General features: G+C 68.0%; 45 protein-coding genes (2 of these 45 only partly in view). 27 read left to right on the top strand and 18 right to left on the bottom strand.

Translation table 11 applies throughout. From position 1 onward, the window contains the following. Both ABDJ85_RS06615 and ABDJ85_RS06610 read right to left on the bottom strand, forming a co-directional pair. Positions 1–1,790 carry the 5' portion of an AAA family ATPase gene (locus ABDJ85_RS06615; protein ID WP_347703980.1) on the bottom strand. It extends 1,603 nt beyond the left edge of the window, so only the first 1,790 of its 3,393 coding nucleotides appear in the window; its start codon is at positions 1,788–1,790; its stop codon lies beyond the left edge, outside the window. 51 nt (positions 1,791–1,841) lie between these two features. Further along, positions 1,842–2,813, bottom strand: a complete 972-nt coding sequence (locus ABDJ85_RS06610; protein ID WP_347703979.1) for a hypothetical protein — start codon at positions 2,811–2,813, stop codon at positions 1,842–1,844. 151 nt (positions 2,814–2,964) lie between these two features. Between ABDJ85_RS06610 and ABDJ85_RS06605 the strand changes: the two genes are divergently transcribed. Then, complete coding sequence (locus ABDJ85_RS06605) at positions 2,965–4,662, top strand: hypothetical protein (protein WP_347703978.1); 1,698 nt, start codon at positions 2,965–2,967, stop codon at positions 4,660–4,662. Here the strand turns inward: ABDJ85_RS06605 and ABDJ85_RS06600 are convergent, their stop codons facing one another. Next, positions 4,663–5,355: a glutathione S-transferase N-terminal domain-containing protein gene (locus ABDJ85_RS06600; protein WP_347703977.1), complete on the bottom strand. Its 693-nt coding sequence runs from the start codon at positions 5,353–5,355 to the stop codon at positions 4,663–4,665. A 45-nt stretch (positions 5,356–5,400) separates the two neighbouring features. On the opposite strand from ABDJ85_RS06600, the gene ABDJ85_RS06595 reads away from it, so the two are divergent. Continuing rightward, positions 5,401–6,126 carry a hypothetical protein gene (locus ABDJ85_RS06595; RefSeq protein WP_347703976.1) on the top strand — a complete coding sequence of 242 codons (726 nt, stop codon included), beginning with the start codon at positions 5,401–5,403 and terminating at the stop codon, positions 6,124–6,126. Here ABDJ85_RS06595 and ABDJ85_RS06590 read toward each other — a convergent pair whose 3' ends face one another. Then, positions 6,127–7,200, bottom strand: a complete 1,074-nt coding sequence (locus tag ABDJ85_RS06590; RefSeq protein WP_347703975.1) for a phosphotransferase — start codon at positions 7,198–7,200, stop codon at positions 6,127–6,129. Positions 7,201–7,206: 6 nt separating this feature from the next. After that, a complete protein-coding gene (locus ABDJ85_RS06585; RefSeq protein WP_347703974.1) occupies positions 7,207–7,911 on the bottom strand; it encodes a Crp/Fnr family transcriptional regulator in 705 nt (234 codons plus the stop codon). 178 nt (positions 7,912–8,089) lie between these two features. Here ABDJ85_RS06585 and ABDJ85_RS06580 point away from each other — a divergent pair, with 178 nt between their 5' ends. Further along, complete coding sequence (locus ABDJ85_RS06580; protein WP_347703973.1) at positions 8,090–9,943, top strand: hypothetical protein; 1,854 nt, start codon at positions 8,090–8,092, stop codon at positions 9,941–9,943. A gap of 15 nt (positions 9,944–9,958) precedes the next feature. Here the strand turns inward: ABDJ85_RS06580 and ABDJ85_RS06575 are convergent, their stop codons facing one another. The 4 genes from ABDJ85_RS06575 to lptF are packed head-to-tail and all read right to left on the bottom strand — an operon-like array spanning position 9,959 to position 13,494. After that, the gene (locus ABDJ85_RS06575; RefSeq protein ID WP_347703972.1) at positions 9,959–10,903 is read right to left on the bottom strand and encodes a CysB family HTH-type transcriptional regulator; all 945 of its coding nucleotides are present in this window, start codon (positions 10,901–10,903) and stop codon (positions 9,959–9,961) included. Positions 10,904–10,910: 7 nt separating this feature from the next. Then, positions 10,911–11,285, bottom strand: coding sequence for a sirohydrochlorin chelatase (locus ABDJ85_RS06570; RefSeq protein ID WP_347703971.1), 375 nt, complete (start codon positions 11,283–11,285; stop codon positions 10,911–10,913). After that, on the bottom strand, positions 11,282–12,397 hold the full coding sequence (gene lptG / locus ABDJ85_RS06565) for an LPS export ABC transporter permease LptG (RefSeq protein ID WP_347703970.1): 1,116 nt from the start codon (positions 12,395–12,397) through the stop codon (positions 11,282–11,284). The genes ABDJ85_RS06570 and lptG overlap by 4 nt, the downstream gene beginning before the upstream one ends. Continuing rightward, positions 12,394–13,494 (bottom strand): LPS export ABC transporter permease LptF, encoded by a 1,101-nt coding sequence (lptF, locus tag ABDJ85_RS06560; protein WP_347703969.1) that lies wholly within the window; start codon positions 13,492–13,494, stop codon positions 12,394–12,396. Before lptF ends, lptG begins: the two co-directional genes overlap by 4 nt. A 29-nt stretch (positions 13,495–13,523) precedes the next feature. On the opposite strand from lptF, the gene ABDJ85_RS06555 reads away from it, so the two are divergent. The 17 genes from ABDJ85_RS06555 (at position 13,524) to ABDJ85_RS06475 (ending at position 43,102) form a co-directional block, all read left to right on the top strand. Beyond that, the gene (locus ABDJ85_RS06555) at positions 13,524–14,981 is read left to right on the top strand and encodes a leucyl aminopeptidase (RefSeq protein WP_347703968.1); all 1,458 of its coding nucleotides are present in this window, start codon (positions 13,524–13,526) and stop codon (positions 14,979–14,981) included. Continuing rightward, positions 14,982–15,395: a DNA polymerase III subunit chi gene (locus ABDJ85_RS06550; RefSeq protein WP_347703967.1), complete on the top strand. Its 414-nt coding sequence runs from the start codon at positions 14,982–14,984 to the stop codon at positions 15,393–15,395. A 138-nt stretch (positions 15,396–15,533) separates the two neighbouring features. After that, entirely contained in the window at positions 15,534–16,697 is a 1,164-nt protein-coding gene (locus ABDJ85_RS06545) for a branched-chain amino acid ABC transporter substrate-binding protein (protein WP_347703966.1), read from the top strand. A gap of 684 nt (positions 16,698–17,381) precedes the next feature. Continuing rightward, the gene (locus ABDJ85_RS06540; RefSeq protein ID WP_347703965.1) at positions 17,382–18,764 is read left to right on the top strand and encodes a TIGR03013 family XrtA/PEP-CTERM system glycosyltransferase; all 1,383 of its coding nucleotides are present in this window, start codon (positions 17,382–17,384) and stop codon (positions 18,762–18,764) included. A 128-nt stretch (positions 18,765–18,892) separates the two neighbouring features. After that, positions 18,893–21,022 (top strand): XrtA/PEP-CTERM system histidine kinase PrsK, encoded by a 2,130-nt coding sequence (gene prsK / locus ABDJ85_RS06535; protein WP_347703964.1) that lies wholly within the window; start codon positions 18,893–18,895, stop codon positions 21,020–21,022. Then, entirely contained in the window at positions 21,019–22,377 is a 1,359-nt protein-coding gene (prsR, locus tag ABDJ85_RS06530; protein ID WP_347703963.1) for a PEP-CTERM-box response regulator transcription factor, read from the top strand. Before prsK ends, prsR begins: the two co-directional genes overlap by 4 nt. A gap of 266 nt (positions 22,378–22,643) precedes the next feature. Further along, positions 22,644–23,831 carry a GNAT family N-acetyltransferase gene (locus tag ABDJ85_RS06525; protein ID WP_347703962.1) on the top strand — a complete coding sequence of 396 codons (1,188 nt, stop codon included), beginning with the start codon at positions 22,644–22,646 and terminating at the stop codon, positions 23,829–23,831. Positions 23,832–23,857: 26 nt separating this feature from the next. Further along, complete coding sequence (locus tag ABDJ85_RS06520) at positions 23,858–24,682, top strand: S1 family peptidase (RefSeq protein WP_347703961.1); 825 nt, start codon at positions 23,858–23,860, stop codon at positions 24,680–24,682. A 90-nt stretch (positions 24,683–24,772) separates the two neighbouring features. Beyond that, positions 24,773–25,468 carry a glycerol-3-phosphate 1-O-acyltransferase PlsY gene (plsY, locus tag ABDJ85_RS06515; RefSeq protein ID WP_347703960.1) on the top strand — a complete coding sequence of 232 codons (696 nt, stop codon included), beginning with the start codon at positions 24,773–24,775 and terminating at the stop codon, positions 25,466–25,468. 39 nt (positions 25,469–25,507) lie between these two features. Beyond that, positions 25,508–25,858, top strand: a complete 351-nt coding sequence (locus ABDJ85_RS06510) for a RidA family protein (RefSeq protein WP_347703959.1) — start codon at positions 25,508–25,510, stop codon at positions 25,856–25,858. Positions 25,859–26,695: 837 nt separating this feature from the next. Next, positions 26,696–27,175, top strand: a complete 480-nt coding sequence (locus tag ABDJ85_RS06505; RefSeq protein WP_347703958.1) for a hypothetical protein — start codon at positions 26,696–26,698, stop codon at positions 27,173–27,175. A 122-nt stretch (positions 27,176–27,297) separates the two neighbouring features. Next, positions 27,298–30,459, top strand: a complete 3,162-nt coding sequence (locus ABDJ85_RS06500) for a TonB-dependent receptor (RefSeq protein WP_347703957.1) — start codon at positions 27,298–27,300, stop codon at positions 30,457–30,459. 188 nt (positions 30,460–30,647) lie between these two features. Continuing rightward, positions 30,648–32,018, top strand: coding sequence for a glycoside hydrolase family 43 protein (locus tag ABDJ85_RS06495; RefSeq protein WP_347703956.1), 1,371 nt, complete (start codon positions 30,648–30,650; stop codon positions 32,016–32,018). Positions 32,019–32,037: 19 nt separating this feature from the next. After that, on the top strand, positions 32,038–34,947 hold the full coding sequence (locus ABDJ85_RS06490) for a glycosyl hydrolase 115 family protein (RefSeq protein ID WP_347703955.1): 2,910 nt from the start codon (positions 32,038–32,040) through the stop codon (positions 34,945–34,947). Then, positions 34,947–36,539: an alpha-N-arabinofuranosidase gene (locus tag ABDJ85_RS06485; RefSeq protein ID WP_347703954.1), complete on the top strand. Its 1,593-nt coding sequence runs from the start codon at positions 34,947–34,949 to the stop codon at positions 36,537–36,539. The genes ABDJ85_RS06490 and ABDJ85_RS06485 overlap by 1 nt, the downstream gene beginning before the upstream one ends. Continuing rightward, positions 36,536–39,139: a glycoside hydrolase family 2 protein gene (locus ABDJ85_RS06480; RefSeq protein ID WP_347703953.1), complete on the top strand. Its 2,604-nt coding sequence runs from the start codon at positions 36,536–36,538 to the stop codon at positions 39,137–39,139. The genes ABDJ85_RS06485 and ABDJ85_RS06480 overlap by 4 nt, the downstream gene beginning before the upstream one ends. A gap of 834 nt (positions 39,140–39,973) precedes the next feature. Next, positions 39,974–43,102, top strand: coding sequence for a TonB-dependent receptor (locus tag ABDJ85_RS06475; protein ID WP_347703952.1), 3,129 nt, complete (start codon positions 39,974–39,976; stop codon positions 43,100–43,102). Positions 43,103–43,186: 84 nt separating this feature from the next. Here ABDJ85_RS06475 and ABDJ85_RS06470 read toward each other — a convergent pair whose 3' ends face one another. Together ABDJ85_RS06470 and ABDJ85_RS06465 are read right to left on the bottom strand one after the other, a co-directional pair. Beyond that, the gene (locus ABDJ85_RS06470; protein WP_347703951.1) at positions 43,187–44,416 is read right to left on the bottom strand and encodes a M56 family metallopeptidase; all 1,230 of its coding nucleotides are present in this window, start codon (positions 44,414–44,416) and stop codon (positions 43,187–43,189) included. Next, a complete protein-coding gene (locus ABDJ85_RS06465; RefSeq protein ID WP_347703950.1) occupies positions 44,409–44,807 on the bottom strand; it encodes a BlaI/MecI/CopY family transcriptional regulator in 399 nt (132 codons plus the stop codon). Before ABDJ85_RS06465 ends, ABDJ85_RS06470 begins: the two co-directional genes overlap by 8 nt. A 67-nt stretch (positions 44,808–44,874) precedes the next feature. On the opposite strand from ABDJ85_RS06465, the gene ABDJ85_RS06460 reads away from it, so the two are divergent. Beyond that, positions 44,875–45,228 (top strand): glutaredoxin family protein, encoded by a 354-nt coding sequence (locus ABDJ85_RS06460; protein WP_347703949.1) that lies wholly within the window; start codon positions 44,875–44,877, stop codon positions 45,226–45,228. 94 nt (positions 45,229–45,322) lie between these two features. Here the strand turns inward: ABDJ85_RS06460 and ABDJ85_RS06455 are convergent, their stop codons facing one another. From ABDJ85_RS06455 to ABDJ85_RS06435, 5 genes are all read right to left on the bottom strand, one after another. After that, positions 45,323–45,607, bottom strand: coding sequence for a hypothetical protein (locus tag ABDJ85_RS06455; protein WP_347703948.1), 285 nt, complete (start codon positions 45,605–45,607; stop codon positions 45,323–45,325). Between the two features lie 184 nt (positions 45,608–45,791). Further along, positions 45,792–46,433, bottom strand: a complete 642-nt coding sequence (locus ABDJ85_RS06450; RefSeq protein WP_347703947.1) for an L-threonylcarbamoyladenylate synthase — start codon at positions 46,431–46,433, stop codon at positions 45,792–45,794. A 7-nt stretch (positions 46,434–46,440) separates the two neighbouring features. Beyond that, positions 46,441–47,316, bottom strand: a complete 876-nt coding sequence (locus ABDJ85_RS06445; RefSeq protein ID WP_347703946.1) for a 3',5'-nucleoside bisphosphate phosphatase — start codon at positions 47,314–47,316, stop codon at positions 46,441–46,443. A gap of 7 nt (positions 47,317–47,323) precedes the next feature. Next, positions 47,324–49,063 (bottom strand): single-stranded-DNA-specific exonuclease RecJ, encoded by a 1,740-nt coding sequence (recJ, locus tag ABDJ85_RS06440; protein WP_347703945.1) that lies wholly within the window; start codon positions 49,061–49,063, stop codon positions 47,324–47,326. Further along, positions 49,060–49,959, bottom strand: a complete 900-nt coding sequence (locus tag ABDJ85_RS06435; RefSeq protein WP_347703944.1) for a hypothetical protein — start codon at positions 49,957–49,959, stop codon at positions 49,060–49,062. The genes recJ and ABDJ85_RS06435 overlap by 4 nt, the downstream gene beginning before the upstream one ends. 60 nt (positions 49,960–50,019) lie before the next feature. Here ABDJ85_RS06435 and ppk1 point away from each other — a divergent pair, with 60 nt between their 5' ends. Then, positions 50,020–52,053 (top strand): polyphosphate kinase 1, encoded by a 2,034-nt coding sequence (gene ppk1 / locus ABDJ85_RS06430; RefSeq protein ID WP_347703943.1) that lies wholly within the window; start codon positions 50,020–50,022, stop codon positions 52,051–52,053. Then, positions 52,053–52,514, top strand: a complete 462-nt coding sequence (locus ABDJ85_RS06425) for a SixA phosphatase family protein (protein ID WP_347703942.1) — start codon at positions 52,053–52,055, stop codon at positions 52,512–52,514. The genes ppk1 and ABDJ85_RS06425 overlap by 1 nt, the downstream gene beginning before the upstream one ends. Positions 52,515–52,531: 17 nt before the next feature. Here the strand turns inward: ABDJ85_RS06425 and ABDJ85_RS06420 are convergent, their stop codons facing one another. Further along, complete coding sequence (locus ABDJ85_RS06420; RefSeq protein ID WP_347703941.1) at positions 52,532–52,936, bottom strand: GFA family protein; 405 nt, start codon at positions 52,934–52,936, stop codon at positions 52,532–52,534. 92 nt (positions 52,937–53,028) lie between these two features. Next, complete coding sequence (locus ABDJ85_RS06415; RefSeq protein ID WP_347703940.1) at positions 53,029–54,516, bottom strand: Ppx/GppA phosphatase family protein; 1,488 nt, start codon at positions 54,514–54,516, stop codon at positions 53,029–53,031. A 51-nt stretch (positions 54,517–54,567) separates the two neighbouring features. Here ABDJ85_RS06415 and ABDJ85_RS06410 point away from each other — a divergent pair, with 51 nt between their 5' ends. The 4 genes from ABDJ85_RS06410 to ABDJ85_RS06395 all read left to right on the top strand — a co-directional run. Continuing rightward, a complete protein-coding gene (locus tag ABDJ85_RS06410) occupies positions 54,568–55,455 on the top strand; it encodes a dienelactone hydrolase family protein (protein WP_347703939.1) in 888 nt (295 codons plus the stop codon). Then, the gene (locus tag ABDJ85_RS06405) at positions 55,455–56,237 is read left to right on the top strand and encodes a ZIP family metal transporter (protein ID WP_347703938.1); all 783 of its coding nucleotides are present in this window, start codon (positions 55,455–55,457) and stop codon (positions 56,235–56,237) included. The genes ABDJ85_RS06410 and ABDJ85_RS06405 overlap by 1 nt, the downstream gene beginning before the upstream one ends. Beyond that, the gene (locus tag ABDJ85_RS06400) at positions 56,224–57,294 is read left to right on the top strand and encodes an AraC family transcriptional regulator (RefSeq protein WP_347703937.1); all 1,071 of its coding nucleotides are present in this window, start codon (positions 56,224–56,226) and stop codon (positions 57,292–57,294) included. The genes ABDJ85_RS06405 and ABDJ85_RS06400 overlap by 14 nt, the downstream gene beginning before the upstream one ends. A gap of 117 nt (positions 57,295–57,411) precedes the next feature. Continuing rightward, positions 57,412–57,671, top strand: the 5' end (the start) of a protein-coding gene (locus tag ABDJ85_RS06395) for an alpha/beta hydrolase family protein (protein ID WP_347703936.1). Its footprint extends 784 nt past the window's final position; only the first 260 of its 1,044 coding nucleotides appear in the window; its start codon is at positions 57,412–57,414; the stop codon falls past the right edge of the window.

Below are 57,671 nucleotides of genomic sequence, written 5' to 3'. Positions count from 1 at the left end.
TGCCGGGCCAGGAAGCCTGCGATCTGCGCATGCAGCTCGCGCGCCAGCGCCGGGGGCACAGAGGCCAGGGCGGCGTCGCGCACCAGGTCTTGCGCCAGAGTCCCAGCGCGCAGCAGCTGGGCTGCTTCCAGCTCGGACCAGGGCTCGGTCAGGTCGATCAAGCGCTGGCCCAGTACCTCGGCGGCCAAGGCGGCGCTGAAGTCGGGCCCGGCCAGCGCGGCGCAACGCGCCAGCTGCACGGCGGGCAGGGACAGGCGAGCCAGCCGCTGCAGCACCAGCTCGCCCACGCGCGGCGCCACGGCTACCGTGCTGGCCGGGTCGCCGCGCCGGCTTTCGGGCTGGGACAGCCAGTGCTTCAGGCCTTCCAGCAGGAACAGCGGGTTGCCGCCGCTCTGGCGTTGCAGGGCGGTGGCGTCGAGCCCCTGCAGCTCGGGCAGCGCCAGGGAGTCCAGCAGCGCGGCCACAGCGCTGACGTCCAGGGGCGGCAGGTTCAGCGCGGGCCGCGCGCTGAGCCTGCCCAGCCCTTGTGCCGCAGCGCCCAGCTCCGCCGGGCAGGCCGCCGCCACCCAGCGCATGCCCGGTAGGCCCAGCAGGCCCGGCAGGGCGGCCAGGCTGGCGGTGTCTGCAAAGTGCAGGTCGTCCAGCACCAGGCCAGGCCACCCCGCCGCCAGGGCCTGCCGCGCCAGGGCCAGGGTGGCGTTCAGGAAGCGCGCGCGTTCGTTGTCGCTGGCAATAGCCGGCGTGTCGCCCAGCTCGGGCAGCAGCCGGGCCAGCTCGGCGCGCAGGCTGGCGCTGGGCGGCGGCGCGGCCTCGGCCAGCAGGTGGCGCAGCAGGCGCGACAGCAGCGCGTAGGGCTGGGCGGCGTCACCCGCTGCGGCGCTGATGAGCAAGCAGCCCGGCGTGGCCAGCGCCAGGTCGCCCAGCAGGCGGCTCTTGCCCATGCCGGGCTCGCCCAGCAGCAGCAAGCCGGTGCCGGCTTGCCAGGCCTGGTGCAGTTGGGCCCATTCGGCATCGCGCCCCACCACGCGCGGCGGCCGCAGCATCGAGGCGGGGGCTGGGCGTGCGCTCAGGGCTGTGGGCGCGTGGGCCTGTTCGACCTGGGCCAACAGGTCCAGGGTCTCGGCCCCGGGCTTGGCGCTCAGTTCGTCGCGCAGCACCTGCTCGCAGCGGTCGAAGGCGGCCAGCGCCGCCGCCCGGTCACCGCGCAGGTAGTGCAGCCGCATGAGGCGGCGGTGGGCGTGCTCTGACGCCGGGTTCAGCGCGACGAGCCGCTGCGCCACCGCCAACGCGGGCGCAATCTGGCCATTGGCTTCGAGCGCGCTGGCCTGGCTGGCCAGGGTGTCAATGCGCTGCTGCTGGCGCTGTTCGCGTTGGGCCTGCAGCCATTGGGCAAACGCCGGCACGTCGTCGTAGGCCAGCGCGCCCAGCAGTGGCGCTTCATCGGTGTCGCCGTCGGGAGGCGCAGCGGCGTCGGCGCTGACGCCCGGGCTCAGCGCCAGCGCGTCGCTGCGGCCGTCCAGCAGTTCGGCCAGCAGGGTGCGATGGGCAAACAGCAGCTGTCGCAGGTTGCGCCGGGCGGCGGCGCTGTCGAGGTTGGAATAGAACAGTTCGGCCACCCGCGCGCGGGACTGTGGGCCGTCCACGGCCAGCAAGGCCAGCAAGGCCGCCAGCCGCGCCGGCAAGGCCTGCCAAACGACGTCGTTGTGGCCATCGCCGCCGCGCTGCAGCCGGGGCGTGCCCTTGAGCTGCAGGTGCAAGGCGGTGGGAGGCGTGGACGCTGGCGTGACCATGCCCTTAGTGTCGGTCGGGCGCCCCAATGGGTGGCCCTGCGCGGCGGCGCGTCAGGCGGTCGCCGTGCTGCTGCGGCGGCGCAGCAGGCCAAACACCACCAGGCCCAGCAGGAAATAGGCGGTGGTGGTCGCTTCGGGCACGGCGGTGGCGTAGTCAAAGCCGCTGGCGCCCTTGCCGGACACCGCGGCCACGTCGATGGCGCTGCCGTCGGCCCAGCGGGCGGCCTGCACGCCCTGCCAGGCAAAGGTGTGGCTGTAGTCACCCAGCGCCGCTGCGGCGCCGTTGACGACGAAGTTGCAGTTGTCGCACTGGGAGTAGCCATTGGCCCGCGTGGTGGCGCTGGCCCACATCGTCAGGTCCACCGGGACGCCCAGCCACACGGGCACGGTCACCACGAAGTTGCCGAAGCTCGTGCTATCGCGCACCACGTCCGAGGAGTCCCAGGAGTAGGCCTTCACGCCCGAGGCGCCACCACCCCAGGGCATGTTGAAGCCCCACTGGTACTCGGCATAGCCATCGCTCCAGCCGCCGACGTTGTTCTTGCTGACATCGGCAGTGCCGTCAAAGCGCACCACCAGGTCCAGGTAGACCAGGCCGGTGGCGCCGCTGCTGTGCGTCCAGACCATGGTGTCCACGGTGCGTGCTTCGGCGTAGGCATAGCCCCCGCTCGACAGGAAGGCGCGCGTCGTGCCGCCGGCAGGCGGCGTGATGTTGGTGGCACCCTGTGCGGCCGCTTGCAGGCGCAGTGCGCCAGGCGACGCTTGCGCCATCGCCGAGGCAGAGCCCGAGAGGTTGTACAGGCTCGACCGGTAGTCGGCCGTGGCGCTCTGGGCGTCGGTCAGCGCGCTGGGCGTGCTCTGCGTGGTTTTGCGCTGCAGCGGGTCGTCAACCACCTGCACGAACGGCGCGAGGTTGATCACCGAACCGGCCGCCGTGTCGACGGTGGTGCTGGCGGTGTAGCCGGCGTGGCAGGCGGGCGCCAGGGTCAGGCCGAGAAGGGCGGCGGCGAGTGTGTGTTTCATGGAAGTTCCCAGAAGTTGGGGCGGAACCCTTCCGCCATGCCGTCACTGTCGGGCCCGCAGCGTTAGGCCAGCGTTTGCTTGCCATGGCAGGCCGCGCCGGGACTTGCCGCTATCCTGCGTTCGCCCCAGCCCAGCCCTTCAGGGGACTCGCATGCCCAAGCTTTCATCACTGCTGAGCCTGTGTGCCAGCGCCACCCTGCTGGGCGCCTGCGTGACGACCCTGGAGTCCGAGCCGCCGGCCACGTCGATCACAGCGATGGCGGGGCTGGGCCCCTCAAGCTTTGTGGTCACGGCCAGCGACCCGCAGGCACGCGCCTGGTTTGCCCAGGGCCTGCAGTTGGCCTACGCCTTTGAGCACGGCGAGGCGGTGCGGGTCTTCCGTGCCGCAGCGGCGCGCGACCCGAGTTGTGCGATGTGCGCCTGGGGCGTGGCCTATGCGCTGGGGCCCAATATCAACAACCCCGACCGGGGCCCGCAGCGCGACATTCGGCGCTACCTGGCCAAGGCCCAGGCCGCGGCCGCCGGCGTCACGCCCAAGGAGCGCGCCTTGATCGACGCGTTGGCGCTGCGCTTCGGCCGCGCCGACGAGCAGGCGCAGCAACGCTACGAGGCCATGGGCAGCGCCTTGTGCAGCACGCGCGGCAAGGCCAAGCAGGCCGACCCCAAGGAGCTGGCCTACGCGGCGGCGATGAGCGACGTGGTGCAGCGCTACCCGGACGACCCCGACGTGGTGACGCTCTATGCCGACGCCCAGATGAACACCCTCTCCTGGGAGTGGTGGGACCCCAAGACCGGCCAGCCCAATGGTCGAGTGGGCGACGTGATTGAGCGCTTGGCGGAGATCACCAAGCGCTATCCGCAGCACACCGGCGCGCTGCACTTCTACGTCCATGTGGCCGAGCATTCACCGCGCCCGCAGCAGGCCGAGGCGGCGGCCGATGCGCTGGGCACGGTGGCGCCCGAGGCACCGCACCTGGTGCACATGGGCAGCCACATCTACAAGAACATCGGCCGCTTTGCCGATGGCAGCCGCGCCAACGAGCAGGCGCTGGAGGTGCAGAAGCGCTTTGACGCGACGCTGAACGCCCAAGGCGTGAAGGGCGGCGGCTGGTGGAACCGGCACCACCTGCACTTCCTCTGGTACGCGGCGCTGATGGAAGGCCGCCTGGACCTGTCGCTCAGCACCGCGCGCGACATGGCCAAGCGCTACGGCCGCCTCGGCGATGCGGCCGGCGAGTACACCTTGATGCTGCCGCTGGCGACCCTGGTGCGGCTGGAGCGCTGGCAGGACGTGCTGGCCGAGCCGATGCCAGGCGAGGGCCTGGGTGTGCTGCGCACCTATGTGGCCTTTGCGCGCGGCATGGCCTTGCTGCACACCGGGCAGTTGGTGCCGGCCAAGGCCGAAGCTGTCGAGTTGGCCCGCCTGCGGGCGCTGCCGGCGGTGCAAGCGGCGCGGATGTGGGGCGAGGACACGCCGGTCAAGCTGGTGGCCTTGAGCGAAGCGCTGCTGATGGGCAGCCTGGCGCGGACCGAGCGGCGCTTTGACGAGGCCGTGACGCAGCTGCGCAAGGCCGCCGATCTGGACGACGAGCTGGGCACCGACCCACCCATGCTGGGCGGCGGCGCGCGCCTGGCCCTGGCGGGCGCTTTGATGGATGCGGGCCGGCTGGATGAAGCCGGCAAAGAAATGGCCGAGGCTCTGCGGCTGAATGGCCCGAGCGCTTGGAGCCATCAGGCGCTGGCGCAACTGGCCGCCGCACGCGGCAACGCGGCCGAGAGCCAGCGCCATGCAGACCAAGCGCGCCTGGCCTGGGGCCGGGCGCAAGGGGCCGACCTGCCCCGCCTTTGATCAGCGCTGCGCTAACTGCCGGGCGCCGAACATGACATCGCGCGCCGCGTCACTGAGCGGCGCACGGGGCTTGTCCTCAAAGGCTGCCAGGCCGCGCAGCACGGCCGGGCGTTTGGCGATCTCGTCGAACCAGCCCTTGAGGTGTGGGTAGTCGTTCATCTCCACGCCCTGGTTCTTCCAGGAACGCAGCCAGGGGAAGGTGGCGATATCGGCAACGCTGTAGGCCGGGCCGCCCAGGTAGGTGCTGCGCGCCAGGCGCTTGTTGATCACGCCATAGAGGCGCTTGGCCTCATTGGTGTAGCGCTCGATGGCGTAGGGCAGCTTCTCGGGGGCATAGAGGCGGAAGTGATGCGCCTGACCCAGCATCGGGCCCACGCCGCCCATCTGGAACATCAGCCATTGCAGCACCTCGTACTTGCCCCGCGTGTCGGTGGGCAGGCCAAAGCCGGTTTTGCCCGCCAGGTAGAGCAGGATGGCGCCCGACTCGAACAGGCTGATGGGCGCGCCGTCGGGGCCGTCAGGGTCGCGCAACGCGGGGATCTTGTTGTTGGGGCTGATGGCGAGGAAATCCGGGTCGAATTGCGCACCCGAGCCGATGTCTATGGGGTGGATGCGGTAAGGCAGGCCGCATTCCTCCAGCATGATGTGGATCTTGTGCCCGTTGGGCGTGGGCCATGAGTAGACTTCAAGCATTGCGCCCTCCGGTCAACGACGTCGGTTGAAGGATTCTCCGGTCTCATGGTCGTAAAGCAAGTCAAAACCTGGTTGGTCCAGCGCGCCAATGCGTCGCGCTGGCGTGGGCTGCAGGAATGGGCCGAGTCGCGGCGCGCCGAGTTCCAGCTGCACCCCGAGGGCATCGGCTTCTATATCGACCAGCCCGGCGCCAAGCCGGGGCCCTTGCGTGTCGAATGGGGCCCGTCGCAGCGCGACTACATCGAGGGCAACGAGCTGCGCATGCGCCTTGAAATGGGCCTGAGCCCCGAGTTGCAGATGATGGTGGTCTGCCGCACGCTGATGGACAAGCTGGAAGCGGCGGTCTTCGAGGCCTACACCGACACGCTGCAGACCCGGCTCGACACCGAGACCCCCGAAGAGATGCGCTGGCTGGTGATGTTCCCCAAGTTCGCGCCGCCGGAAGGCCGCGAGCTGCGCGAGCGCCTGGGCTTCATTGGGGTCCACAAGGACCTGCTGGCCGCCTGGGTCGAGGGTGAGTTTGGCGACACCCTGCAGCGCGTGCTGAAGGAGGCGCTGCCTGAGGGCGTGCCCTTCCTGCTGATGTGCCTGCGCGGCAACCTCTACCTGCGGGTCGCCATGCCCGAGCCCGAGCTGGAGCGCGTGCAGGCCCTGGTGCGTTTGCTGGAAACGGCGGCGCGTGAGGCGCATCGCATCCAGGGCCGCATTGGTGAGGCCATGAACTGGCCGACCACGATGGCCTCGACCTTCCAGTCCACCCGGCCGAGCTGATCAGGCCTGCTGGGCAAACTGCCAGGCCAGGTCGGCCAAGGGCCGCGCTGAAGCGGCCGCCTCCCGCGCCTGGCTGCTGGACGCCGTGCCTGCCTCGACCCGCTTGGCAATGCCCTGCACGATGGCCGCGATGCGGAACAGGTTGTAGGCCAGGTAGAAGTTCCAGTCCTGCAGCACGGCGCTCACGTTGGCGCGGCCGGTGCGTTCGCAGTAGCGCTCCACATAGGCGCGCTCATCCGGAATACCGAGTGCCGCCAGATCCTGCCCGGCCAGGCCGCGCGCGATGCCGGAGGCCTTCACGTGCCAGCTCATGCAGTGGTAGCTGAAGTCGGCCAGCGGGTGCCCCAGCGTGGACAGCTCCCAGTCGAGCACGGCGATGACGCGTGGCTCGGTGGCGTGGAAGACCAGGTTGTCCATCCGGTAGTCGCCATGCACGATGCTGACCTCGGCGGAATCGCGCGCCGAGGCCGGGATGTGCGCCGGTAGCCACTCGATCAAGGCATCCATCGCCGGGTTGGGCTGGGTGACCGAGGCCAGGTACTGCTTGCTCCAGCGGCCGATCTGGCGCTCGAAGTAGTTGCCGGGCTTGCCGTAGTCGGCCAGGCCCAGGGCCTGGAAGTCCACCTGGTGCAGGGCCGCGATCACGCGGTTCATCTCGTCGTAGTGGGCGGCGCGCTCGGGCGGGGTCAGGCCGGGCAGGCTTTGGTCCCAAAGGATGCGGCCGGCCTTGAACTCCATCACATAGAAGGCTCGGCCGATGACGGACTCGTCCTCGCACAGCGCCAGCATGCGCGGCACGGGCACGGCGCTGCTGGCCAGCGCTTGCATCACGCGGAATTCCCGCTCGATGGCATGCGCCGAGGGCAACAGCTGGGCCACGGGCGCGGGCTTGCTGCGCATCACATAGCTGGCGCCGGGGGTGTCGAGCTGGTAGGTGGGGTTGGACTGGCCGCCCTTGAACTGCGCGACGGACAGCGGGCCTTGAAAGCCCGCCACATGCGCGCCCAACCAGGCGCTGAGCGCAGCGGTGTCGAGGGGGTGCGAGGGCGCGCGGGTGCCGGTGTAGGCGTCCATGGCCGTTTACTTCCCGGCGGCGGCCAGCAGCTTGGCGCTGTCCAGCACGACGAGGCGCGTGGGCTCGACGCGCACTGCGCCGTCGCGTTCAAAGCTCTTCAGCTCCTGGTTGACGCGCTGGCGTGAGGCGCCGAGCAACTGGGCCAGGTCCTCCTGCGCCAGTTGCAGGCCGATGCGGGTCTCGCTGCCCTCGGTCACGCCATAGCTGCGGGCCAGGAAGAGCACCTGCTTGGCCAGGCGCGCTGCAAGCGGTCGGGTATTCAGGTCCTCGACCATGTCGAACATCAGGCGCAGGCGCCGGCAGTTCAGGCGCAGCAGGGCTTCATACAGCTCGGTGTGCTGGGCCAGCAGGGCGTGGAAGTCGGGCTTGCGCACGCACAGCAAGGTGGTGTCGCCATGGGCGTGGGCGTCGTGCGTGCGCGGCAGGCCATCGAAGAGGGCGATGTCGCCAAACCAGATGCCGGGCTCCACATAGGTGAGCGCCACCTGCTTGCCCGACAGCGAGACCGAGCTGATGCGCACCGCGCCGTGCGCCACGCCGCACCATTCCTCGGCGGGCTCGCCCCGGTAGGTGAGGGCGGAGCCGTCCTTGAGGCGGCGCACCGAGCTGCAATCCAGGATGCCCTGGCGCAAGGCGGCGGAGAGCTTGCTGAACCAGGGCCCGGACTCGATGGCGCTGCGTTCTTCGGGCGTGAGGCTGTGGACGTTCATGACGCGCGCTGGACCCTGGCTTTGTGTGCCCGCCCTGGGCTTGTAACCCGGGCGCGGCAGACTGTGTGTTTGGGACGATTGTGCCGGGCTTACGAGCCCCTTTGACGCCAGGGCTGCATGCTAGAGTCGCCGCGCCTTTCTTCCCCCATCCCATCCCTCTCGCCCATACCGCCTGGCCATGCCCAAGACGGCTGAGCGCCTGATCTTTCAGGGTGCCTGCTTCACGCTGCTGTGCTCGCTGACGTCCAGTCCCTGGGCGCTTGGTGTTGAGCCGCCCCTGGTGCGTTCGCGCCTGGGGCAGCCGCTGGACCTGCTTTTCCCCATCAACCTGGGCCCGAGCGAGGCGCTCAGTGAGCAATGCCTGCGCGTTGACGTCCAGGCGGGCGATGCGCGCGTGCCGGCCGGCCTGCTGCAGATGCGCCTGGAAGGCGAGCCGCCGCAGCTGCGGGCCCGTCTGACCAGTGCCGTGCGGGTGGATGAACCCGTGGTGCAGGTCAGCCTGGCGGTCGGGTGCCCGAGCCGTTTCACGCGCGAGTTCATGGCCTTGCTGGAGCAAGCACCAGCCGCTGCGCCGCCTCCAGCCTCCAGGCCTGCTGTGCCCGCCGTCTTGCCAGAGGTGAAGCCTGCCGAGCGCCCGCCGATTGCGGCCCCGGCGCCAGCTCCGGCAGCTGCACCCATCGCCGCCGCAGCGCCCACGCCGCCGCGCGAGGCGGCGACCCCGCCCGCGCCGCCTCCGACCAAGGCCAGTGCCCCCAGCCCGCGCGCTGAGCGGCCGGTCGCGGTGCGCAAGCCACCTGCCAGTGCGCAGCCGCGCCTGCGCCTGGATGCGCCCGAGATCCTGCAGCCGCCGGCTCCGCGCGTGAGCCCAGCCGCGCCACCGCCGCCTGACGACAGCAACGACGCCGCGCTGGAAGAAGTGGTCGCCCGCCTGGAAGCCCAGGTGGCCCAGCTGCAGGCCGAGCTGCGCGAGCGGCAGGCCGCCGCTGCCGGTTCAGCACCGGCAGCAACGGCCTCGGCACCTGAAGCCACCGCCTCCGCGCCGGTCGCGCAGGCTTCGGCGCCGGCGGACGACGCGATCGTGGCGGTGCGCACCCAGCGCCCGCCCAAGCCGCTGCGCTATGCCGACCCGTTGATGTGGTTCTGGACCCTGGCCCTGAGCCTGGGCGCTGGGGTGGCGGCCTATCGCTGGACCCTGTCGCGCGAACGTCGCCAACGCGGCGTGCCGGTGTGGGGCTCGCTGGGCGCCGCGGCGCCGGCCGAGGCCGAGGTGTCGCGCTTGGCGCCAGACGGCGCTGGCGCCCAGCCCGTGCTGGGTGGCGCTGACGCCTTGCCGTCTCAGCATTCGCAGCACTCGGCCCATTCCACGCAGCCGGCCAGCATCAGCGCCTTTGCGCCGGCGGTGGAGAGCCGCTTGCCCGCTGAACTGCCCGACGAGGGTCAGGTGCTGCTGAGCCAGCGCACCGCGCCGCTGCTGCCGGCGGCAGCCATGGCCGAAACCCAGCCCCTGAACCGCCGTCTGCTGACGCCGCCGCCGGTGAGCGAAGACCCGCGCATTGCGCAGGTGGACTCGCTGCTGGAACTGCAGCGCCAGGTGGAGTTCCTGAGCATGCTGGGCCAACTCGATGCCGTGGCCGACGCGCTGGCGGCGCGGGTCAATCAGCCGCAGTGCGGGCCCATGCCCTACCTGATGTTGATGGAGCTGTGCCAGGTGCAAGGCGAGTCGCGTGGCTTTGCCGAGCTGTCGCTGCGCTACGAGGCTGCATTCCGTCGCCCATCGCCCAGCTGGCAGGTCAGCATCGGGCGCGGCAAACCGCTGGATGCCTGCCTGAGCGTGATGGCCCACCTGCAGGTGGTCTGGGCCGACCCGCCCGCTGCGCTGCGCATGCTGACCGAGCTGGTGGTGCGCGGGTCAGGGCCTGGCGAGTCGGGCTTCGACCTGCCGGCCTTCAAGGACCTGCTGACGCTGTTCAGCGTGGCGCGCGACCGCGTGCTGTCGGGCGAGGCCGGGCCTGGCGTGGATCTCGTGCTTTGAACAGGCCCGCGGCCTTCACATCCCGAAGTCAGTCGCCTCGCCGCTCATGGCGCGCTCGATGAGCTTGCGGCTGAGCCGGTCTGACAGCATCTCGGCGAAGCTGTAGACGTAGTTGCGCAGGTAGGCGCCGCGCTTGAAGGCGACGCGCGTCACGTTCTGCCCCAGCAACTGGCCCAGCGGGCGCCACACCAACTCGCTGTTGGGCGGCTCTTCCTGCATGGCCATCTCGGCCACCAGGCCCACGCCCATGCCGAGCCGCACATAGGTCTTGAGCACGTCGGAGTCGATGGCTTCCAGCGCGATCTCGGGCGTGAGACCGCGCGAGGCAAAGGCGCGGTCAATGCGCGTGCGGCCGGTAAAGCTGGCGTGGTAGGTGACGAGGGGCTGGGTCGCCAACTGCTCAAGCGTGATGCGCGGCGCCTCGGCCAGCGGGTGGTCGCGCGGCACCACCATCACGTGCTGCCACTCATAGCAGGGCAGGGACACAAGCTCGGGGATCTGCGCGAGCGACTCGGTGGCCAGGCCGATGTCGGCGGTTTCGTCGAGCAGCATGCGGGCCACTTGGTCGGGGCTACCCTGGTGCAGCGAGATGCGCAGATTGGGCAGCTGGCGCCGCAGCTGTGCCACCGGCGTGGGCAGCACATAGCGCGCCTGGGTGTGGGTGGTGGCGATGGAGAAAGTGCCGGAGTCCTGCCGCGAGTACTCCTCGCCAATGCGCTTGAGGTTGCCCACCTCGCGCAAGATGATCTCGATGCTGGCCAGCACACGCTGGCCGGGCTCGGTGATGCTGCGCAGCCGCTTGCCGTGGCGCGAGAAGATGTCGATGCCGAGTTCTTCTTCCAGCTCCAGGATGGCCTTGGAGACCCCGGGCTGTGAGGTGAACAGGGCCTTGGCCGTCTCGGTCAGGTTGAGGTTGCGGCGCGCGGCTTCCTGAACAAAGCGGAACTGATGCAGGTTCATGGCGTGCCTATCGTGGCGGCGTGGCGGTCAGGCAGGCGTCCACCATGGCCTGGCGGACCAGCGGGTGGTCACCAATCGGCGCCTGGAGCGACCACTGCACGCCCGGGTGCCGTTGCTGCAGCACCTGCAGCAGGCGCGGCACGTCCTTGCGCACATGCCCGCCGGTGCCGAGAAAGAGCGGAATCAAGGCCACTGAGGTGCAGCCTGCGGCCACCAGGCGGTCCCCCGCCGTGTCCATGTCGGGCTGCATGAATTCCAGGAAGGCCAGCACGGCCGGGTTGCCGGGCCGGGCGGCCTGCAGGGCCTGCAGGACGGCCTCGAAGGGACGTGCCCATTCGGGGTCGCGGGCGCCGTGGGCGAAGAGCAGGGTTCCAGTCGTCATCGGTAGCGGACCAGCCAGGTGAACGCAGCCATGGAGAGGGCCAGATAGAGCAAGCTCGGCGCAGCGGCCACGGCCCAGGGCGTCCAGTTCTTGAGCAGGCCCAGATGGCCCGCGACGTTGTTGAGCAGGATGAAGCTGATGCCCAGCATGATGCCGCCGAACACCTTGTAGCTGATGCCGCCGGACCGACCGTGCAGGTAGGCAAAGGGCAGGGCCAGGGCGATCATCACGAAGCAGGCGAAGGGGTAGAGCGCGCGGCGCCAGAACTGGATGCTGTGCGCCTGCGCCGACTGCTCCTGGGCTGAGAGATGCTTGGTGTAGCGGTACAGCTCCAGCGTCGACATCGACATGGCGGGCAGCATGGCTGCGCTGACCACCTTGGCCGTGAGGCCGCTTTGCCACTGCGATTCGTCGGCCTCGGTTTCGCGCACGGCAGGCGCGCCGACGGCCGGTGCGTCCGTGGACCATTGGGTGTCATGCACCTCGTGCAGGCGCCACAGACCGGCTTCGTTCACGTCGGCGCTGGCGGCTTCGCGGCGTGAGAGCAGGGCCCCGCGCTCGTCGAACTCGAAGATGCGCACACCGGTGAGCTGCCCGCCGTCGCCCACGGCGCGCACATGCACCGAGTAGCTGCGCTCACGCCCGTCCACCATCTGGTGGTCCTTGAGCCAGGCGCCTTTGGCGGCATAGGCTGCGTTGCGCGTGAGGCGGCCGCGCATCTCGTCGCCCCAGCGCTCGAACTGCGGCGCCACGAAGTCGCCCATCAGGAAGGTCAGCAGCGCAAAGCCCGCCGCCAGCCCGGCCAGCAGGCCGAGGGCGCGGCCAGGGCCGAGCCCGCCGGTGCGCAGGATGGTGAACTCGCTGGACTGCGCCAGGCGGGCGAGCGTGACGATGCTGCCGATCAGCACGCCGATGGGGAAGAGTTCATAGAAGCGGCCGGGCAGTTCCATCAAGGACAACACAGCTGCCTTGCCGGGCCCGACACCGACGCGCGCCATGCGCTCCAGCTCTTCCACGAAGTCCACGAAATAGAACAGCGCAAGGAAGGCGAGCACCACCAGCACGACCGAGGCGCAGATGTCGCGGTAGAGCAGCCGGCGCACCGTCCTCATGCCAAGCTCCGGCGCCAACGCGGGTTGAAACGGGTGCCCTGGTCGCGCCACCAGAGCAGGCCCAGCGCCACGACCAGCGCGCTGCCGTGCACGCGGGCCAGAGCGGCCACGAGGCTGAGCTTCTCGCGCGCGACCCAGGACAGGCTGAGGTTCAGCATGTTGAAGTAGACGACGAAGGCCAGCAGGGCAAACAGCAGGTTCCAGTTGCTGGCGCGGCGCGGGTTGCTGGCCGAGAGGCCCAAGGCCAGCAGGCTCATGTTGACGCACGCCAGGATCAGCCCGAAGCGCCAGGCCAATTCACCGTCGTTGCGCGGGCTGCGATGCCGCAGCAGCTCCAGCGTCGCCACGGCCTTGGGCGGCAGTTGCGTGGCGCCACTCAGCACGCCGGGGTCGGTCATGACACGGTACTGGTCGAAGCGGGCCATGCTCTTGGCTGCGGTGTGGGCATTGGCTTCGTTGCGTTGCCCGTGGTCGAGCACGAGGAAGCGGTCGTCACCCTGCATTTCAAGGCGGCCACGCGCGGCGGTGGTGACGGACTCGCGCTCGCCATCGCGCCCTGCTTGGCCGAGGATGAAAACGTTGCGCCCGGTGGTGGCGTCCTCACCGTCGCGCTCGATGAAGAAGACGCGGCTGCCATCGCGCGAGGTTTGGAACTGGCCGGGTGCCACGCGCGACAGATCGCCCCGCCGCTGGTAGCGGTCGCGCAACTCGGCGCTGTTTTGGTTGCCCCAGGGCCAGATCAGCAGCTCCAGCACGATCACCGCCAGCAAGATGGGCCATGCCATCTGGAAGACAGGCCGGACGAAACGCGTCAGCGGCACGCCTGAGGCAAACCAGACCGTCATCTCCGATTCGCGGTAGAGGCGGCCCAGCGTCAGCACGATGGCGAGAAACAGCGACAGGATGAGAATGGTGCCGAGGTGCGCGAGCGTGGCGTAGCCCATCAGGAGGATCACGTCCTGTGGCGCCACATTGCCGCCAGCCGCCTGCCCGAGCGTCCGGATCAGGGTGGACGTGAGCACGATGGTCAAGATGACCACGAGGGTGACCCCGAAGCTCCGCGCCAAGTCCGCACGCGTGGACGTATCGAATAACATCAATTTCACTCTTCTGACTTCGAGTCATTATGGACTTCAAGATTCAAACTGCCAGCGCTTTGGCTGGCGTCAGCGCTGATGCATTGATCGTGGTGCTGGCTGGCGATGCACTCCCGGCGCAGCTCGACAAATCAGTCGCCGCGCTGGCCCAGGACGCCATCAAGCTGGGGGACTGGCAGCTCAAGGCGGGCCAGACCATCGCGCTCACGCGGCCCGCCGGCCTGAAGGCCTCGCGCCTGGTGTTGGCGGCCAGCGGTCGGGCCGGCCTGGCGGCGGGCAAGGCAGCGCTGGCCAGTGCGCTGGCTGCGCTCAAGGGTCGGAGCGTCGCGCATGCGGCCATCTGCTTTGTCGGCTTTGACGCTGGGTTGGCTGACAGCCTGAGCGAGCAGGCGGTATTGGCGGTGGCCGAAGCGGTGTACGTTTACCGGCACACCAAGCCAAGTGCCCCGGCGGCGGCCAAGCTGGCACGGGTGACCCTGCTTTACGGCGCTGCGGAGGCCAAAGCGGCCCGTCCAGGCCTGGCGCGAGGGCAGGCGATTGCGGCGGGCGTGGAGCTGGCGCGCGAGTGCGCCAACCGACCGGGCAACCATGCGACCCCCAGCCACCTGGCGTCCGTTGCGGTGGACCTCGGCAAGCGCCACGACCTCAAGGTGGAGGTGCTGGACCGCAAGCAGGTGGAAAGGCTGGGCATGGGCAGCTTCCTCGCTGTGGCCAAGGGCTCGGACGAGCCGCTCAAGTTCATCGTCGCCCAGTACCACGGGGCGGCCAAGACGCAGGCGCCGGTGGTGCTGGTGGGCAAGGGCATCACCTTCGACTCCGGCGGCATCTCGCTCAAGCCGGGCGCCGAGATGGACGAGATGAAGTTCGACATGGGCGGTGCTGCCAGTGTGTTGGGTGCTCTGCGCGCGGTGGCGGAGCTGCGCCCGAAGCTGAACCTGGTCGTCATCGTGCCGGCCTGCGAGAACATGCCCAGCGGCCGCGCGCTGAAGCCGGGCGATGTGGTGACCTCGATGTCGGGCCAAACCATCGAGATCCTCAACACCGATGCCGAAGGGCGGCTGATCCTGTGCGATGCCCTGACTTATGCCGAGCGCTTCAAGCCGTCTGTGGTGGTGGACGTGGCGACGCTGACCGGCGCCTGCGTGATCGCGCTTGGCGGCGTGCGAAGCGGCATGTTTGCCAACGACGACGAGGTGGCTGGTGCCTTGAGCACAGCCGGTGAGGCGGCTCTCGACCCGTGCTGGCGCATGCCGCTGGACGAGGCCTATGACGATGCGCTCAAGAGCAATTTTGCCGACATGGCGAATGTGGGCTCTCGGGCCGGTGGCGCCGTGACCGCCGCCAAGTTCTTGCAGCGTTTTGCCGGCAAGTTCCGCTGGGGGCACCTCGACATCGCGGGCACGGCCTGGAAGGGCGGGGCCGCCAAGGGCGCCACGGGTCGGCCGGTGGGCCTGCTCACTCATTTCGTGCTCAGCCAGGGCCGCTGAGTGCGGGTCAGCTTCTACTCGGACGCCGATGAACCGCTGCGCTTTGCGTGCCGCCTGATCCGGCGCGTACTGGCGCAGGGGCAACCGCTGGGTGTTGTGGCGGCTGACGAGACGCTGCGCGAGCTGGACGCCTTGCTCTGGAGCTTTGACCCGACGGCTTTCATCCCCCACCGCAGGGCAGGCACGGGCGCCCCGGGCGAGGTGCTGTTGGTGGAGGACGCGGCGCTGCTCCAACACCGCGCGGTCCTGCTTAACCTGGGCGACGTCGTGCCGTCTGCGGCGGCCGAGTTCGCACGCATCCTGGAAGTGGTGCCCAGCGCTGCGGAGGGCCGTGCCGCCGGGCGGCGGCGCTACCGCGAGTACCAAAGCCTCGGGGCGGAGCTCGACCACTTCAGCGCCCAGCCCGCCGCCTGATCGCGTCGCACCAAGTCTGCGGCGCGCAAAGGCAACGCAAAGTCGTGAACTATTCACGTCTGCGGTCCTGCCTATGCTTAAATCGCCGCGGCTGTTTTAGCTGTTCCGGAAACCTTCACTGCCACCTGGAGTTGATCCATGCAACACAAATTCGTACGTGCAGCGGCTGCTGTTTCGGCGGTCACCGCGTCTTTGCTGATCACGGCCTGCCAGAAGGAGCCCACGGGCCCGGCGGTCGTCAAGATTGGTCACGTCGGTCCCACCAGCGGCCAGATCGCGCACCTGGGCAAGGACAACGAGATGGGCGCCCGGCTCGCCATCGATGACCTGAATGCCAAGGGCGTCACCATCGGCGGACAGCCGGTCAAGTTCGAGTTGCTCGCCGAAGACGACGGCGCGGACCCGAAGCAGGGCACCGCAGCAGCGCAAAAGCTGGTGGACGCCAAGGTCAACGGCGTGGTCGGCCACCTGAATTCGGGCACCTCCATCCCGGCCAGCAAGGTCTACAGCGACGCGGGCATCCCCCAGGTCAGCCCCTCGGCCACCAATCCCAAGTTCACCCGTCAAGGCTTCAAGACCACCTTCCGCGTGGTGGCCGACGACGTGCACCTGGGTGGCACCTTGGGCCGCTATGCGGTCAATGAACTCAAAGGCCAGTCCATCGCCGTCATCGACGACCGCACGGCCTACGGCCAGGGCGTGGCTGACGAGTTCGAAAAGGGCGTGGCCGGCGCCGGCGGCAAAGTCGTCGGCCGTGAATTCACCAACGACAAAGCCACGGACTTCACCGCCATCCTGACTGCCTTGAAGGACAAGAAGCCCGATGTGGTCTTCTTTGGCGGCATGGACGCGGTGGCCGGCCCGATGCTGCGCCAGATGAAGCAACTCGGCATCCAGGCCAAGTTCCTGGGCGGCGATGGCATCTGCACGGGCGCCTTGCCGGAGCTGTCGGGTGACTCCATCGCCGACAGCCAGGTGGTGTGCGCCGAGGCAGGCGGTGTCGAAGGCGAGGCCAAGACGGCCATGGACGCCTTCCGCACCAAGTTCAAGAGCAAGTTCAACACCGACGTCCAGATCTACGCGCCCTATGTCTACGACGCCGTCAACGTGCTGGCCGAAGCGATGGTGAAGGCGGGTTCATCGGACCCTGCCAAGTACCTGCCTGAGCTCGCCAAGACCGCCGACTACAAGGGTGTCACCGGCACCATCACCTTTGATGAAAAGGGTGACATCAAGAACGGCGCGTTGACGCTCTACACCTACAAGGGCCGGGAGCGCAAGCAGATCGCCGTTGTGCGCTGACCCTTCGTCTCGATAGCGGCCCACTGCCGCTGTTGGATCTCCCTCGATGCCCGCACGAGACGCCCGTCTCTGCGGGCATCGTCATTTATGACTTGTGTTGCGGGAGCGCTGACGTTGACGCGCGAACAACTGGGCGGCGCCTTTCGGCCTGGTTGGTGCGTGATGGGCTGAGACGTTCGGTGCGGCGTACGCGGCTGCCCGGATTTCAAATCGTCGAGGCCACCGGCGTGTGAATATTTCTCATATTGCGCATTTGCAATCTTGACTTGAGTTGTTCAACCGGTCGCCGGGACACATCCCAGGCGCTTCATCCCCGGATATCGGCCGTGCGTTAAGCACGTTTTTGCCTTTGTATGCCGGCGCTGACGCACGGCGCTTGTCGCGGGCTGCGATCTACTGCCGCCCCGCGATGTCGCTCCTGCCGTTCGAGCGTCGTCCATGTAGGGGACGCTTGATGCCAGTCGTCCACCCAAACGGGGGGCTTTCAACCTTGGGGGGTGCGGGCATGATTCGGCCGCAAGTGAGAAGGCTGGCGTGCTGTGCGCTCAGTGCGGTGTCGGTGTCATGAGCCCGGCATCTGGCGAAGCTAAAAGATTGCACGATCGGCGCACTGCGCCGCTCCTGATAAAGGGTCCGCAAGGATCGATGAAATGAATGCTCGAATAGACATATTCGGGGATATACATGATTCGGATTTTTAGTCATTACCTGCACCGGCAAACTCTTCTCCAAGTTGGATTTGACTTGGGTTTGATTTTGTTTGCTGTCCTGGCTGTGGTATTGAGTCAGGGGGAATCGGCGAAACTGGCGCTGCCATTCGCCGCTTCGCATGGCCTGTCGCTGGCCGGTTGCATGTTTGTGATCAATTCGGCCACGGGCTTTTATCAGCACGTGCACAACCGCTCGGTCACCGAGTCCTGCGCGCGAGCGCTGCTGGGTCTGATGTTTGGCCTGCCGCTGGCCTACGCCATCTTCCGCCTGGTGCCGGTGGACACCAGCCACCGCGACCTGCTGACCATGGTGGCGATGAGTGCCGTGGCGGCTGTCATGGTGCACCGTGTCTACGCTTCGCACACAACGGCCCAGTCGCGCTTGCGCAGCCGCATCCTGATCTTTGGTACGGGCGCCGCCGCTCGCACGGTGGGCAACACCCTGCGTGCCTCTGACCCGCACGCCCAGGTCGTCGGCTACTACCAGTCGCCCACCGAAGCTCAGCTTGAAGTGCCGCGTGCCGAGGTCATCGGCCAGGGGCTGGGTTTGACCCAAGCTGCCCGTGAGCATGCTGTGGATGAAATCGTGGTGGCTTTGACGGAGCGCCGCGGCGGCAGCATGCCTTTGCGTGAGCTGCTGGATTGCAAGTTGTCCGGCATCAAGGTCGTTGATATTGCGACCCACTTCGAGAAAACCCTCGCTCAAATCAAGATCAGCCACGTGAATGCCGGCTGGCTGGTGTTTGGCGATGGTTTCAATCAGGGTGTGATGCGTTCGGCCATCAAGCGCGTGACCGACATCATTTTTGCCGCTGCCATCATGGCGGTGACCTGGCCGATCATGCTGATCACGGCGATCGCCATCCGCCTGGAATCGCGCGGCCCGGTGCTGTACAAGCAAGAGCGTGTGGGCCTCAACGGCCAGCCGTTCAGCGTGGTCAAGTTCCGCAGCATGCGCACCGACGCTGAGAAGGACGGCAAGCCGCGCTGGGCGACCCTGAACGATGACCGCGTGACCCGCGTCGGCCGGTTCATCCGCAAAGTGCGCATTGACGAGCTTCCCCAGCTGTTCAACGTGCTGCGTGGCGAGATGAGCATGGTGGGGCCCCGCCCCGAGCGTCAGTTCTTCGTTGACGAGCTCATTGCCAAGATCCCGTACTACGCCGTTCGCCACAGCGTGAAGCCGGGCGTGACCGGCTGGGCGCAAGTGCGCTACGAGTACGGCTCGACCATCGAGGACTCGGTCGAGAAGCTCCAGTACGACCTCTACTACGTCAAGAACAACACGCTCTTCCTTGATCTGCTGATCATGCTGGAGACCGTGGCCGTGGTGCTGACGGGCAAGGGCGCCCGCTGAGGTTTGCCCTTTCGGGTTATGCAGGAGGCGGAATTGCCGCGCCTGCCCTGCAAACCCGGCTTTGAGAGCAGGGCTCTCGAATATCCTCCCCGGCTGGTGCGCTCGAGGTTCAAGCGCTGTGTGGCCGTGTGACTGAGGGGCAGTTCTTGCTCGATTCCCTGGACAGTGCTGGATTCCTGTTTTCGGCGTTGAGCTACGCCGTCCTGCTGGTGTACTCGGTCCAGCGTCTGCTGCGTGAGCCTACGGCCGCGCGCTCTGGCGCCGCACTCTTCTGGCTGCTGTCCATCCTGGCGACGGCGGTGTGGGCTGCCTTGGGCGCCGTCAATGCTGAATTGCATTGGTCGGACCGGCTGCCTGGCTGGGTCGTCCCTTCAGCGGACCTGGCCCGCTATGCGCTCTGGTTCGTGTTCATTGGTGCCGTGCTCAGGCCGGCGGCCAGCACGGCCGGCGGAGCCCGCAAGGGCGTGCTCTGGATCTGGCCCGTGGCCAGCGGCGCGGTGGCGCTTCAAGCCGGGTTGATTGCCTGGGCTCAGGCCGTGCCTGTCGGCGCGCTGGACCGGCAGCTGGCTTTCGCCGCACTGGGCTTGGCCGTGCTGGGCTTGGCCTTGCTGGAGCAACTGTTGCGCAACAGCGCCGCTGATGCGCGCTGGAACGCCCGGCCCGTGTGCCTGGGCCTGGGGCTGACCTTCAGCTTCGACCTGTTCATCTTCTCGCTGGCTGCCTTGTTCGAGCGCTCGGACGCCGAACTGCTCAGCGTGCGTGGTCTGGTCCACGCCCTGGCCATGCCCTTGCTGGCCATCGCCTCGCGCCGCCAAGCGGATTGGTTTGATCGGCTCCACATCTCACGCGCGGCGGTGTTCCATTCGGCCACGCTGTTGCTGGTGGGGGGCTATCTGCTGATGGTGGCGGGCGTCGGCTACTACGTTCGCTACTCGGGCGGCAGCCTGGGGCGGGCCTTGTCGGTGGCGGTGGTCTTCGTGGCGCTGGTCGGATTGGCATGGCTGGCGCTGTCGGGCACGGTGCGTTCGCGCCTGCGGGTCTACATCTCCAAGAACTTTTTCAGCTACCGCTACGACTACCGCGAAGAGTGGCTGAGCTTCAACCGCCTGCTGTCCCAGGGAGCCGACTCGCAGACATTGGGCGAGACGGTGGTGCGTGCCCTGGCCAATCTGGTGGAGAGCCCCAGCGGCGCGATCTGGTCCTTGAACGTTGCTGGCACTGAACTGCGGCAGACGGTGGCCTGGAATCTCCCGCGCCAGTTCGGTGTCGAGCGACTGGACGACTCGCTCGCGAGCTTCCTGAGCCGCACCGGCTGGATCATCCTGCTCGACGACCTGCGGCAGGACGCCAGCAAATACCCCGAGCTGCAGGCGCCCGCCTGGCTGACGGAGGAGGCGCAGCATTGGTTGGTGTTGCCCTTGGTCAGCGGCAACAGCCTGACCGGCTTTGCCGTGCTGGGCCGCCCGCGCGTGCCGATCGAAGTGGACTGGGAGGTCCGCGATCTCCTGCTGGCCGCCGCTTCGCAGGCTGCGGGCTACTTGCGGCAGGCCCAGGCCTTGGAGGCGCTGCTGGAGGCGCGCAAGTTCGAGGCCTTCAACCGCATGTCGGCCTTCGTGGTGCACGATCTGAAGAACATCGTCACCCAGCTCTCGCTGATGTTGCGCAATGCCAAGCGCCTGCGAGACAACCCCGAGTTCCAGCAAGACATGCTGGACACCGTGGACAGTGCGGTCGAGAAGATGCGTCAGCTGATGCTGCAGTTGCGCGAAGGCGAGAAGCCGCACGGCGTGACCAGCGGAGTCGACCTGGCCGAGCTGGCTCGGCGCCTGCAGAACGCCGCACGCCTCAAGGGCCGCGAATTGCAATTGCATGTGGCATCGGCCGTGTCGACGCGTGGCCATACCGAGCGCCTGGAGCGCGTGCTGGGTCACATGGTGCAGAACGCGTTTGACGCCACGCCGCCTGACGGCGAGGTGGCGTTGTGGCTTGATGCACAAGGAAGCCAGGCGCGCGTACGAATCATCGATACCGGCTGCGGAATGACCGAGGACTTCATTCAGAATCGACTGTTCAAGCCCTTCCAGACCACCAAGACGTCTGGCATGGGGATCGGTGCGCATGAAAGCCACCAATATGTTCAGGAACTCGGAGGGTCCATCCAGGTGGAAAGCACGGTGAACAAGGGGACGTCGATCACGCTCCTGCTGCCTCTCTTCCACGCGCAGTCCGAGGCCTCCGGGCTGGAGCGCCGCGCATGAGCAGTGAACGCCACGCGCCGCTGCTCATCGTCGAGGACGATCTGGCGCTGCAAAAGCAGTTGAAGTGGTCGCTCGACCGATTCGAGTCGGTGACGGCCGACGACGTCTCGAGCGCGGTTCTGCAGTTCCGCCGACATCAACCGGCTGTGGTGACCATGGACCTCGGCCTGCCGCCGGATCGGGATTCGGTCTCCGAAGGCTTCAAGTGCCTGGAGCGCCTGCTCGAAATCGACCCGGCAGTGAAGGTCATCGTCCTCACCGGCCAGAACGACCAGAGCAATGCGCTGCGTGCGGTGCGGATGGGGGCCTACGACTTCCTGGCCAAACCGGTGGACCCCGACGTCTTGAGCTTCACCGTCGAGCGCGCCTACCGCCTCTACGAGCTCCAGCAGGAGAACCGGCGCTTGCAGATGCAGCAGTCCAGCGACGTGCTGGGCGGGCTGATCACGCGCGACCCCGGCATGCAGAAGCTCTGCCGCATGATCGAGAAGGTCGCGCCAAGTGACGCCACGGTGCTGTTGCTGGGCGAGAGCGGCACCGGCAAGGAGGTGCTGGCCCAGGGCCTGCACGACGCCTCCAAGCGCAAGGGGCGCTTCGTCGCCATCAATTGCGCCGCCATTCCCGAGAACCTGCTGGAGAGCGAGCTCTTCGGCTACGAGAAGGGCGCCTTCACCGGCGCGGCCAAGACCACGGTCGGCAAGATCGAGACCGCCAACGGCGGCACCTTGATGCTGGATGAAATCGGCGACCTGCCCATGCCGCTGCAAGCCAAGCTGCTGCGCTTCCTGCAGGAGCGGGTGGTCGAGCGTGTGGGCGGGCGGCAGGAGATCCCGGTCGATGTACGCGTCGTCGGGGCCACGCACCAGGACCTGCGCCAACGCATCAGTGACGGCCTGTTCCGTGAGGACTTGTACTACCGCCTTGCCGAGGTCGTGATCGACATTCCGCCGCTGCGTGACCGCGTCGGCGATGCCGTGCTGCTCTGCCACTCGTTCGCCCACAAGTTCGCGGCCGACATGCGTCAGAAGGCGCCTACGCTGACCGACGAGGCCGTCAGTGCGATCGAGGCTCACCGCTGGCCCGGCAATGTGCGCGAGTTGCAGAACGTGATGAAGCGCGCCGTGATCATGTGTGAAGAAGCGCGCATCACCGCCGCTGATCTGGGCCTGCGCGCGCCGGCGGAGGCCGTGTCGGCCACCGACCTGGACCTGCGCGTGGCGCGTGAAGATGCCGAGCGGCAGACCGTGCTCAAGGCCCTGGCCAGGGCCGATGGCAATATCGTGCGCTCAGCGGAGTTGCTGGGTGTCAGCCGGCCTACGCTCTACGACCTGATGAATCGCCTGCAGATCAAGTGACCGCGCTGGCGGCCGTTCGGCATTGCCGTGCGCTCTTGGCGAAACTGCTGTCGGCGCATGGCGCGATGAGGGGCAGACGCGCTAAGCTCTGCAAGCTGGCTGAAACCTTCAGCTGAACGGACAAAGTCGCCGCAGAGTGGTTGATCGCGGAGCGCATCATGGCAACAGCAGTGAAGAAGGCCGGGCTTCGTAGGGCGCTGCATCGCGCTCTGCGAAACGGCATTGCCTTCCTGCCACAGTCGCTTCGGTTCGAGATCTTTCGTCGGATGGTGGATTGCGATCCCGACCCCGACGAGCGCTTGGTGCTCAAGGTCGCGGAAACGCGCGAGGAGCTGGAGGCGTGCTTCTCGATCCTGCACGACGCCTATGTGGCCAGCGGCTTCATGCAGCAGCATGCCTCTGGATTGCGTGTCACGCCGTATCACGCCTTGCCGACCACGACGACGCTGTGCGCCAAGTTCGATGGGCGCGTGGTGGGCACCATCACCATCATCCGCGACGGCGTGTTTGGCTTCCCGCTGCAGTCGGTGTTCGATCTCAGCTCGGTGCGCGCGCTGACCGGCAACATCGCCGAGATCTCGGCGTTGGCCGTGCACCCGGACTTTCGCAAGACGGGCGGTGTCATCCTCTTCCCGCTGATGAAGTTCATGTACGAGTACTGCAAGAAGTACTTCGACACGCGGCACCTGGTGATTGCCGTGAACCCGGACCGCATCGAGCTGTACGAGTCCCTGCTGTTCTTCCGCAGGCTGCCCAAGTCCGAGGTGGACAGCTACGACTTTGCCAACGGCGCGCCCGCTGTGGGCGCCACGCTCGACCTGGCCGAGGCCGAGGCCAAGTTCAAGGCCGTGTACGGCAAGCGCCCGCTGCGGCGCAATCTCTTCGATTACTTCGTCCGGCTGCGTTTGCAGAACATCGAGTTCCCGCGCCGCAAGTACCACGTCACCACCGACCCCGTGCTCTCGCCCGAGGACCTGGATCACTTCTTCAACCAACGCGTTCACGTGTTCGAGGGGCTCGACGACCGCCGCCGGGCGCTGCTGTGGTCCATCTACGACCAGCCCGAGTACCGTGGCGTGCTGCCGCTGCTCAAGGGCGACAGCCGCGACTACTACCTGCTGCGGCGCCACCAGCGCTTCCCCATCTGCTGCCCAGCGTCGTTTGGCGTCGAGAACAAGCCGGACACGGCGCCCGCGCCGCTCAAGGTGCTGGAAATCTCGCAGTCCGGCTTCCAGGCAAGCTCCTTTACCGACCTGCCCATCGGCGAGATGGGCACGGTTCAGGTGGAACTCGGCGTCGGTGTCGAAGCCACCGTGGAGGCCAGCGTCGTGCGGGTGCATGAGGAGGACGACGTCCGCTACTACGGCTTTCGCCTCTCGACCACCGACCCCGCCTGGACACGCGCCGTGGCCGACCTGGAAACCGGGCGCACCGCCCGCGATCTCGACGACTGACGGCCTCACGATCCGAAACACTGCCCATGCTGATGCAGATTGTTCGTCACGCGGTTCATCCCTCTACTTGGCGCGCCTGGTGCGTGGCGCTGGCCGCCTTGACCTGCGGCGCGCTGGCCATGCTGCCTGCCGCCGCTCAGGCGGAAGGCCTCCCAGCGCTCGTAGCCCGTGTCAAGCCGTCCATCGTCCTGGTCGGCACCTTGAGCGCGACGGACGCGCCGCGCTTCCAGTTCCGCGGCACGGGCTTTGCAGTCGGTGACGGGCGGCTCATCATCACCTCGGCGCACGTCCTGCCCGACTCGCTGGCGGCGCCGGCCGGTGGCGTGCGCAGCCCGGCCATCCAGGTGCTGCGCAACGGCCAGTGGTCCCCGCAGCCGGTGCGCGTCAAGGTCAGCAATGCCATGTACGACCTTGCCGTATTGGAAGTCGATGGCGCGCCGCTGAGCCCCTTGGCGCTGGAAGAGGGCGCCGCAGCCGTGGCCGAGGGCGCGGACATCGCCCTCGTCGGCTTTCCGCTGGGCATCGCGCTGGGCTACTCGCATGTGTCGCATCGCGGCGTGCTGGCTGCCATCACTGACGTTGCGCCGCTGGCTCAGACCGGCGGCAGCCTGACGGCTCGGGCCGCGCAGCAACTCCGGGCGGGCAACTTCAGCATCCTGCAGTTGGACGTCACCGCCTTCCCCGGCAACAGCGGCGGCCCGGTGTTTGACCTGGAGTCCGGGCGCGTTATCGGCGTGCTGGCCATGGGCTTGATCAAAGGCACCAAGGAGTCGGCCATCTCGGTGCCCACCGGCATCAGCTTTGCTGTGCCCGTGGCGCGCGTGCTGGAACTGCTGAAGCGCGGCGACTGAGCCCGGCAGCGCAGCGTCGGGCTCCGCACCTGGGAAGTCCCCAGCCGGTCCGCGCCCACCTGACGTCCCGCTCTGCCGGAAAATGCCGGCATGCAAGAACTCCTGCCCTACCTCGCCGTCCTCGGCGGCTATCTCATTGGTTCCCTGTCCTTCGCCGTGCTCGTCAGCCAGGGCCTGGGGCTGGCGGACCCTCGCAGCTATGGCTCCGGCAACCCGGGAGCCACCAATGTGCTGCGCTCAGGCAACAAGCTCGCGGCTGCCCTCACGCTGGCGCTGGATGCCCTCAAGGGCTTCCTGCCGGTATGGGCCGTGGCTGCCTGGGGCGGGCCTTACCAACTGGGCGAGGGCACGGCCGCGCTGGTGGGCCTGGCGGCCTTCCTGGGGCATCTCTGGCCGGTGTTCTTCCGCTTCAAGGGCGGCAAGGGTGTGGCCACGGCGGCCGGGGTCATCTTTGGGCTGAATCCTGTGCTCGGCGTCGCCACGCTGGCGACCTGGTTGATCATTGCCTACTTCAGCCGCTATTCGTCGCTGGCCGCGATGGTGTCGGCCGCGTTCGCGCCGATGTATCAGCTCCTCATCTGGGAAGCCGGGCCCACGGCCCTGGTGCTGCTCTTGATGGCGCTGCTGCTGGTGTGGCGTCACGCGGCCAACATCCAGAAGCTGCTGGCCGGCACCGAAAGCCGGATTGGCCAGAAAGCCGGCAAGCCTGGCTCGCAGCCTGCCGAAGCCGCCACCCACAAGCCCGGCAGCCACGGCAAGCACAATTCCAAGCGCAAACCCAAGTAGCCCGCCGCCCGGCGGGCCCCACCTCTTCACCCACACACCATGAGCGAAATTCAAAGATTCGATGTCGGCGCCCGCATGTCGGAGATGGCCGTCCACAACGGCGTGGCCTACCTGGCCGGCCAAGTGGCGCCGGACGGCAGCCAGGACATCAAGGGCCAGACAGCCCAGGTCCTGGCCGCCATCGACGCCTTGCTGGCCCGCGCCGGCACCGACAAGAGCCGCATCCTGCGGGCACAGATCTTCCTGAAGGATCTGGCCGAGTTTGCCGACATGAACAGCGTCTGGGAGGCCTGGGTGGTGCCTGGTCACACCCCGCCGCGCGCTACCGTCAAGGCCGATCTGGCCCGCCCCGAGTGGAAGATCGAGATCGTGGTGACGGCTGCCGTCTGATCTCGCCGCTGCCTCGCAAGAAACCGCCGCCGGGGCTCCGGGGCGGTTTTTTTTCGCCCCGAGCGGGCGGGCGCAAAAAACGCAGAGCGCGGGAAGAAGGGTGAGTGAGTTTGGCCAGACGGCTGACGGGGCTGAGGAGACCTGTGTGAGGTGACTCCGACAGCCAAACTGGCCTGCAGACTCGAAAATCGAAGAGGGTTGACCCGGATTCCACCTTGTTGAATACAAGGATTCCACCGCCTCTGCGTCTGCAACGAGAACCCACATAAGGGGTTCTCAAAAACTCACTCTCCCAAAACGAGGATTCCCAGCGCGCGGCACGCCGAATATCTGGTAGTTGGCAGATATTCGCAGTAGGCGTACCGCACCAGTTGGGAAACGCCAATATTCGATCCCGCCATATTACCGGCCGCCTTTTGCGCAAGGCCAATGCCTTTTGGCGGTGTGTTGATGGCGTTCCCGGTATGCGGCATCGACTTCCTTCACCAGGCCGGGAGGCTATGGTGAATTGGCAACATCGAGGCCAATCGTCCGATTAATTATTGTTGTTGATCGATACCGATTCAGGCATCGAAGCCGAGGCGCCTCCTCTGACGCCCAGGGAAAGCCTGTTCGCGTTAACAAAGCTTGGGGGAAAACCTGGCATAGCGATCGGGCCTCGATCGAATTAATCTGACGTCATACAACTTGACGACCTTTTGTTACATGTCATCGGTCTTCCTCGCCATCCGCCCATGCCGGGCGCTCTCCCATGCCCAGAGGGGCAGGGCAGGGCGTGCGTGGGCGTCGACTCGTTCGAGTCATGTGCGGGGTAACCCTGGTCGGTCAGATACCGAGATGTCCGTTGACTCGACGAGGTTTTGCTTCAATTTGGTGCATGGCTTCAGTGATCTGCGCCTAAAGCACCCTGATCAGCTGCTGGATAGCAGGTTGTTAGCGCTCTCATCGGCCTCAGATCTGCATATTTGGGTGTCCAAGTGTGGCCAGGTGGCGTGCGCCGCTGGTGACGCAGAGCTCAGCCGGGGGCAAGGACGCTGGATGGTTGCGCTGGGGCTGCGCCTTGAGTGTCGTGTGCGCCATGCTGCGGCGCCCGTCGCCGGGCTCGGCCGCGTCACGGGGCGGCTGGCGATGATGGCCCCCTACGCCTGTGTGCAAACCGGTATCGAGCGCGCTGGCAATTTTCATTCGCCATGGCCGGCAACGCGTCTCAAACTGCGGGCCACCAAGGATTTCGCGCCGCATGCTGAGTTTTCCCGGCAGTGCTTGCCGGGTTTCTCGGCGGCCTCAATTCAATTCACGTCCAGCCACCGCCATTAAGCGGTCAGGCACACCCATTTGACTTTGCCACTGCAACGGAATCTTTCGAGACTGACGCAATGACCTGCTCCCGGCGACGGGAGCGAATTACCCCGGCCATTTGGCCCAATTTGGAGACAGAGATGACCAAAAACGCAACCGCTCAGCCGCGTCGGCTTCGGGCCCACGAGGGCTTCGCGCTGACGCTGCTCACCGCGCTGATGTCGCAGGCCTACGCGCAGCAGGCGCCAGCCGCCTCTTCGCAGCAGCTCGACACCGTCGTCGTGACCGGTATCCGCAGCTCGCTGGCCGCTTCAGCGCGTGAGAAGCGCGACAACGTCGGCCTGTCCGACTCCATCCACGCCGAGGACATCGGCAAGTTCCCCGACAACAACCTCGCTGAGTCGATCGCACGTGTGCCTGGCGTTCAGGTCAACCGTGACGTGACCGGCGAAGGCCTGAACATCCAGGTGCGCGGCCTGGGTTCCAACTTCACCCGCATCCTGCTGAACGGCGCCCCCGTCGCCTCGGCTGGCACCAGCTTCGGCAGCGGCTCCAACGCCAACCGCGAGGTTGACCTCGACTTCCTGCCGGGTGACCTGTTCTCGCGCATCACGGTGTCCAAGAGCCCGACCGCCGAGATGATGGAAGGTGCCATCGCCGGTGTCGTGAACATGCGCACCGCACGCCCCTTCGACAAGCGCGGCACCCGCGGTGTCGTCAAGATCCAGCTCGCCAAGAACGACCCGGCCCGCCAGCCGAGCGACCGTGGCACCGCCCTGTTCAGCACCACCGTCGGCGACACCTTTGGCGTGTTGGCCGGTGTGTCCTGGGCCAACAACCGCGTGGCGACGCGCGGGTTTGAAGTCGGCTACGTGCAAGACTGGATCACGCCGCGTCTGGCCAACCCCTCGCAGTCGGGCTCCGGCACCTCGGGCACGACCGCTGGCGCCTGGAACATCCCGACCACCGTGCCTGCTGGCGCTGCTGGCACCTACACCGTGGGTGGTGTCACCCAGACCTTGACGGCCGGCCAGGCCATCAACGCCGCGCTGCTGCAATCGCTGAACCCCGGCGCCACGCTGCAGCAGCTGGACAACGGCTATGTGCCGCGTCTGCCCCGTCCCGTGCACTTCGAAGGCCGTCGTGACCGCTTGAACGGCCTGCTCAGCGTTGAGTACCGTCCGACCGAGGACTTCGAGTCCTACCTCGACGTGCTTGTGGGTCAGAAGCGCAACAAGCAAGAGCGCTCTGACTACAACGTCAGCGTCCGCAACAGCGGCATCATCCCGATGGGCATGACGTACGACCGCACCGACTGCGGCAACTACTGCTTTGCTACTGGCGGCACCTTCCTCAACTCCGTCGGCTTCCTGGAATGGCGCCGCATGGATGAGAAGACCGACTTCCTGTCCTTCACGCCTGGCTTTGAGTGGCGCCTGACGGACAAGCTGACGATCAATGCCCAGGGCAATGCTGCCCGCAGCAAGTTCGAGCGTCTGGCCCCCACGCTGCTGATCCCCACCAGCGCCACGCAGCCGTTCACCACCTCGATCAGCCACAACGGCGAGTTCCCCGTCTACACGCCGAGCCGTGACGCCAACAGCCCCTCCAGCTATGGCTGGTACACCGGTGGCCCCACCGGCGTGACCGCCACGGTCAACGGCGAAGGCCGCTCGATCGACACCAATGGCTTGAAGCTCAACCTCATCTGGGGTGACGAGAAGCTCACGGTCAAGACCGGCGTGGCCTATGACACCTACGCCCGTCAGATCACCGGCATGGGCGATGACGGCCGTTGGGCCAACATCATCTGCGGTGGCTATCTGAACTACACGATGCTGGCGCCCAACAACACCGGCCCCAATGCCTGCAACGGCAGCATCACCTCGGCCAACGCCAACACGGTCAACCCCATGACCCAGTTCCCGGGCTTTGGCACGGGCTATACCAAAGGCCAGCCGGCCCTGGCCTACCTGGGCTCGGCCATTCCGGACGTGTCCAAGTACCTGACGCCCGGCAGCCACGGCTTTGTGAACCTGAACTGGAACGATTTCGCTGCAGCCAGCCACTACTACGACCAGATCGTTCCGGGCCTCATCCCCGCGACCGGCAACGGCTTCAGCGGTGTGAACGCCCAGCGTTTCGGTGAAGACATCTTCGGTGCCTACATCGAAGCCGGCGGCAAGATCAGCCTGCTCGGCAACCCGCTGCGCTACAACGTCGGTATCCGCCGCACGCACGCCATGCAGACCATCGGCGTCTACTCGAGCGTGCCCGACCCACGCACGACGGCCCTGCCCGATGGCGGCACGACGAACGCGAGCCAAGGCGCACGCTACCCCGCCCAGGTCGTTGAGACCTCGGGCCGCGCTGCCTACAACTCCAACCTGCCGAGCGCCACGCTGGCCTACAACCTGACCTCGGACATCATCGTCCGCGCCGCTGGTTCGAAGTCCATCACCCGCGCCAACCCGAGCGATCTGCGTCCGCTGACGATCATCTCCAATGACGTCGCTTTCCAGCTGGTCAGTGCCACCAACCCCAACCTGAAGCCCTTCGAAGCCAAGAACTTCGACTTCGGTTTCGAGTGGTACACCGACAAGAAGGGTGGCTACGTGGCGGCAGCTGCCTTCATGAAGGACATCAAGAACTTCCCGCGCACCGTGTCGCAGCAGCTGACCCTGTCGCAGATCCGCGGCCTCTACGGCCAGGATGTGCTGCAGTACGCGGCCGGCAGCTCGGCTGAAACGGCGGTCAACGCCAGCGGCGGCCCGGACAAGCACTTGATGACCCTCAGCCAGCCGGTGAACACCGCTGACATCATGAAGATCAAGGGCATTGAGTTGACCTGGTCGCAGTCGTTGGACCGTTGGCTGCCGATCAACGGCTTCGGCTTCATCACCAACTACACCCGCACGCTGCAGGACTCTGGCACCAGCGGCCAGGTGCCCATCGGTGTCTCGCCCTACACGGCCAACCTGACCGTGTACTTCGAGAACAAGCGCGGTTCCGTCCGTTTGAGCGCCAACCACCAAGCCAAGAGCTCGTTTGACACCATGTCTTCGGACGGCAATGTCAACTTCCGCCTGGTCAAGGCCAACCGCGCCTACTCCTTCTTCGACCTCTCGACCCGTCTTGAGTTCGGTGACTGGGTGGGCTGGAACAAGGGCGCCTCGATCAACTTCGACGTTGCCAACCTTGGCGCGGCCAAGCAGAAGTCCTACGTGCAGGAAGAGTACGCCACCCGTACCTACTGGGATCCGGGCCGTACCTACCAGCTGACCGCACAGATGAAGTTCTAAGTCATCCGACTGCCGGAAGCGCTCATAGCCTCCGGCACTTCCACTGGGTCGCATCGGTTTACCGATGCGACCCAGTCTTTTTTGTGCAGCAGGTTTTCGTGCTCGTCGGGCAGGTCCGGGCCGCAAGAATTCATCACTGCGGGCGCCTTGCCGGCTGATGATTCGGCCCCCCTGTCGTTTCCCATCCCATGAAGCATTCCACCCTGCGAGTCTGGCTCCTTGGCCTGTGCGCCTGGCTGGCGCAAGCCGCGCACGCTGCCAACCCCATCATCCAAACCATCTACTCGGCTGACCCCGCACCCATGGTGCGCGACGGTCGCGTCTACCTCTACGTTGGCCACGACGAGGGCGACAAGAAGTTCTTCGACATGCGCGACTGGCGCGTGTTCTCAAGCAGCGACATGGTCAACTGGACCGACCACGGCGCTCGCCTCTCGCTCACCGACTTTGCCTGGGCCAAGAAGCACGCCTGGGCCGGCCACACCATCGAGCGCGACGGCAAGTTCTACTGGTACGTGCCCGTGGAGCAAGCCAGTGGCGGCATGGCCATCGGCGTGGCCGTGGGGCCCACGCCGCTCGGTCCCTTCAAGGATGCGCTGGGCAAGCCGCTCGTCTTTGACAAGCAGGGCGACATCGACCCCGCCGCCTACATCGATGACGATGGCCAGGCCTACCTCGTCTGGGGCAACCCGACCTACAAATGGGTCAAGCTCAACCGCGACATGGTCTCCTACGACACCACGGTGGGTGACCATGGCATCTTCCGCCACGAGATGACCGTCGAGGCCTTCGGCAAGCGCGCCAAGCCCGACCGCGCCACCGCCTACGAAGAGGCGCCGTGGATCTACAAGCGCGGCAAGCTCTACTACCTGTTCCATGCCGGCGGGCCTCTGCCTGAACACCTGGCCTACAGCACCGGCCCCAGCGCCACCGGCCCCTGGACCTACCGGGGCGTCGTGATGAAGGCGCAGGGCGGCAGCTTCACCAACCACCCCGGTGTCATCGACTTCCAGGGCAAGACGTATTTGTTCTATCACGATGGCAGCCTGCCTGGCGGCGGTGGCTTCTCGCGCTCGGTGTGTGTCGATGAGCTGCACTTCAACCCCGATGGCAGCATCGTGCCGCTCGACATGACGCGCACCGGCCCGGCGCCAGCGGCCCACCTCAACCCCTACGCACGCGTCGAGGGCGAGACCATGGCCTGGTCCATTGGCTTGCAGACGGCGCAGTTCGCCGGTGGCATCGCCGTCACCGATGTGAACGCCGGCGAGTACCTGCAGCTGCGCAGCGTGGACTTCGGTGCCAAGCCAGCGCGCCAGTTCAGCGCGCAGCTGCGCGTCCCCGGCACACAACCGCGTGGCGTTGCCATCGAGCTTCGTCTTGACGCACTGGACGGCCCCGTCATCGGCCGCCTCGCCACCACGCCCACCGGCGATGCCTGGCAAAGCTTCAAGACCGCCGTCAAGGCCGTCACCGGCGTGCACGACCTCTTCCTCGTCTTCCGAGGCGAGGGCACCGAGCCCCTGCTGGAGCTGGACCACTGGCAGTTCCAGCGCTGAAGGTTGGAGCGGCCCTCGCATGATCTCCCGTCGTGACCTGCTGCTGGCGCCCTTGCTGGCGCCGCTGGCTGCCAATGTCTGGGCAGCCGGCATCCGCTTCGAACGCCAACCGCGTACCGCCTTCGCCATCGCTTCGCCGCAGGGCGATGCGCCGCTTTGGGTGGACCCGCAAGACCACAAAGGCGTGGCCCGCGTGGCGGCCGATCTGGCGGCCGACGTGGCCCGCGTCACCGGCCGTGCAGCGCCGCCTGTGGGCTCGCGTGGCAGTGCTGCGCGCCGTGTCATCGTCATTGGCAGCCTGGACCGCAGCCCCCTGGTCCAGGACCTGGTGCAGCGCGGCAAGCTCGATGTGAGCGGCGTGGCAGGCCGGTGGGAGGCCTATGTGGTGCAGACCGTGGCCCAGCCCTTCCCGGGCGTGGACGAGGCCCTGGTCATTGCCGGCGCCGACAAGCGCGGCACCATCTATGGCTGCTACGACCTCTCGCGCAGCATGGGCGTCTCGCCCTGGTTCTGGTGGGCCGATGTGCCCGTCACGCAGCGCAACGAGATCTGGCTGGACCGTGGCCGCCGCGTGCAGCGCTCGCCGGCCGTCAAGTACCGCGGCATCTTCCTGAACAACGAGGCGCCATGCCTCTCGGGCTGGACGGCCGAGAAGTTCGGCGGCATGAACGCGGGCTTCTACACCAAGGTCTTCGAGCTGCTGCTGCGCCTGCGTGCCAACTACCTGTGGCCGGCGATGTGGAACAACGCATTCGTCGACGACGACCCGCAGAACGCGGTGCTCGCCGACGAGTACGGCATCGTCATGGGCACCTCGCACCACGAGCCCATGAACCGCGCCCACAAGGAGTTCACCAGCCGCCGCGAGCAGCTCGGCAACGGGCAGTGGAACTACGTCAGCAACCGTCCCGCCATCCGCGAGTTCTTCCGCGAAGGCGCAGCGCGCAGCAAGCAGCACGAGCTGCTGGTCACGCTGGGTATGCGCGGCGATGGCGACGTGGCGCTGGAAGGCACCGGCGGCCTGCAGTCCGACATCCGCCTGCTGGAGGACGTGATCGCCGACCAGCGCCAACTGCTCGTCGAGCAGACCGGGCGGCGCATCGAGGACATCCCGCAGGTCTGGGTGCTGTTCACCGAGGTGCTCAAGTACTACGACGGCGGCCTCAAGCTGCCGCCCGACGTCACGCTCATGTTCTCGGACGACAACGTCGGCTACCTGCGCCGCCTGCCCACGGCGCAGGAGCGGGCCAGCCGCACGGGCGGCTTCGGCATCTACCACCACATGGACATGAACGGGGGGCCGTACTCCTACAAGTGGACCAACACCAACCCCCTGCCCAAGATGTGGGAGCAGCTCAACCAGGCGCTGCTGCGCGGCGCGGACCGCATCTGGATCAGCAATGTCGGCGACCTCAAGCCACTGGAGCTGCCCATCGAGTTCTTCCTCGCCATGGCCTGGGACCCGGCCAGTGTCGGCCCCGACAAGCTCCAGGCCTGGACCGAAGCCTGGGCCGAGCGCGAGTTTGGCGCCGCGCATGCGCGCGAAGTGGCCAGCCTGGTGGCCGCCTATGCCAAGGCCAATGCCTGGCGCAAGCCCGAGCAACTGCGGCCCGAGACCTACAGCCTGGAGCACCACGACGAAGCTCCGCGCATGGCCGCGTACTGGCAGGGCCTGCAGCGCCGCGCCGAGGCCGTCAACGCCCAGCTAGCCCCCGCGCAGCAGGCCGCCTACTACCAGCTGGTGTTGCACCCCATCCGCGCCTGCGCCAACCTCAACGAGATGCTGTTGGCCGCCGCGCGCAACCAGCGCTTTGCACGCCAGGGCCGCGCCAGCACCAATGACGAAGCGGCCCGCGTGCGCCAGCTCTTTGCCGCCTCGCGCCGCATCCGCGACACCTACAACCACGAGCTCTCGGGCGGCAAGTGGAACCACCTGATGGACCAGACCTATCTGGGCTACTTCGACTGGTTCCAGCCCGTGGCCGACGTGCCGCCGCCGGTCACTGAGCTGGACCTGGCCGACGACGCCCGCTTCGGCGTCTGCGTCGAAGGCTCGGCCTTGTCCTGGCCCGGCTACTACCTGCCGCCGGCCTTGCCCGCCTTTGATGGCCTGCTGCGTGGCGAGCATTGGTTCGAGGTCTTCCCGCGCGGCCGCCGTGCACTCCAGGTCGAGGTCACGGCCGACCAGCCCTGGATCCAATGGCGCCGCGTGCCGGCCTTCTCAGCCGGCGCGGGTGATCAGCGCTATGCGGTCGCGATCGACTGGGCCCGGGTACCCGAAGGCGCCGCCAGCGGCAGCCTCACGGTGAGTGATGGCACGGAGCGCGTGCGCATCGCCGTCACCCTGGCGGTCGCCACCGCTCAGCAGCGGCAGGACGCTCGCGGTGCCTGGGGCAGCCTCGGGGCGGCCTTCAGCATCCCGGCCAGCGGCTTCGAGCGCCAGACCGAGGCCGAGGGCGTGCGCTGGCAGGCCTTGCCCGACTACGGCCGCGTCGATGTCGCGCTCACGCCCTGGCCCGCCAACGCCCGCTCGTTTGCCGACCCACGCCGCGCGCCGCGCTTGGCGTACCCCATCTATGTGGCCCGTGCTGGCGACTACACCGTCGACCTCATCACCGCGCCGACCTTGCGCGTGGACCCCGGTCACCAGCTCGGCGTGGCGCTGTGGGTGGACGAGGGGCAGCCGGTGGTCAAGCACGTTTTCACCCCCGAGGAGCGCGAGGCGCAGGAGTTTCTCGGTCGCATCCATGACATCAACGCCCGCACCGACATGCGAGTGATGAAGTTTCGGCTGCGCATCGACACCGCCGGCCGCCACCTGCTGCACGTCGGCATGATCGACCCCGGCCTCGTGCTGCAGCAGATCCTGGTCTACCGCGACCGCTTGCCGCCGTCCTACTTTGGCCCAACTCCACAGCGCATTGCCTGATGAAACGCTCGCTTCTTACCTTTGCTGTCGCCCTAGCCTTCAGCGCTCTCGCCCACGCGGCGCCCATCAACGCGACCCTCGTTGTCGAGGCCAGCAAGAGCGGCCCGCGCATCGACCCCAACATCTATGGCCAGTTCGTCGAGCACCTGGGGCGCGGCGTGCACGAGGGCCTGTGGGTGGGGGAGGGCTCCAGCATCCCCAATGTGCGCGGCATCCGCAGCGACGTGGTGGCCGCGCTCAAGCGCATCAAGGTGCCCGTCATCCGCTGGCCCGGCGGCTGCTTTGCCGAGCTCTACCACTGGCGCGACGGCGTCGGCCCGCGTGAGCAGCGCCCGCGCGGCGTCAACCGTGCCTGGGGCGACGAACCCGAGACCAATGGCTTTGGCTCGCATGAGTTCATGGACCTGGTCGAGCAGATCGGGGCCAAGGCCTTTGTGTCGGTCAACCTCGCCAGCGGCTCGCCCGCCGAGGCCCAGGCCTGGCTGCACTACCTGACCGACCCGGCCAGCTCAGGCGCCGGTGCCGAGCGCGCGCGCAATGGCCGCGAGAAGCCCTTTGCCGTGCCCTACATCGGCATCGGCAACGAGAACTGGGGCTGCGGCGGCAACATGACCCCCGCCTACTACGCCGACCAATACCGGCAGTACCTCAGCGTGCTCAAGCCCTTTGGCACCCTGATCGCCACCGACGCCAACGCCGACGACTACGCCTGGACCGAGACCCTGCTGCAGCGCGCGCTCTTCCGGCATCCGCCCGGGGCGGCCCAGGCCTCGCCGCTGGCCTGGATCAACAAGGAGCCGCAGCTGGGCATGATGTCGCTGCACTTCTATACCTTCTCGGGCAACGACTGGGGCCGCAAGAGCCCGGCCGTGGGGTTCACCGAGCAGGACTGGGCGACGTCCATGCTGCGCACCCACAAGATGGACGAGCTGATCACCCGGCATACGGCCATCATGGACCGCTATGACCCCGAACGCCGCGTGGGCCTGTCGGTGTCGGAGTGGGGCGCCTGGTGGGAGAAGGACAAGGCCGCGCCGTCCAACCTGTTCCAGGTGGGCACGCTGCGCGATGCCGTCGTTGCCGGTCTGACGCTCAACATCTTCCACGACCACGCTGAGCGCGTGCAGATGGCCAACCTCGCGCAGATGGTCAATGTGCTGCAGTCCCTGGTACTGACGCGTGGCCCCAAGATGATCGTCACGCCGACGTATCACGTCTTCGACCTCTACCAGGGCCACCAGGGCGCGACCCGTGTGCCGGTGAGCCTGAGCGCACCGGCCTACCGCGTCGAGGGTGTGGATCTGCCCAGCCTCAGCGTGTCGGCCTCGCGCGGTGAGGGCGGGCGGCTGACGCTCTCGCTCGTCAACCTGCGGCCGCAGGACCCCATCCGCCTCGTCATCGACCTGCAAGGCCAGCGCTTCAGCAGCGTCCAGGGCCGCAGCCTGACAGCCGACCGCATGGACGCTCGGCCCGACTTCGATGCGCCCGACCCGCTGCAACCGCGCGCTATCCAGGGCCTGCAGATCGAGGCCGGCCGGCTTGAACTCACGGTGCCGGCCAAGTCGGTCAACGTCATCCAACTGAACCCATGAACCTGCTTCGCTCCCGGCACCTGTTCGTCGCCCTGCTGTGCTGGCTGTGCTGCAGCCTGGCCCTGGCCGCCATCGCCCCGCGCCAACGCGACAACTTCAACCGCGACTGGCGCTTTGCCTTCAGCGTGAGCGATGCAGGGCCTGGGGCCGCGCAGGCGGCGTTTGACGATGCCGGCTGGATGCGGGTGGGGCTGCCGCACAGCTTCAGCACGCCTTACTTCTTGGCGCCTGACTTCCCGGTCGGCATCGGCTGGTACCGCAAGGACCTGGACCTGCCTGCGGTGCCCGCAACCCGCCGCTGGGCGCTGGAGTTCGAGGGCGCCTTCCAGGTGGCCACCGTCTACGTCAATGGCCGCGAGATGGGCCAGCACCGGGGCGGCTACACGGGCTTCACGGTGGACCTCACACCCGCGCTGCGCGCCGGGCGCAACCTCATCGCCGTGAAGGTGGACAACCGCTGGGACCCGACCCTGGCCCCCCGGGCCGGCGAGCATGTGTTCAGTGGCGGCATCTACCGCGACGTCTGGCTGGTGGCCACCGATGCGCTGCACGTGCCCTGGGCCGGTGTGGGCGTGACTACGCCGGGTCTGGCTGATGGGCAGCCACGGGTCGCCGTCGAGACCGAGGTGCGCAACACCGGGAGCGACGCGCTCAGCGTCACCGCTGAGACCGAGCTGCTGACCGATGCCGGCCGCCGTGTGGCTCGCCTGCCGGCCAGCCAACTGCTCATCGAGCCCGGCCAGCTCGGTCGGCTCACGCAGCGCTCCGACGTGCTGCGCCAGGTGGCGCTCTGGAGCCCCGAGACCCCCACGCTCTACCGCGTGCGCACCACGCTCAAAGTGGGCGGCCAGGTGCGCGACGTGGTCGAGACGAGCTTTGGCTTCCGCTGGGTGGCCTGGACGGCTGACAAGGGCTTCTTCCTCAACGGCCAGCACCGCTACTTCCGCGGCGCCAATGCCCACCAGGACCAGGCCGGCTGGGGCGATGCCGTCGCCAATGCCGCCATCGACCGCGACGTGAAGCTGATGAAGGACGCGGGCTTCGACTTCCTGCGCGGCTCGCACTACCCCAAAGACCCGCAGTTCGCCGAGTCCGCCGACCGGCGCGGCATGCTCTTCCTGTCGGAGGCGCCCTTCTGGGGCACGGCGCCGTTTGCCCATGCCTGGGGCGCCTCGGCCTACCCGCCAGAGGCCCAGCATGCCGAGGCCTTTGAAGCCAGCGTCAAGCAGCAACTGGCCGAGATGATTCGCGGCCACCGCAACCACCCGTCCATCGTCGCCTGGAGCCTGTGCAACGAGGTCTTCTTCACCGCCAAGGAGACCCTGCCTGCGGTGCGCCAGCTGCTCAAGGAGCTGGTGCTGCTGAGCCACCAGCTCGACCCCACGCGCCTGGCATCGGTCAGCGGTGCGCAGCGCGGCGAGCTCGATCACATCGGCGACATCGCCGGCTACAACGGCGATGGCGCGGTGCTCTTCCAGCAGCCCGGCCTGCCCAGCTTTGTGGCCGAGTACGGCTCCACCATCGCCGACCGGCCCGGCCCCTTCGACCCTGGCTGGGGCGACATCGAGAAGACCCCCGGCGCCACCGCCGGAGAGCCTGCCACCTGGCGCCCCGCCTGGCGCGCCGGCGAGGCCATCTGGGCGGGTTTTGACCATGGCTCGATCGCCGGCAAGTTCGGCTCCATGGGCTTGGTGGACTACGCACGCCTGCCCAAGCGCGGCTGGTACTGGTACCGCCAACACTACCTGGGCATCGCGCCACCCGCCTGGCCTCAGGCCGGGGTGGCTGCGGGCTTGAAGCTCAGCACCAGCGCACCGGCCATCCGCCGCGCCGATGGCACCGACGACGTGCAGGTGGTCGTCACCGTCGTCGATGCGCAGGGCAGGGCGCTCAGCAACAGCCCGCCGGTCAAGCTCGCCATCGAGTCTGGCCCGGGCGAGCTGCCCACCGGGCGTGAGATCGCCTTCACGCCGGACGGTGACATCCCCATCCGCGACGGCCAGGCCGCCATTGCGATGCGCAGCTGGCAGGCCGGCCTCACGCGGCTGCGCGCCAGCAGCCCCGGGCTGCGGGACGCCGTGCTGGCCTTGCCCACGCTGAGCGGCCCCGCCTTCGTGCCCGGCAAGACGCCGCTGGCCGCGCCGCGCCCTTATGTCCGCTACCAACGGGTGGCTGCGGCGGGCCAGGCCTTGCAGGCCTTTGGGCACCAAACGCCCATCCGCGCCAGCTCCAGCCAGGCCGGCCATGGCCCGGCCCAGGCCAATGACGGCCTGGCCGACACCTATTGGGCGCCCGGCACGGATGACGCAGCGCCTTGGATCGAGATCGACACCGAGCGCATCGTCAGCCCGCAGCGCCTGCAACTGCGCTTTGCCCCGGGCCGTGCCTGTGCGCTGGAGGTGCTGAACATCAGCCCCACCAACGCCCCCGAGCGCCTGGCCCAGTGGGCCCCCAGCAACCCAAGCGCCGCGCTTGAGAGCCTCACGCTGCCGCTCGCCGACCAAGCGGTGCGCGTGCTGCGTCTGGCGCTCGTGGCAAGCCCTGGCGCGCCGGCTTGTGCCGTGGCCGAACTGAGCCTGGAAGGCCATCTTCGGGACTAGGGCCTGTTAACACTACGGGAATGGGTCGCGTTGTGACCAAAACAGCCGCAGGCAAGGCGCGAACCGCAAGTCGGGGCGGCCCCCGACGAGGATTTGCAACGCCGCATGCGGTTGTTTTGGTCACAACCCTCCGGGAAGGCCCGCCGCAACGGGCCCCCCGGCGGTGCGCCCCAGGCCCCCCCGCGCGGGCGGGCGGCGAGCCGCGCCTTGATTGGCCCCTTGCGGCGGGCCTTCGCGACCCATCCCCGTAGTGTTAACAGGCCCTAAGAGGCTGAGGGCAGCGCTGCTGCCGGCTTGAGGTCGTACAACAAACGCTGTTTTGGCAAGAAATCTCGGGCTGGCCGGCGTCGATAGGGCGCCACAGCCGTGGCCACTTTCAAACAAAAGTGTAACTAAAGGTTTCTTGACTTCAGGTTTTGATCGGCGCTTGATGCTGGCTTTGGCATAGGACTCCCTATGGATAGCGCTACACCGCCCGCCTGGGCCCTCATCTGAGCTACGGGGAAACCTGAGTTCTCGATGGCTGTTGGTGCGCCGTAACCTGCGGTCAGTTGTCGGACATCCTATGTTTCTAGATGCCCGCCACCTTGCTTGATCTGGTTGGGCAGCGCGGTGCCGATGGCGCTGTTGGCCCCGGCTGGAAGCGCGCCCGCAGAGGCGCAACAGGCAAGCGGTGGGCGTTACCAGACACGGACAGCGGTCGAGTTGACCGACCGCGATGCCGGGAATTCGGGTGGGGCTGTGGGGCGGGGTGCATGTGCAACCCGCCGCAAGGCTGCCACCCCTGATTTCAAGACCAGCCAGCCCCGCCCGGGGCACAAAGAGGAGACCGCCATGACCCACCAACTCCGCGAGCCGCGCCGCCCCCGTCTGACGGCCGCGCGCAGCACCTTCGTCGTCACCGCCCTGGCCGGCTTGCTGGCCCAGGCCTACGCGCAGCAAGCCACGCCGTCCGGCAACAGCCTGGAGACAGTGGTCGTCACGGGCATCCGCTCGTCGCTGGCCAACTCGGCCAAGGCCAAGCGCGATGACGTCGGTCTGAGCGAGACCGTGTTTGCCGAAGACCTGGGCAAGTTCCCTGACCCGTCCATCGTCGATTCGCTGTCGCGCATCCCGGGCGTCACCATCACCCGCGCCAGCATCGACGGCGAAGGCCTCAACGTCTCCATCCGCGGCATGGGTCCGGCCTTCACGCGCGTGCTGCTCAACGGCGCGCCGGTGGCCTCGGCCTCGGCAGGCAGTTGGGCGGGCAGCATCAGCGCCAACCGCGAAGTCGACATGGACTTCCTGCCCTCCGAGCTCTTCAGCAGCGCCTCGGTCTACAAGAGCCAGAAGGCCAGCATCATCGAAGGCGGCCTGGCCGGCACGGTGGACATGCGCAGCGCACGCCCCTTCGACAAGCGCGGCCTGCGCTCAGCCGTCACCTTCAGCGGCAACTACCGCGACCTCGACAAGCGCTGGGGCAAGACGGGCTCGGCCCTGGTCAGCAATACCTGGGACCTGCCTGAGGTGGGCTCGGTGGGCGCGCTGGTGGGGGTGGCCTTCGGCCAGACCTTCTATCACGCCAACAACTTCGATGCGCTGGACATGCGCAACTACCAGCTCAAGGCCTTCCAGGCCAATGCGAGCGACAACCCCAACAACACCGGCGCTGGTTCGCAGTCCACGCCCGACACCGTGCCTTCTGGGCTGGCCCTGAGCGCGCTGCCTGAGTTCGCCCGCTCGTTGCTGGTGCCCGGCAAGCAGATCGACCGCGCCCTGCTGTTGGCGCTCAACCCCGGCGCCAGCATCAAGCAGATCGACAACGCGCTGATGGGTCGTCTGGCTCGCCACCGCTTCTTCGAGGGCGAGCGCCGCCGCATCAGCGCCAACCTCAGCCTGCAGTGGCAACCCAACGACCAATGGGACCTCTACGTCGACACCATCGTTGCCCGCAAAGGCAACAAGATGGAGTACGGCGCGATGAACTCGGGCACCCGTGCCAACCAGTCCATCCCGCTGGGGATGGAGTTCGACCGCAGCGACTGCGACAGCGGCTGCGTGCTGACCAAGGCCACCCTGGCCAATACCTTCTCGGCGCTGGAGTACCGCCCGATGAAGGAGGTGACGCGCTTCGGCAGCATCAACCCGGGCTTCGAGTTCCGCGCGAACGACGAGATCACCATCGACGGCCACTTCAACGCCACCAACAGCAGCTTCTACCGCGACATGCCTTCGGTGCTGGTGTCCACCAACGGCGCTGACTCGGTCATCACCTACGACAACAGCCAGGGCGGCCTGCCCACGATCAAGAGCAATCTTGACCTCAACGACCCCAAGAACTTCGGCTGGTACCAGCCGGGCCAGGGTCTCTCGACGTTGCGCATGGACCTCTACGAGCGCACCAACACCACGCGCGGCGCACGCGCCAACCTCAAGTGGGGCACCAACAACTTCAATGTGCGCGTGGGCGGCTCCTGGGACGACATCGAGCGCCGCTATCGCCAGTACGGCACGGGCGGCGGCGGGGCTGGCAACTGGATCAATGCCACCTGCTCGAACAACATCAACTTCATGTTCATCCAGCCCAACACGACGTCGCAGGGCGCGTGTGATGGTCGGTTCCAACCTGGGCCGGTGGCCGCATCGGCTTACCCGGGCTTTGGCCAGGGCGCCACGGCCGGGCAGTCGGGCCTGGCCTACCTGGGCTCGCTGGTGCCCAATGCCGCAGTGCCGAACTACCTCTATGGCTCCAAGGAAGGCTTCGTGCTGGTCAACTGGGACAAGTTCGCCAAGGACACCAACTACCAGCTCTACCGCGACAACATCTACAAGAACTTCGGCAATGGCTCGGGCGGCTACCTGCGCGAGATCGTGACGGGCTTCTACACCGAAGTGAACGGCAAGGTCGACGTGCTCGGCCGCGCACTGCGCTACAACGCCGGCATCCGCTTTGCGGGCACCGAGCAGACCATTGGCGTGCTGCAGGCCGTGGCGGATTCGCGCAACGCGGCCAACGGCAACCTGAATGGCTCGCGCTACCCCGACATCGCCACCTGGGCCTACGAGAGCACGCCCTATACCAACACGATGCCGTCGATGTCGGCGTCCTACAACCTCACCGACTCGATCATTGCGCGGGCCTCGGCGTCCAAGTCGATCACGCGTGCCAACCCGGCTGACCTGCGTCAGACCCAGCTCACCATCAACGACCAAAGCGCACGTACTGCGAGCCTGACCAACCCCAAGCTGGCGCCGTGGACCTCCAACAACTTTGACTTTGCGCTGGAGTACTACCTCAGCCGTGAGGCCTTCCTGTCGGCCTCGGCCTTTGCCAAGGACATCGTCGGTCGCCCGGGCTCGCGCATCACGCAGTACACCCTGGCCCAGTTGGACGCGCTCTATGGCTTCCAGAATCTGACCGATGCGCAGAACGGCGTCGTCACCGCCAGCGGTGGGCGTGACAAGCACTTGGTCGAAGTGACGGAGCCCATCAGCATCGACTCCAAGCTCAAGGTGCGTGGCTTCGAGCTGACCTGGCAGCAGCCGCTCGACATGCTGCCCATCAAGGGCTTTGGCTTCACCGCCAACTACACGAAAACCAAGCAGACCGACGAGCGCCCCAACTCGCCGCCGGTGGCTGGCGTGCCGCCCAAGACGACCAACCTCACGCTGTACTACGAGCGCGGTGGTTGGAGCTTCCGTGTGGCCCGCCAGTCCCAGGCGAAGATGGTCACCAACACCGGCACGGGTATCAATGTGCCGGGCGCCTACCAGTACATGAACGCTCGCACACAGATCGACCTTTCGGCGGGTGCTGACCTCAAGAAGATCCTGGGCTCCAAGTACGCCCCGTCGGTCAACTTCAGCGTCTGGAACCTGACCGATGCCGTGACGGAGCAATACGTGCAGTTCCCTGCGGCGGTGTTCGACAACTACAAGCCGGGTCGTTCGTTCACGCTGTCTCTGCGCAGCTCGTTCTGATCCTTGTTCCTCACCGGGCCCATTGCTGGGCCCTCCTGCTTGGCGCCCCTTCTCGCGGAGGGGCGCTTTTTTCTTTTGTGGCGTTCAGCCCGGCGCCTTGAGCACGGTGGGGGTCACTTCCACCCGCAGGTGATGCGTGTTCGCCGGGTCCTGATCCCCGATCTCGATCACGGCGAGCTGGCCGTCCAGCGTCAGCAGCCTTGGCGACGACATCAACTTCAGCGGCGCGCCGCGCGACACACGTGCACTCAGCAGCACGCGGCCCTCGGCCTGAGGCTCCGCCTGGATCTCGATCTGCAGCTGGTCGGGCCCGGGCTGCTGCGGCGTGGCCCCCAGCAGCACCGTCCCGGTCGCGCCCGCCGGCAGCTCCAAGGTGGGCGTTGCCGACAGCTTGGTCTCCGTGGCGCCTGCCCGGGTGCTGGACTCCACCTTGAGCTTGAGCACCACGCCGGCGGTTGGTGCGGCGCTTGTCACGGCGCGCACGCTGCCAGCGGCGGCGATGGCGAGCACGCCGATGCCCGCGACGGTCAGCGCGCGGCGGCGGCTGAAGGCTTGGAGATGTTGAAGCATGGAAATCCTTTCGACGAGGGGGTGAACGGCGCCCCAGCGGCTGGCTACCGGAGCCACGAGGGTGTGCAGGCCATGCGCGATGAGCAGGGCCTCGGCATAGGAAGCGCGGGCGTCGGGCTGGGCGTGAAGCACTGCGGCATCGCAGGCCAGCTCCTGGTCGGCGCGGAAGGCGCGCACCGCCCACCACACCGCTGGGTTCCACCAGTGCAGGGCCAGCAGTGCGGACGCGATCAGGTTCCAGGCGTTGTCGAGCCGACGGCGGTGCACGTCCTCATGCGCTAGCACCAGGGCCTGCTGCGCGTTCGTGAAGCGTTGGCTGAAATCGGCCGGCAGGGCGAGATAGGGGCGGCACACGCCAACCCAGGCCGGGCTGCTGCCCGCTGGAAGCACGGCGCCCAGGCGGCGCACGCGCCACTGCTGCGCGGCGAGCAGGGCGGTGGCCCCCACGGCCCCCACCAGCCACAGGGCCAGCAGCCAAGGCACCTGATCCACGGGCTGCCACGCGAGGGCCCGCACCGGGGGTGCCGCCTCCAGCGGCTGCGGCAGCAGCAACGCGCGCACCACGGCCAGCTCAGGCTTCGGCAGGGCCTGTACCAGCAGCACCAGCGGCACCAAGCCCCAGGCGGCATAGGTGAGGCTGGCGCCCAGCCACAGGCGTGCCCGGCGCAGCAAGGCCATGGCCGCCAGCGCCATGGTCAGCAGCAGCGCCTGGCCCCAGAGCAGGTGCAGCAGCAGCTCAGCCACGGTCCTGCTCCTTGATCAGTTCTTTCAGGGCCGTCAGGTCCTCGGCGCTGAGCTTGCGGTGTGACGCGAACTGCGCCACCAGCGGCGCCAGGCCGCCGCCAAACCAGCGGTCGATCAGCGACAGGCTCTGCGACTTCAGCCAGTCGGCCTCAGCCACCAGCGGGCGGTAGAGGAAACGCCGCCCGTCCTTGTCGGCCGCGATCGCGCCCTTTTGCAGCAGGCGGTTCAGCAGCGTCTTGATGGTGCTCAGCTGCCAGCCTTGCTCGGGCATCAGGCTCAGCGCCAGCTGCTCGGCGCTTTGCGGGTGCTCGCGCCACAGCTGCAGCATCACTTGGGATTCAGCCTCGCTGATGGTGGGCAGCGGAGGCAGGGGTGGGGTGTTCTGAGGCATTGGCTACATTTGTAATCGAAGCTGAATGATTACAGATGTAGATGCATCGCGCAAGCACAATCGGCGCATGGCGAAAGAACTCTGGTCCCTGGCTGCGGTGGTGGGCGTTGCCTTGCTCGCGCAGAGCGGGTTTCGCCACGTCAGCGCCAACCGCGACGCCGAGCGCCTGGTAGCGCTGGCCCGGCCGGGCGACATCCGCATGATCTCGTCCGAGACCTGCCCGTGGTGCACCGTGGCCCGGCGCTGGATGCAAGCCGAGGGCGTGCCTTTTGAGGAATGCCTGATCGAGCGCGACACCGCCTGCGCCGACGAGTTCCGCGCGCGTGGCGGGCTTGGCACGCCGCTGCTCGTGGTGCGCGGTCGCTCAGTCCTGGGGTTCGACCGCGGGGCGGTGCTGGAAGCGCTGGAGCCGAGTCCTTGAAGCCCGGGCTCGCCCATGAGGGGGCGGGCTAGGGCGTCAAGGACTCGGCTCTTGGGTGGGTGCTGGGGAAAGCCTGCATAAGCTCACCCCAGGTTCACAGGCGAGGCGCGTTCGACTTGGCGGCCAGCATCTGGCTCTGCACGCTGCTGCCTTCGACAACCACGGTGGGCAGCACCGCGACTTCATAGGCGCCCTCGCGGGTGATCAGGATGGTGGGCAGCTTGGCCGTGGGGGCTTGCGTCGAGGCCGTGATGTAGACCGTCGGCAAGGTGACAACGGTTTGCGGCTCGTCCGTGGCAAGGGCGACAGAGGCAAAGGCGGCAGCGGTGGCGGCCGTGGCAACAGCGGTAGCGATCAGGGTCTTCAGAAGGGTGCTCATGGCGATCTCCGAAACAGGTTTGAGGGGCCCCGAGGGCTTCCCGGGGCATCTGGGCAGCGGGTTTCGCTGCTTCGATGAACTCAGTTTCGGCATCCGCCCTGGCTTCTTCCAGCCAGCTGCGACGAATTGCACACTTTGGCGCCCGAACGGCGTCTGGCGGCGACGATCAGGGTTTGCCCGAGGATCAGCCCGCGTCTTCCAGCACCAATCCCAGCCGTCCTGGGTCGCCCCGCCCCTGCCGCACCACCACCGGCGTGTCCCCGCTCATGTCGATCACCGTGGTCGGTTGAGCCGGGCAGGCGCCAGCGTCCAGCACCACCTCCAACTGCCGCTCCAGGCGCTCGTACACCTCTTGGGCATCGTTCAGCGGCTCGGTCTCACCGGGCAGGATCAGCGTCGTCGAGAGCAGCGGCTGGCCAAAGATCGCCAGCAACTCCTGCGTCACGTGGTGCTCGGGCACCCGCAGCCCAATCGTGCGGCGGCTGGGGTGCGAGAGGCGCCGCGGCACCTCCTTGGTCGCCGGCAGGATGAAGGTGAAGGGCCCTGGCGTTGCCAGCTTCAGCAGCCGGTACTGCCGGTTGTCCACCATCGCATAGGTCGCCAGCTCGGACAGATCGCGGCACAGCAAGGTCAGGTGGTGCTTGTCGTCCACCCCGCGCACGCGGCGCAACTGCTCGGCGGCGTCCTTGTCGTCCAGCCGGCACACCAGCGCATAGCTGGAGTCCGTCGGGATCGCCCCCAAGCCGCCCGCCTGCAGCTTCTGCGCCGCCTGGCGCAGGAAGCGGGCTTGCGGGTTGTCGGGGTGGAGTTCGAAGCGTTGGGCCATGGCGGAATCAGGCGCGGTGAATGCGCTCGCTCAAGGCACTCCAGACCGGCGTCAGCGAGCCCGCCAGGGGCGGGAGGCTGCCGAGGTCGGTGTGGCTTTCCTCGGGGGAGTGGAAGTCGCTGCCGCGTGAGGCGAGCAGGTCGAATTCCAGTGCGGTGTCGGTGTACCTGGTGGCGTCGGCGGCGGTGTGGCTGCCGGTGACGACCTCGATGCCGCGCCCGCCGTGGTGGATGAACTCGGTGATCAAGGCGTACTCCTCCATCGCGGTGAAGGGGTAGCGGCCCGGGTGGGCGATGACGGCGACGCCGCCGGCCTCGGTGATCCAGCGCACGGCATCGCGCAGGGCGGCCCATTTGTGGGGCACGAAGCCGGGTTTGCCTTCGGTCAGGTAGCGCCTGAAGACCTCGGGCACATCGCTGCAATGCCCCGCCTCGACGAGGAAGCGCGCGAAGTGGGTGCGTGAGATCAGCTCGGGGTTGCCCACGTACTTGAGCGCACCTTCATAGGCGCCGTGGATGCCCGCCTGGGCGAGGCTGGCCGACATTTCCTTAGCACGGGCCTCGCGGCCGCCGCGTGTTTGGCGCAGGCCGTCGGTGAGTTGGCGGTCGGTGTGGTCGAAGCCCAGGCCGACGATGTGCACGACGCGGCCGGCAAAGGTGACCGAGATCTCGGTGCCGGTCAGGTAGTCCATGCCTTGAGCCAAGGCAGCCTGGCGTGCGCGCTCCTGGCCGGCGATCTCGTCGTGGTCGGTCAGGGCCCAGAGTTGCACGCCACCGGCCTTGGCGCGGGCGGCCAGGGCCTCGGGGGCCAGGGTGCCGTCGGAGACGGTGGAGTGGCAGTGGAGGTCGGCGTTCAGGGCCGCAGAGGAAGAAAGCGCAGTCACGCCCCGATTATGCGGACGCCCCCTCGATGACGAACTCCACCTTTTGTTGTCCCTGCCACTCGTTGAGGCTGAGGCGGTAGGCCAGGGTGACTTCGTCGGGCAGGTGCTCGGTGCGGCCAAACCAGATGGCGTCGCGCAGCTCCCCTCCGGCGCCGCCCGCACGCAGCCGCAGCTTGAGGTGCTTCTCGCCCACCAGGCGCTGCGAGATCAGCTCAAAGCGGTCGCAGAACAGCGGGGCCTCGAAGCCCTGGCCCCAGACCTGGTCGTCCAGCATCCGCGTGGTGGTGGGTGTGGCAGTGCCGGGGGGCAGGGGGCCGTCGTGCTGCAGGGTGCGGGCCAGTTGTTCGCTGTTCAGCCACTCCTCGGCCACACGCCGCAGCGCGGCGTCAAAGCGGTCGATGCTGGCGTCCTTGAGCGTGGCGCCTGCGGCCATGGCGTGGCCGCCGAACTTGGCGAGCAGGTCGGGCTCGCGCTTGCTGACGAGGTCGAGCGCGTCACGCAGATGAAAGCCCGGGATGGAGCGGCCCGAGCCCTTGAAGAGCCCGTCAGCTCCACGTGCGAAGACGAAGCTCGGGCGGTGGCAGCGGTCCTTGATGCGCGAGGCGACGATGCCGACCACGCCCTCGTGGAAGTCTTCATGGAAGACGCAAAGCGCGGCAGGCGGCTCGCCGCCGAACTGGGCGACGAGTTCATCGACCCGCGCCTCGGCCTCGATGCGCATGCCGGCCTCGATCTCGCGGCGCTCGCGGTTGATGGCGTCGAGCTGGCGCGCCAGCTCGAGCGCACGCTCGGGGTCGTCAGTCAGCAGGCATTCGATGCCCAGGGTCATGTCAGCCAGGCGGCCAGCGGCATTGATGCGCGGCCCGAGCGCAAAGCCGAGGTCAAAGCCCTGGGCCTTGCTGGCATCGCGGCCGGCCGCCGAGAACAGCGCCAGGATGCCCGGCTGGGCGCGGCCCGCGCGCATTCGCTTGAGGCCCTGGGCGACGAGGCGGCGGTTGTTGGCGTCGAGCTTGACCACATCGGCCACGGTGCCGAGAGCGACGAGGTCGAGCAGGCCGTCGAGCCGGGGCTGCTCGGCAAAGGCGCCGCGCGCGCGCAGCTCGCGCCGCAGGGCCAGCAGCACATAGAAGGCCACGCCCACGCCGGCCAGGGCCTTGCTGGCGAAGGGGCAGCCGGGCTGGTTGGGGTTGACCAGGGCGTCAGCCTCGGGGAGCTGGACGGCGTCTCCCACCAGGGCGGGCAGGTGGTGGTCGGTCACCAGCACCTGCAGGCCTTGGGCGCGGGCATGGGCCACGCCGGCCAGGCTGGCAATGCCGTTGTCCACGGTGACGAGCAGCTCGGGCCGTTCGGGCCGCTTGGGCGATGCCAGCGCCAGGTCGACGATGGCGGGCGTGAGGCCGTAGCCGTGGATGGCGCGGTCAGGCACCACATAGCCCAGCCGGTCGGGCCGGGCGCCCAGCAGCTTGAGGCCGCGCAGCATCACCGCGCAGGCGGTGGCGCCGTCGCAGTCGTAGTCGGCCACGATGCAGACCTGCCGGCCTTGCTCCACCGCGTCGGCCAGCAGCAGGGCGGCGGCGTCGATGCCTTTGAGGCCCTCAGGCGCCAGCAGCTGGCCGAGGCCATCGTCCAGCTCGGTAGCCGCCGTCACGCCGCGCGCGGCATAGAGCTTGGCCAGCAGTGGCGGCACGCCCGCTTGCTCCAGCGCCCAGGCAGCGCGGGGTGGCACATCGCGTTGCACCAGCTTCATAGGGTCTCCAGCAGCGGTGCGGCGGGCGGGGTGCTCAGCCAGCTGCGCAAGCGCTGCGCCAGGCCCAGTGGGCGGGGCTCGAAGCGGCGCGCCAGGCGCGGGCCGGCCAGGGTGAGGCTCACCGCCTCGCCGCGCGCGGCGGCGTCCAGCAAGGCGGGCAGGGTCTCGGCGTCGAGCCGGCGCCAGGCCTCGCACCAGGCGGCCAGGTCACCCTCCTGCCAGGGGCTGCTCAGGTCCGTCACGCACTGCAGGCTCGGGCCCGCGCCGCTGGCAGCCCGGCCGATGTCGCTGATCCAGACCGAGTTGACGGCCAGTTGCCCGGCCGCCTCGCGCGCCGCATTGAGCGGCAGGCCGTGCAGCAGCATCTGGGCCTCGTTCTGCCAGCGCTTGAGCACGCGTGCTTCAGGCAGCCAGGGCTCGATGGGGCCGCCGGCCACGCGGTCCAGGCTGGCGGCCGCTAGGCCGTCCAGCAGCGCAGCGTGGCCGATGAGCCAGCCGCCCGCCGGGTGCGGCCGGCAGGCCCAGCCTTCGTCAGCAGGCCAGAGCTGGGCGGGCACGGTAGCCAGGTCTTGCCACTCGGGGGCCGACAGCTCCAGCGCATGGGGAGGCGCCATGTCCACCCCGTCCGAGCCCACGGCCAGGTGGACGGGCGTGACGCGTGCCCAGCTCAGGCGGGTGTCCTGGGCAGCCCAAGCAGCGGCGGTGGGCAGGGTCTGGCCGCAGTTGGCGGCCAGGGCCAGCTCGGCCGGTGTGTGGGGCGCGTCGTCCTCGGCACCCCAGCTGGCGGTGGGTGTCCAGCGGGCCAGCAGGCGGGCCAGCTGGGGCAACTGCAGGTGGCTGAGCGCGTGGCGGCAGGCTGCGTCGGAGCCGCCAGCGTGAGGAATGAGCAGGTGCATGCGTAAATCTTTCGGGGGAGCGGTCACATCACTGTCACGACGCGTTCATAAACTGGGTGCATGCCTTCGCTGCAACTGCTCAACCGGGAACAAGCAATTCTCGAGTTCAACCGCCGTGTGCTGGCCCAGGCCCAGCGCACCGACGTGCCGCTGCTGGAGCGGCTGCGCTACATCTGCATTGTGTCCAGCAACCTGGACGAATTCTTTGAAGTGCGCTTTGCCGACCTGCTGGAGGCCGTGAGCACCGGCAAGGACGGCGTCACCCACCGCGACGTCGAGCGCGTGGCCATTGCGGCGCATGCGCTGATCGATGAGCAGTACGGCATCTTCAACGAGGCCGTGATGCCAGCGCTGGCAGCCCAGGGCATCGTGATCCTGAACCATGCGGACCGCAACGAAGCCCAGCGCCGCTGGGTGGGGCGCTTCTTCGAGCGCGAGGTGCGGCCGCTCTTGATGCCGGTCAGCCTGGACCCGGCCCACCCCTTCCCGCAGGTGGCCAACAAGTCGCTGCACTTCATCGTGCGCTTGTCGGGCAAGGACGCACTGGGGCGCGACACGCGCATCGCCATCGTCAAGGTGCCGCGCGTGCTGCCGCGCGTCATCAAGCTGCCACCCCAGGTGTCGGACGGCCGCCAAGCCTTTGTGTTGTTGACCAGCGTGATCCGCGCGCACCTGGAGGAGATGTTCCCGGGGCGGCGGGTCGAGGCCTTCTCGCAGTTCCGCGTCACGCGGGACTCAGACCTGGACGTGGACGAGGACGAGGTCACCAACCTGCGCCACGCGCTGCGCTCGGGCCTGACGACGCGGCACTTTGGCCGCGCGCTGCGCCTGGAGGTGGTGCGCACCTGCCCGGCCGAGCTGTCGGAGTTCCTGCTGGAGCAATACGACATGCCGGCGGCCGCGCTCTACCGTGTGAATGGCCCGGTCAACCTGGTGCGGCTCAATGAGCTGATCGACCAGACCGACGCGCCGCAGCTGCGCTTTGCTCCGCACGAGCCGCTGTGGCCGGAGCGGCGCCTGCCGCGCGCCAAGTCCATCCTGGAGCGGCTGCGCAAGACGGACGTGCTGCTGCACCACCCCTTCGAGAGCTTCGACCCCGTGGTGCAGATGCTGCGCGAGGCGGTCGAGGACCCCGACGTGCTGGCCATCAAGCAGACCATCTACCGCACGGGCGCCAAGTCGGTGTTGATGGACCTGCTGATCGAGGCGGCCCGGCGCGGCAAGGAAGTGATGGCCGTGGTGGAGCTGAAGGCGCGCTTCGACGAAGAGGCCAATATCAACTGGGCCGAGCGCCTGGAGGCCGTGGGCGCCCAGGTGGTGTACGGCATCGTGGGCTTCAAGACCCACGCCAAGCTGCTGCTGCTGACGCGGCGCGAAGGCGGCAAGCTGCGCCGCTACGCCCACCTCTCCACCGGCAACTACAACCCCAAGACGGCGCGGCTCTATACCGACCTGGGCTACCTCACGGCCGACCCCGACATCACGGCTGACGTGGACTCGGTGTTCCGCCAACTGGCGGCGCTGGGCAAGTTCCGGCAGCCGCGCCGCCTGCTGGTGGCGCCCTTCAACATGCACAGCCGCATGCTGGAGCACCTGGACCAGGTGGCCGCCGCCGCCAGCCGGGGTGAGCCGGCGCGCGTGGTGGTCAAGATCAATGCGCTGACCGACGCACTGCTGATCGACGGTCTCGTCAAGGCCGCCAAGGCCGGCGCCACGGTGGACCTGATCGTGCGCGGCGCCTGCATGCTGCCGCCGGGCTTGCCCGGCGAGACCGAAGGCGTGGTGGTGCGCTCGGTGGTGGGCCGCTTCCTGGAGCATTCGCGGGTCTGCTACTTCCGCTGGGGTGCCGGGGAGAACGACGAGGCGCTCTACCTGTCCAGCGCCGACTGGATGGGCCGGAACATGTTCCGCCGCATCGAGGTGGCCTGGCCGGTGCTGGACCCGAAGCTGCGCCAGCGTGTGATCGACGAGGCCCTGGTGCCCTATCTGCACGACACGCTGGACGCTTGGCAGCTGGGCCCGGATGGGCACTCAGTGCGCATCAGCGACAGCGGCACCGGCGCCCAGCGGGCGTTGATGCAGAAATATCGCTGATGGACCTGATCCTGTGGCGCCACGCCGAGGCCGAGATGTTCGCGGCCGAAGGCGGTGACTTGCCGCGCGCCCTGACCGCCAAGGGCGAGCGCCAGGCGCGGCGCATGGCCGAGTGGCTGAACCAGCGCCTGCCCGCCAGCGCCCGCATCCTCAGCAGCCCGGCGCTGCGCTGCCGCTCCACGGCCGAGGCGCTGGGGCGGGACTTCAAGATCGTGCCGGCCCTGGCGCCGGACGCCGACCCGCAGGCCGTGCTGAACGCAGCGCGCTGGCCGTCGGCCTCAGAGGCCGTGCTGGTCTGCGGCCATCAACCCACGTTGGGCCAGGTGGCGGCGCAGCTGCTGGCGGGGCAGGAGCATGACTGGGCGGTCAAGAAGGGCGCGGTCTGGTGGCTGCGCGGCCGCCAGCGCGATGGCGCTTTCGAGGTCACGCTGCACGCGGTGCAGGGGCCAGACGCGCTTTAAGGCCTTTGAGCTGAGGCTCACAAGTGCCGGGTCTCTTCCGGGCTGTGCCACCGGTTGTTGTGCAACCCGTCGTAGTAGGTGACGGGCGCGGCCACCAGCTCCTCGGCTGGCACATCGTCCAGCGCGTTGAGCCGCACTGAGACAAAGGCGCCGCCCATCTCGGCGATGTCGCCATGGCCGAACGAGCGCACGCCGCAGGTCTTGCAGAACAGGTTGTGGATGCTGTTGGAGCCGAACTGGTAGTCGCTCTGGGCGTCAGCGCCGGCCAGCAGCCTGAAGGCGTCGGGCTTGACGCTGAGGTTCCAGCTGCGCGTCTTGAAGCACATGGAGCAGTTGCAGCGGCCCGTGCCGGCGGCAAGGTCGAGATCAACCTCAAAGCGCACGGCCTTGCAGTGGCAGCTGCCGGCATAGGTCTTGAGCATGGGGCGCGTCTTTCGGCAGAGCTGAGGGAGCCCGCATGTTCGGTGCGGCTGCTGTCAGATCGTGGCAGCAGCGTCGGGGGCCGGGGCCGCGCTCAGGCGTAGCCCAGGTCCAGTGCGCCATTGCGCCGCCAGGCCTCGGCCTCTTCCTTCAGCAGGAAGATGGTGCGTGCCTGCTCGGCCCGCCAGGCCGTGGGCCAGGTCAGCACCACCCGGCGCTCTTGCCGCGTGAGCTTGAGGCCTTGCGGGTGGCGGGGCTGGCGGCTGTGGCAGACGATCACGGCCAGGCGCAGGGCCAGCAGTTGCCACAGCAGGGTTTCGTCGGCCAGAGCTGCCTCCAGCTTGCGCAGGCGGCCGCGCTGGCCCAGGGCCAAGTTGGCCAGGCGCTGCAGTTGGTTCTGCGAGAAGCCGGGTGCGTCCACATGCCCGATCAGGTAGGCGCTGTGGCGGTGGTGGTCGTGGTGCGAGACCACCATGCCCACCTCGTGGATGGCCGCCGCCCAGCGCAGCTCGCGCAGCAGCTCCGGCGCCGGGTTGGGGCACAGCTGGCGGTAGAGCCGCTCGGCCTTGTCGCTGACGCGCTGCGCGTGTGCCGTGTCCACGGCAAAGCGCTGCTGCAGGTCGGCCACGGTGTGGGAGCGCAGCTCCGAGGCCCGCGCGCCGTGGCGTTCGGCCAAGTCAAAGATGACGCCCTGGCGCAGTGCACCCTTGCTGGCCAGCAGCTCCTTGATGCCGAACTGCGTGAGCAGGGTGTAGAGCACGCACAGGCCGCCGGCCAGCACCAGGCGCCGGTCGTCTTTGAGGCCCGGCAGGTCCAGGCGCGAGATGTCGCCGGCCTGCAGGCAGTGCTCGATGCACCAGGCCAAGGCATCGGGGGTGATGCGGCCATCGGTCAAGCCGGCAGACAGCAGCACCTGCGAGACCGCGCCCACCGTGCCCGAGGCACCCAGCGCCTCTTCCCAGGCACCGGCCGGGAAGATGTTGAGCGCCTCTTCCAGCTCGGCCCCCGCAGCAATCTGCGCGGCGCGGAAGGCTTCGGCCGTGAGCTTGCCGTCGGCAAAGAAGCGCATGGTCAGGCTGACGCTGCCGATCTGGAAGGACTCGGCGCGCTCGGGGTGGGTGCCGTGCCCCAGGATCATCTCGGTGGAGCGGCCACCGATGTCGATGACCAGCCGCCGTTTGGCCGAGGGCTGCAGGCGCGACACGCCGGCAAAGATCAGCCGCGCCTCCTCGCGGCCGGCGATCACCTCGATGGGGTGGCCCAGGGCGGTCTGCGCCTTGACCAGGAATTCATTGCGGTTGCGTGCCTCGCGCAGGGTCTGTGTGGCCACGGCCCGCACGCGCTCGGGCGGGAAGTCGCGCAGGTGCTCGGCAAAGGTGGCGAGGGCCGCGAGGCCCCGCTCGGCGGCGGCGTCGGTCAGCATGCCTTGGGCATCCAGGCCGGCGCCCAGGCGCACGATGTCCTTCAGGTAGAGCTCGCGCTTGTAGCGCCCCCGTATCACGTGCCCGATCTCCAGCCGGAAGCTGTTGGACCCCATGTCGATGGCAGCCCAGGGCAGGGGCTTTGGCTGGCTCAGGCTCATGCGGGCATTCTCCCGGCAAAATCCAGGGCCTTTCCCCCTCCAAGACCAGCAATGCAACACGCACTGACCCCGATCGACCGCGAGATTGAGCGCGACGTTGACAGCCTGGCACCCGGCCGCGACTTCAGCCGCCGCCTTTTTGTGCAGACCAGCGTCGGTGGCGGCTTTGCGGCCGCGGTGCTGCCGGTGACCGCGCAAACCATCAGCACGCCGGCCGACGGCCTGCTGGCCGGCACGGTGGAGATTGCGGTGGGCGACTTCAAGATGCCGGCCTACCGGGCCCAGCCCGCCGGGCAGAAGAACCTGCCCGTGGTGCTGGTGGCCAGCGAGATCTTTGGCGTGCATGAGCACATTGCCGATGTCTGCCGCCGCTTCGCGCGCCAGGGCTACCTGGCTGTGGCGCCCGAGCTGTTTGCGCGCCAGGGTGACGCCAAGGCCTACACCGACATCCCCAAGCTCATCAGCGAGGTGGTGGCCAAGGCCGGCGATGCCCAGGTGCTGGGCGACCTGGACGCCGCCCTGGCCTGGGCCGGCACCCAGGGTGGCGACGTGAAGCGCGCCGCCATCACCGGCTTTTGCTGGGGTGGGCGCACCACCTGGATGTACGCCGCCCACAACCCCAGCCTCAAGGCGGCGGCGGCCTGGTACGGGCCGGTGGCGCGCAGCTACTTCCCTGGCGACAAGACGGCCATTGAGCGCGCGGCGGCGCTGAAGGTGCCGGTGCTGGGCCTTTACGGCGGTGCCGACGGCGGCATCCCAACCGACACGCTGACCCAGATGGAAGCCGCGCTCAAGGCCGCCGGCAACAGCGCCTGCGAGTTCGTCGTCTACCCCGACACGCCGCACGCCTTCCATGCCGACTACCGTCCCAGCTACCGCAAGGCGGCGGCTGACGACGCCTGGGCGCGCTGCCTGGCCTGGTTCAAGAAGTTCGTTTGATGCTGCTGACCTACATCGTGCTCGCGACCTTCGCGGGCGGCCTGCTTTCAGTGCTGGTGGCGGCGAGCCTGACCGTGGGCGTGCTGTCCCGCCTGGTCAAGAGCCTCGTCAGCCTGTCGGCCGGCATCCTGCTGGGCACTTCGCTGCTGAACGTGCTGCCCGAGGCCTTTGAGTCGCCGCTGGCGCACCCGCAGGCACTGTTTGCGACGCTGCTGGGCGGCTTGCTGTTCTTCTGGCTGCTGGAGAAGGTGGAGCTGTATCGCCACGTCCACCACCACGAGGGTGACGGGCACCACCATCACCACCACTTCGACGCCGAGCAGGCCGGGCGCGGCGGCCTGGCCGTGCTGGTGGGCGACGGTATCCACAATTTCTGCGATGGCGTCATCATCGCGGCCGCCTTCCTGGCCGACGTGAAGCTGGGTGTGGCGACCTCGCTGGCCATCGTGGCGCACGAGATCCCTCAGGAAGTGGGGGACTTCATCGTGCTGGTGAACGCCGGCTTCAGCCGCCGCAAGGCACTGCTGTTCAACGCGCTCTCGGGCCTGGCTGCGGTGGTGGGCGGTGTGCTCGGCTATCTGCTGATCGGCTCGTTCGAGCAAGGCCTGCCCTATCTGCTGGTGCTGGCGTCCAGCAGCTTCATCTACGTGTCGGTGGCTGACCTGCTGCCGCAGCTGCAGCAGCGCCTGGCCTGGCGCGAGACCCTGGCCCAGGTGGCCTGGCTGGCGGCGGGCCTGAGCGTGGCGTTCGGGATCTCGCAGCTGTTGCATGGCGCTCATTGACGCTGGCCTGCGTGGCGCGCTGATCGCGCTGCTGGCCCTCGTCGTCATTGCCTTGCTGCCGCAGCGGCAGCGCACGCGACAGACGGCGCTGGCCAGCCTGGCCATCGCACTGGCGGCCTCACTGATCGTGCAGACGCTGTCCGCCTCGCCCTGGGTGGAGCAGCAGCTGAGCTGCCAGCCGCAGGCGCCGGGGATTGGCATCTCGCTGGGCTCGGCGGTGCTGTTCTGGCTCTTTGCCCGCGCGGTGTTTCAAGATGAATTTCGGTTGCGACTCTGGCACGGCCTGCTGTGGGGCGCCGTGGTGCTGTGGGGCGCGACGGTTTGCCAGTGGGGCGCGTGGGGGCCGGGCTGGGTGCTGATGCGAGCCATCCCGATTGGCTTCGCACTGCTGGGATTGGCGGCGGTCGTCGGGCCCTGGCGGGTGGACTTGGTCGACTCACGACGGCAATTGCGACTTGTGGTGGTGGGTGGGGGCGCGGGCTACGGCCTGGTCCAGGTGGGCCTGCGGCTCACCTCCAGCGATGGCCGGCTGAGCGAACTGGGCGCCCTGACCGACGTGGCCCTGCTGCTGGTGCTGACGGCCGTGATTGCCGGCCGCCTGCTCGCGCCGCGTGCGCAAGGGCTGTGGGCCGCTGAACGGCCTCTGACCCCGTTGCCGCCGACCGCGCCACCCGTACCACCCGCGCCGGACCCGCAGCACGCGCAAGACCAGCAACTAGCCGCGGCCTTGGCCGATTTCATGGGCCGCGAGCGGGGCTACGCCCACGACGGCCTGAGCCTGGCCGGCCTGGCACAGCAACTGGCCGCGCCCGAGTACCGGCTGCGGCGCGTCATCAACCAGCACCTCGGCCATCGCAACTTCAACGCCTATGTGAACGGGCTGCGCGTGGCTGAGGCCAAGCGGCGCCTGGCGGACCCGCAGCAGCGCGGCCTGCCGGTGCTGAGCATTGCGCTGGACGTGGGCTTTGGCTCCATCGGCCCGTTCAATCGCGCCTTCAAGGCCGAGACCGGCCTGACGCCCACCGAATTCCGCCAGCAAGCCCTGGCCGAATCCTGAAAAGGCGCCTCGGCGATTCATCAAAACCGCGCTGAAACCTGCAAGCCGCAGCTTTCGGCCAGACGTGGCGGGCGCGAGCGCCGACGCTGTGGGCTCCTCCAACTTCGTGAGCCCCGCATGCGCTCTCACTTCCTGCTGGCCGGCCTGGCGGTCGGCCTGATCTTCAGCGCCACCCACGCCGCCACCCTCGGCACGCTGACCCTGCCGCCCGATGCGAGCGTCGGCCCGGTCACCGTCTTCTACCCCACCGCCGCCGCCGGGCATGCCGAGCCACGCGGCGACCTGATCGTCAGCCTGGCCCCGGAGGCGCCGCCCGCGCCCGGCAATGGCCGGCTGATCGCCATCTCCCACGGCTCCGGCGGCGGGCCCTGGGTGCA

It is taken from the genome of Roseateles paludis, from assembly GCF_039872745.1.
GTDB lineage: Bacteria > Pseudomonadota > Gammaproteobacteria > Burkholderiales > Burkholderiaceae_C > Pelomonas > Pelomonas paludis.
This window is presented reverse-complemented; position numbering and strand designations above follow the sequence as displayed.

Bases quoted from the DNA above. Each gene is read 5' to 3' on its own strand.
- ABDJ85_RS06610 (WP_347703979.1), bottom strand. From the start codon at position 2,813: ATGAAACACACACTCGCCGCCGCCCTTCTCGGCCTGACCCTGGCGCCC.
- ABDJ85_RS06605 (WP_347703978.1), top strand. From the start codon at position 2,965: ATGCCCAAGCTTTCATCACTGCTGAGCCTGTGTGCCAGCGCCACCCTG.
- ABDJ85_RS06600 (WP_347703977.1), bottom strand. From the start codon at position 5,355: ATGCTTGAAGTCTACTCATGGCCCACGCCCAACGGGCACAAGATCCAC.
- ABDJ85_RS06595 (WP_347703976.1), top strand. From the start codon at position 5,401: ATGGTCGTAAAGCAAGTCAAAACCTGGTTGGTCCAGCGCGCCAATGCG.
- ABDJ85_RS06590 (WP_347703975.1), bottom strand. From the start codon at position 7,200: ATGGACGCCTACACCGGCACCCGCGCGCCCTCGCACCCCCTCGACACC.
- ABDJ85_RS06585 (WP_347703974.1), bottom strand. From the start codon at position 7,911: ATGAACGTCCACAGCCTCACGCCCGAAGAACGCAGCGCCATCGAGTCC.
- ABDJ85_RS06580 (WP_347703973.1), top strand. From the start codon at position 8,090: ATGCCCAAGACGGCTGAGCGCCTGATCTTTCAGGGTGCCTGCTTCACG.
- ABDJ85_RS06575 (WP_347703972.1), bottom strand. From the start codon at position 10,903: ATGAACCTGCATCAGTTCCGCTTTGTTCAGGAAGCCGCGCGCCGCAAC.
- ABDJ85_RS06570 (WP_347703971.1), bottom strand. From the start codon at position 11,285: ATGACGACTGGAACCCTGCTCTTCGCCCACGGCGCCCGCGACCCCGAA.
- lptG (WP_347703970.1), bottom strand. From the start codon at position 12,397: ATGAGGACGGTGCGCCGGCTGCTCTACCGCGACATCTGCGCCTCGGTC.
- lptF (WP_347703969.1), bottom strand. From the start codon at position 13,494: ATGTTATTCGATACGTCCACGCGTGCGGACTTGGCGCGGAGCTTCGGG.
- ABDJ85_RS06555 (WP_347703968.1), top strand. From the start codon at position 13,524: ATGGACTTCAAGATTCAAACTGCCAGCGCTTTGGCTGGCGTCAGCGCT.
- ABDJ85_RS06545 (WP_347703966.1), top strand. From the start codon at position 15,534: ATGCAACACAAATTCGTACGTGCAGCGGCTGCTGTTTCGGCGGTCACC.
- ABDJ85_RS06540 (WP_347703965.1), top strand. From the start codon at position 17,382: ATGATTCGGATTTTTAGTCATTACCTGCACCGGCAAACTCTTCTCCAA.
- prsR (WP_347703963.1), top strand. From the start codon at position 21,019: ATGAGCAGTGAACGCCACGCGCCGCTGCTCATCGTCGAGGACGATCTG.
- ABDJ85_RS06525 (WP_347703962.1), top strand. From the start codon at position 22,644: ATGGTGGATTGCGATCCCGACCCCGACGAGCGCTTGGTGCTCAAGGTC.
- ABDJ85_RS06520 (WP_347703961.1), top strand. From the start codon at position 23,858: ATGCTGATGCAGATTGTTCGTCACGCGGTTCATCCCTCTACTTGGCGC.
- plsY (WP_347703960.1), top strand. From the start codon at position 24,773: ATGCAAGAACTCCTGCCCTACCTCGCCGTCCTCGGCGGCTATCTCATT.
- ABDJ85_RS06510 (WP_347703959.1), top strand. From the start codon at position 25,508: ATGAGCGAAATTCAAAGATTCGATGTCGGCGCCCGCATGTCGGAGATG.
- ABDJ85_RS06505 (WP_347703958.1), top strand. From the start codon at position 26,696: ATGTCCGTTGACTCGACGAGGTTTTGCTTCAATTTGGTGCATGGCTTC.
- ABDJ85_RS06500 (WP_347703957.1), top strand. From the start codon at position 27,298: ATGACCAAAAACGCAACCGCTCAGCCGCGTCGGCTTCGGGCCCACGAG.
- ABDJ85_RS06495 (WP_347703956.1), top strand. From the start codon at position 30,648: ATGAAGCATTCCACCCTGCGAGTCTGGCTCCTTGGCCTGTGCGCCTGG.
- ABDJ85_RS06490 (WP_347703955.1), top strand. From the start codon at position 32,038: ATGATCTCCCGTCGTGACCTGCTGCTGGCGCCCTTGCTGGCGCCGCTG.
- ABDJ85_RS06485 (WP_347703954.1), top strand. From the start codon at position 34,947: ATGAAACGCTCGCTTCTTACCTTTGCTGTCGCCCTAGCCTTCAGCGCT.
- ABDJ85_RS06480 (WP_347703953.1), top strand. From the start codon at position 36,536: ATGAACCTGCTTCGCTCCCGGCACCTGTTCGTCGCCCTGCTGTGCTGG.
- ABDJ85_RS06475 (WP_347703952.1), top strand. From the start codon at position 39,974: ATGACCCACCAACTCCGCGAGCCGCGCCGCCCCCGTCTGACGGCCGCG.
- ABDJ85_RS06465 (WP_347703950.1), bottom strand. From the start codon at position 44,807: ATGCCTCAGAACACCCCACCCCTGCCTCCGCTGCCCACCATCAGCGAG.
- ABDJ85_RS06460 (WP_347703949.1), top strand. From the start codon at position 44,875: ATGGCGAAAGAACTCTGGTCCCTGGCTGCGGTGGTGGGCGTTGCCTTG.
- ABDJ85_RS06455 (WP_347703948.1), bottom strand. From the start codon at position 45,607: ATGAGCACCCTTCTGAAGACCCTGATCGCTACCGCTGTTGCCACGGCC.
- ABDJ85_RS06450 (WP_347703947.1), bottom strand. From the start codon at position 46,433: ATGGCCCAACGCTTCGAACTCCACCCCGACAACCCGCAAGCCCGCTTC.
- recJ (WP_347703945.1), bottom strand. From the start codon at position 49,063: ATGAAGCTGGTGCAACGCGATGTGCCACCCCGCGCTGCCTGGGCGCTG.
- ABDJ85_RS06435 (WP_347703944.1), bottom strand. From the start codon at position 49,959: ATGCACCTGCTCATTCCTCACGCTGGCGGCTCCGACGCAGCCTGCCGC.
- ppk1 (WP_347703943.1), top strand. From the start codon at position 50,020: ATGCCTTCGCTGCAACTGCTCAACCGGGAACAAGCAATTCTCGAGTTC.
- ABDJ85_RS06425 (WP_347703942.1), top strand. From the start codon at position 52,053: ATGGACCTGATCCTGTGGCGCCACGCCGAGGCCGAGATGTTCGCGGCC.
- ABDJ85_RS06420 (WP_347703941.1), bottom strand. From the start codon at position 52,936: ATGCTCAAGACCTATGCCGGCAGCTGCCACTGCAAGGCCGTGCGCTTT.
- ABDJ85_RS06415 (WP_347703940.1), bottom strand. From the start codon at position 54,516: ATGAGCCTGAGCCAGCCAAAGCCCCTGCCCTGGGCTGCCATCGACATG.
- ABDJ85_RS06410 (WP_347703939.1), top strand. From the start codon at position 54,568: ATGCAACACGCACTGACCCCGATCGACCGCGAGATTGAGCGCGACGTT.
- ABDJ85_RS06405 (WP_347703938.1), top strand. From the start codon at position 55,455: ATGCTGCTGACCTACATCGTGCTCGCGACCTTCGCGGGCGGCCTGCTT.
- ABDJ85_RS06400 (WP_347703937.1), top strand. From the start codon at position 56,224: ATGGCGCTCATTGACGCTGGCCTGCGTGGCGCGCTGATCGCGCTGCTG.